52 protein-coding genes and 2 riboswitches (1 of these 54 only partly in view) are annotated in these 55959 nt (G+C 61.8%); of the genes, 22 read left to right on the top strand and 30 right to left on the bottom strand.

Translation table 11 applies throughout. The annotated features are described in order from the left end of the window. On the bottom strand, positions 1–1357 hold the 5' portion of the coding sequence (locus LQR33_RS06320) for a hypothetical protein (RefSeq protein ID WP_231468006.1). 359 nt of this gene lie to the left of the window's left edge; 1357 of the gene's 1716 nt are visible here — the first part of the coding sequence; the start codon lies at positions 1355–1357; the stop codon falls past the left edge of the window. A gap of 358 nt (positions 1358–1715) precedes the next feature. Between LQR33_RS06320 and LQR33_RS06315 the strand changes: the two genes are divergently transcribed. Beyond that, positions 1716–2912: an MFS transporter gene (locus tag LQR33_RS06315; RefSeq protein ID WP_231468004.1), complete on the top strand. Its 1197-nt coding sequence runs from the start codon at positions 1716–1718 to the stop codon at positions 2910–2912. A 58-nt stretch (positions 2913–2970) separates the two neighbouring features. Here the strand turns inward: LQR33_RS06315 and LQR33_RS06310 are convergent, their stop codons facing one another. After that, on the bottom strand, positions 2971–3672 hold the full coding sequence (locus LQR33_RS06310) for a glutathione binding-like protein (protein WP_231468002.1): 702 nt from the start codon (positions 3670–3672) through the stop codon (positions 2971–2973). A gap of 138 nt (positions 3673–3810) precedes the next feature. On the opposite strand from LQR33_RS06310, the gene LQR33_RS06305 reads away from it, so the two are divergent. Then, positions 3811–4455 carry an SOS response-associated peptidase gene (locus LQR33_RS06305; protein ID WP_166439117.1) on the top strand — a complete coding sequence of 215 codons (645 nt, stop codon included), beginning with the start codon at positions 3811–3813 and terminating at the stop codon, positions 4453–4455. A 53-nt stretch (positions 4456–4508) separates the two neighbouring features. On the opposite strand, the gene LQR33_RS06300 is transcribed toward LQR33_RS06305, so the two are convergent. Beyond that, positions 4509–5516, bottom strand: a complete 1008-nt coding sequence (locus LQR33_RS06300) for a class 1 fructose-bisphosphatase (RefSeq protein ID WP_166439116.1) — start codon at positions 5514–5516, stop codon at positions 4509–4511. Positions 5517–5655: 139 nt separating this feature from the next. Between LQR33_RS06300 and LQR33_RS06295 the strand changes: the two genes are divergently transcribed. Continuing rightward, entirely contained in the window at positions 5656–6438 is a 783-nt protein-coding gene (locus tag LQR33_RS06295) for a substrate-binding periplasmic protein (protein WP_231178267.1), read from the top strand. Here LQR33_RS06295 and LQR33_RS06290 read toward each other — a convergent pair. Beyond that, the gene (locus LQR33_RS06290; protein WP_231468000.1) at positions 6435–7751 is read right to left on the bottom strand and encodes a voltage-gated chloride channel family protein; all 1317 of its coding nucleotides are present in this window, start codon (positions 7749–7751) and stop codon (positions 6435–6437) included. The two genes, LQR33_RS06295 and LQR33_RS06290, sit on opposite strands and share 4 nt — an antisense overlap. 78 nt (positions 7752–7829) lie before the next feature. Next, positions 7830–7896, bottom strand: a riboswitch (Fluoride riboswitch). A gap of 37 nt (positions 7897–7933) precedes the next feature. Continuing rightward, positions 7934–8833 (bottom strand): transcriptional regulator GcvA, encoded by a 900-nt coding sequence (gene gcvA / locus LQR33_RS06285; RefSeq protein ID WP_221664408.1) that lies wholly within the window; start codon positions 8831–8833, stop codon positions 7934–7936. 190 nt (positions 8834–9023) lie between these two features. On the opposite strand from gcvA, the gene acnB reads away from it, so the two are divergent. Then, positions 9024–11612 (top strand): bifunctional aconitate hydratase 2/2-methylisocitrate dehydratase, encoded by a 2589-nt coding sequence (gene acnB, locus LQR33_RS06280; protein WP_231467998.1) that lies wholly within the window; start codon positions 9024–9026, stop codon positions 11610–11612. Between the two features lie 204 nt (positions 11613–11816). Beyond that, positions 11817–12323 (top strand): GNAT family N-acetyltransferase, encoded by a 507-nt coding sequence (locus LQR33_RS06275; RefSeq protein WP_231178272.1) that lies wholly within the window; start codon positions 11817–11819, stop codon positions 12321–12323. Between the two features lie 3 nt (positions 12324–12326). Here the strand turns inward: LQR33_RS06275 and LQR33_RS06270 are convergent, their stop codons facing one another. From LQR33_RS06270 to LQR33_RS06250, 5 genes are all read right to left on the bottom strand, one after another. Then, positions 12327–12680, bottom strand: coding sequence for a hypothetical protein (locus LQR33_RS06270; RefSeq protein ID WP_166439110.1), 354 nt, complete (start codon positions 12678–12680; stop codon positions 12327–12329). Between the two features lie 127 nt (positions 12681–12807). Then, a complete protein-coding gene (locus LQR33_RS06265) occupies positions 12808–14163 on the bottom strand; it encodes an MATE family efflux transporter (protein ID WP_166439109.1) in 1356 nt (451 codons plus the stop codon). A 383-nt stretch (positions 14164–14546) separates the two neighbouring features. Further along, positions 14547–15557, bottom strand: coding sequence for a BMP family lipoprotein (locus tag LQR33_RS06260; RefSeq protein WP_166439108.1), 1011 nt, complete (start codon positions 15555–15557; stop codon positions 14547–14549). A gap of 288 nt (positions 15558–15845) precedes the next feature. After that, positions 15846–16646 carry a siderophore-interacting protein gene (locus tag LQR33_RS06255; protein WP_231178276.1) on the bottom strand — a complete coding sequence of 267 codons (801 nt, stop codon included), beginning with the start codon at positions 16644–16646 and terminating at the stop codon, positions 15846–15848. 9 nt (positions 16647–16655) lie between these two features. Further along, positions 16656–17255 (bottom strand): PadR family transcriptional regulator, encoded by a 600-nt coding sequence (locus LQR33_RS06250; protein ID WP_166439106.1) that lies wholly within the window; start codon positions 17253–17255, stop codon positions 16656–16658. Positions 17256–17455: 200 nt separating this feature from the next. Here LQR33_RS06250 and LQR33_RS06245 point away from each other — a divergent pair, with 200 nt between their 5' ends. Next, positions 17456–19090, top strand: coding sequence for a methyl-accepting chemotaxis protein (locus tag LQR33_RS06245; protein WP_166439105.1), 1635 nt, complete (start codon positions 17456–17458; stop codon positions 19088–19090). Between the two features lie 3 nt (positions 19091–19093). Here LQR33_RS06245 and LQR33_RS06240 read toward each other — a convergent pair whose 3' ends face one another. After that, on the bottom strand, positions 19094–20008 hold the full coding sequence (locus tag LQR33_RS06240; protein WP_231467997.1) for a TIGR02285 family protein: 915 nt from the start codon (positions 20006–20008) through the stop codon (positions 19094–19096). A gap of 282 nt (positions 20009–20290) precedes the next feature. Here LQR33_RS06240 and LQR33_RS06235 point away from each other — a divergent pair, with 282 nt between their 5' ends. The 5 genes from LQR33_RS06235 to LQR33_RS06215 all read left to right on the top strand — a co-directional run bounded on the left by LQR33_RS06235 (position 20291) and on the right by LQR33_RS06215 (position 25863). Beyond that, entirely contained in the window at positions 20291–20791 is a 501-nt protein-coding gene (locus LQR33_RS06235; RefSeq protein WP_231178286.1) for a metal-dependent hydrolase, read from the top strand. 171 nt (positions 20792–20962) lie between these two features. Next, positions 20963–21943 carry a secretion protein HlyD gene (gene hlyD, locus LQR33_RS06230; protein WP_231467995.1) on the top strand — a complete coding sequence of 327 codons (981 nt, stop codon included), beginning with the start codon at positions 20963–20965 and terminating at the stop codon, positions 21941–21943. Continuing rightward, the gene (locus LQR33_RS06225; RefSeq protein ID WP_231467993.1) at positions 21940–23658 is read left to right on the top strand and encodes an ATP-binding cassette domain-containing protein; all 1719 of its coding nucleotides are present in this window, start codon (positions 21940–21942) and stop codon (positions 23656–23658) included. Before hlyD ends, LQR33_RS06225 begins: the two co-directional genes overlap by 4 nt. After that, a complete protein-coding gene (locus LQR33_RS06220) occupies positions 23655–24767 on the top strand; it encodes an ABC transporter permease (protein ID WP_231467991.1) in 1113 nt (370 codons plus the stop codon). Before LQR33_RS06225 ends, LQR33_RS06220 begins: the two co-directional genes overlap by 4 nt. A 4-nt stretch (positions 24768–24771) precedes the next feature. Further along, positions 24772–25863 carry an ABC transporter permease gene (locus LQR33_RS06215; RefSeq protein ID WP_231467989.1) on the top strand — a complete coding sequence of 364 codons (1092 nt, stop codon included), beginning with the start codon at positions 24772–24774 and terminating at the stop codon, positions 25861–25863. Here the strand turns inward: LQR33_RS06215 and LQR33_RS06210 are convergent. After that, a complete protein-coding gene (locus LQR33_RS06210) occupies positions 25834–26481 on the bottom strand; it encodes a TetR family transcriptional regulator (RefSeq protein ID WP_166439098.1) in 648 nt (215 codons plus the stop codon). The genes LQR33_RS06215 and LQR33_RS06210 overlap by 30 nt on opposite strands. 115 nt (positions 26482–26596) lie before the next feature. Here LQR33_RS06210 and LQR33_RS06205 point away from each other — a divergent pair, with 115 nt between their 5' ends. From LQR33_RS06205 to LQR33_RS06195, 3 genes are all read left to right on the top strand, one after another. Further along, the gene (locus tag LQR33_RS06205; protein WP_221668311.1) at positions 26597–27970 is read left to right on the top strand and encodes an MATE family efflux transporter; all 1374 of its coding nucleotides are present in this window, start codon (positions 26597–26599) and stop codon (positions 27968–27970) included. A gap of 67 nt (positions 27971–28037) precedes the next feature. Next, the gene (locus LQR33_RS06200; RefSeq protein WP_221668310.1) at positions 28038–29249 is read left to right on the top strand and encodes a M24 family metallopeptidase; all 1212 of its coding nucleotides are present in this window, start codon (positions 28038–28040) and stop codon (positions 29247–29249) included. A gap of 274 nt (positions 29250–29523) precedes the next feature. Next, positions 29524–30231 carry a hypothetical protein gene (locus LQR33_RS06195; protein WP_221664394.1) on the top strand — a complete coding sequence of 236 codons (708 nt, stop codon included), beginning with the start codon at positions 29524–29526 and terminating at the stop codon, positions 30229–30231. A gap of 53 nt (positions 30232–30284) precedes the next feature. Here LQR33_RS06195 and LQR33_RS06190 read toward each other — a convergent pair whose 3' ends face one another. Genes LQR33_RS06190 through LQR33_RS06160 form a run of 7 tightly spaced genes read right to left on the bottom strand, consistent with a single transcriptional unit; the run spans position 30285 to position 37126 of the window. Continuing rightward, positions 30285–31358, bottom strand: coding sequence for an acyl-CoA desaturase (locus tag LQR33_RS06190; RefSeq protein WP_221667403.1), 1074 nt, complete (start codon positions 31356–31358; stop codon positions 30285–30287). After that, positions 31346–32443 (bottom strand): sterol desaturase family protein, encoded by a 1098-nt coding sequence (locus tag LQR33_RS06185; protein WP_231178300.1) that lies wholly within the window; start codon positions 32441–32443, stop codon positions 31346–31348. The genes LQR33_RS06190 and LQR33_RS06185 overlap by 13 nt, the downstream gene beginning before the upstream one ends. Then, complete coding sequence (locus tag LQR33_RS06180) at positions 32440–33063, bottom strand: phosphatase PAP2 family protein (RefSeq protein ID WP_231467987.1); 624 nt, start codon at positions 33061–33063, stop codon at positions 32440–32442. Before LQR33_RS06180 ends, LQR33_RS06185 begins: the two co-directional genes overlap by 4 nt. Then, positions 33060–34349: a F390 synthetase-related protein gene (locus tag LQR33_RS06175; protein WP_231467985.1), complete on the bottom strand. Its 1290-nt coding sequence runs from the start codon at positions 34347–34349 to the stop codon at positions 33060–33062. Before LQR33_RS06175 ends, LQR33_RS06180 begins: the two co-directional genes overlap by 4 nt. Then, on the bottom strand, positions 34343–35155 hold the full coding sequence (locus LQR33_RS06170; RefSeq protein WP_231178302.1) for an MBL fold metallo-hydrolase: 813 nt from the start codon (positions 35153–35155) through the stop codon (positions 34343–34345). The genes LQR33_RS06175 and LQR33_RS06170 overlap by 7 nt, the downstream gene beginning before the upstream one ends. After that, positions 35148–36143: an NAD-dependent epimerase/dehydratase family protein gene (locus tag LQR33_RS06165; protein ID WP_231178304.1), complete on the bottom strand. Its 996-nt coding sequence runs from the start codon at positions 36141–36143 to the stop codon at positions 35148–35150. Before LQR33_RS06165 ends, LQR33_RS06170 begins: the two co-directional genes overlap by 8 nt. A gap of 11 nt (positions 36144–36154) precedes the next feature. Beyond that, on the bottom strand, positions 36155–37126 hold the full coding sequence (locus tag LQR33_RS06160) for a 3-oxoacyl-[acyl-carrier-protein] synthase III C-terminal domain-containing protein (RefSeq protein WP_221667398.1): 972 nt from the start codon (positions 37124–37126) through the stop codon (positions 36155–36157). A gap of 338 nt (positions 37127–37464) precedes the next feature. On the opposite strand from LQR33_RS06160, the gene LQR33_RS06155 reads away from it, so the two are divergent. Next, positions 37465–38343, top strand: coding sequence for a CHAD domain-containing protein (locus LQR33_RS06155; RefSeq protein ID WP_231467983.1), 879 nt, complete (start codon positions 37465–37467; stop codon positions 38341–38343). Positions 38344–38602: 259 nt separating this feature from the next. Here LQR33_RS06155 and arsB read toward each other — a convergent pair whose 3' ends face one another. From arsB to LQR33_RS06140, 3 genes are read right to left on the bottom strand one after another with little or no spacing between them, the layout of a single operon-like run. Then, positions 38603–39673, bottom strand: coding sequence for an ACR3 family arsenite efflux transporter (gene arsB / locus LQR33_RS06150; protein ID WP_231178307.1), 1071 nt, complete (start codon positions 39671–39673; stop codon positions 38603–38605). Between the two features lie 33 nt (positions 39674–39706). Beyond that, positions 39707–40195 carry an arsenate reductase ArsC gene (locus LQR33_RS06145; RefSeq protein ID WP_166439085.1) on the bottom strand — a complete coding sequence of 163 codons (489 nt, stop codon included), beginning with the start codon at positions 40193–40195 and terminating at the stop codon, positions 39707–39709. A gap of 26 nt (positions 40196–40221) precedes the next feature. Further along, positions 40222–40623 (bottom strand): ArsR/SmtB family transcription factor, encoded by a 402-nt coding sequence (locus LQR33_RS06140; RefSeq protein ID WP_378077138.1) that lies wholly within the window; start codon positions 40621–40623, stop codon positions 40222–40224. On the opposite strand from LQR33_RS06140, the gene LQR33_RS06135 reads away from it, so the two are divergent. The 6 genes from LQR33_RS06135 to LQR33_RS06110 all read left to right on the top strand — a co-directional run bounded on the left by LQR33_RS06135 (position 40610) and on the right by LQR33_RS06110 (position 46078). Next, a complete protein-coding gene (locus LQR33_RS06135) occupies positions 40610–40858 on the top strand; it encodes a DUF2523 domain-containing protein (protein WP_231467981.1) in 249 nt (82 codons plus the stop codon). The genes LQR33_RS06140 and LQR33_RS06135 overlap by 14 nt on opposite strands. A gap of 4 nt (positions 40859–40862) precedes the next feature. After that, positions 40863–41993 carry a zonular occludens toxin domain-containing protein gene (locus LQR33_RS06130; RefSeq protein ID WP_231467979.1) on the top strand — a complete coding sequence of 377 codons (1131 nt, stop codon included), beginning with the start codon at positions 40863–40865 and terminating at the stop codon, positions 41991–41993. Between the two features lie 211 nt (positions 41994–42204). Further along, positions 42205–42723 (top strand): hypothetical protein, encoded by a 519-nt coding sequence (locus LQR33_RS06125; RefSeq protein WP_221664381.1) that lies wholly within the window; start codon positions 42205–42207, stop codon positions 42721–42723. After that, on the top strand, positions 42724–44268 hold the full coding sequence (locus LQR33_RS06120) for a T6SS phospholipase effector Tle1-like catalytic domain-containing protein (protein WP_043618058.1): 1545 nt from the start codon (positions 42724–42726) through the stop codon (positions 44266–44268). A gap of 317 nt (positions 44269–44585) precedes the next feature. Next, positions 44586–45299: a hypothetical protein gene (locus LQR33_RS06115; protein ID WP_231467977.1), complete on the top strand. Its 714-nt coding sequence runs from the start codon at positions 44586–44588 to the stop codon at positions 45297–45299. Continuing rightward, entirely contained in the window at positions 45296–46078 is a 783-nt protein-coding gene (locus LQR33_RS06110) for a hypothetical protein (RefSeq protein ID WP_231467975.1), read from the top strand. The genes LQR33_RS06115 and LQR33_RS06110 overlap by 4 nt, the downstream gene beginning before the upstream one ends. Positions 46079–46147: 69 nt before the next feature. Here LQR33_RS06110 and LQR33_RS06105 read toward each other — a convergent pair whose 3' ends face one another. The 3 genes from LQR33_RS06105 to LQR33_RS06095 all read right to left on the bottom strand — a co-directional run bounded on the left by LQR33_RS06105 (position 46148) and on the right by LQR33_RS06095 (position 48582). Further along, positions 46148–46870, bottom strand: coding sequence for a hypothetical protein (locus LQR33_RS06105; protein WP_231467973.1), 723 nt, complete (start codon positions 46868–46870; stop codon positions 46148–46150). A 566-nt stretch (positions 46871–47436) separates the two neighbouring features. Next, positions 47437–48042, bottom strand: coding sequence for a DUF2726 domain-containing protein (locus tag LQR33_RS06100; RefSeq protein WP_231467972.1), 606 nt, complete (start codon positions 48040–48042; stop codon positions 47437–47439). 78 nt (positions 48043–48120) lie between these two features. Beyond that, positions 48121–48582, bottom strand: a complete 462-nt coding sequence (locus tag LQR33_RS06095; RefSeq protein WP_231467970.1) for a hypothetical protein — start codon at positions 48580–48582, stop codon at positions 48121–48123. A gap of 221 nt (positions 48583–48803) precedes the next feature. After that, positions 48804–48937: riboswitch (yybP-ykoY riboswitch) on the top strand. Between the two features lie 77 nt (positions 48938–49014). Between LQR33_RS06095 and LQR33_RS06090 the strand changes: the two genes are divergently transcribed. Next, a complete protein-coding gene (locus LQR33_RS06090; protein WP_231178330.1) occupies positions 49015–50013 on the top strand; it encodes a sodium:calcium antiporter in 999 nt (332 codons plus the stop codon). A 70-nt stretch (positions 50014–50083) separates the two neighbouring features. Here LQR33_RS06090 and ddlA read toward each other — a convergent pair whose 3' ends face one another. The 5 genes from ddlA to LQR33_RS06065 all read right to left on the bottom strand — a co-directional run. After that, the gene (ddlA, locus tag LQR33_RS06085) at positions 50084–51181 is read right to left on the bottom strand and encodes a D-alanine--D-alanine ligase (RefSeq protein WP_221664160.1); all 1098 of its coding nucleotides are present in this window, start codon (positions 51179–51181) and stop codon (positions 50084–50086) included. Between the two features lie 73 nt (positions 51182–51254). Then, on the bottom strand, positions 51255–52826 hold the full coding sequence (locus LQR33_RS06080) for a DNA recombination protein RmuC (protein ID WP_231467968.1): 1572 nt from the start codon (positions 52824–52826) through the stop codon (positions 51255–51257). A 27-nt stretch (positions 52827–52853) separates the two neighbouring features. Further along, positions 52854–53411: an AAA family ATPase gene (locus LQR33_RS06075; RefSeq protein ID WP_231467966.1), complete on the bottom strand. Its 558-nt coding sequence runs from the start codon at positions 53409–53411 to the stop codon at positions 52854–52856. After that, a complete protein-coding gene (gene recJ / locus LQR33_RS06070) occupies positions 53408–55096 on the bottom strand; it encodes a single-stranded-DNA-specific exonuclease RecJ (RefSeq protein WP_221664165.1) in 1689 nt (562 codons plus the stop codon). Before recJ ends, LQR33_RS06075 begins: the two co-directional genes overlap by 4 nt. 8 nt (positions 55097–55104) lie before the next feature. Further along, positions 55105–55959, bottom strand: an 855-nt coding sequence (locus LQR33_RS06065) for a hypothetical protein (protein WP_231467964.1), incomplete at its 5' end; no start/stop codon positions are given.

The following is a 55959-nucleotide window of genomic DNA, read 5'->3' as shown; positions in this document are numbered from 1 at the left end:
GCACGCCATCCACGCGTGTAATGACGCTGGCGAGCAGGCTGCTGAAGGCATTGTCGGAGTACAGGTCGATCTTCACTCTCCGTCCGCGCTGGAAGAAGGCGGAGATCAAAGCGTCGCCGGATGCCAGGCTGCCATTGTTGAAGCTGTCCAGTCCCAGCCAGGTGCTGCCGCAAGTGCTGCCTTGCATGGTCAGCCTGGGCTGGCTGCTGCAGCCGGCGTTGCTGAGCGTGGCGATGGGCGTGCCGTCCCAGCCGGTGCCGGCTGCGTTGCGCTGGTAAACCTTGGCGGATTGAACGGCGTTGCTCACGCCGTTGGCGCTGGTGCCGATGTCAAACGAAATCGCGCGGTAGTAGCTGGGTTGCGGATTGCTGATGCCAACCCGCAGCGTGCGCTGCGCATTGGCGTTGACATGGATCGCATAGGGTGACGCCTGGCCCAGCAGTTTCCATGCCGCGGCGCCGTTGCGCAGCACCACCGCCATTTCCGCGCCTTCCTGCACGGCGCTGCCGTTGATGACATCGAAGCCGACAGTGCAGGTTTTGTCGCTGCCGGAGAAGTCGCAATCGCGCAGCGTGGGGTTGGCGACGCTGCCGCCGAGCAAGCTGCCTTGCGACAGGAAGCCGCAGATCATCGAAGCGAAATTGCTGGTATTGAGGGATTGCTGGTTGATGCTGAGCGTGAACTGCGGATCCAGCATGCTGGCATTGTTGTTCAGCACGGTGGCGCAGGCGCTGGCGCTGCTGCTGCCGGCGGCGCTATTCAATGCGGCGAAGATCTGGCTGATGCTGGTCAGATCCAAGCCCAGCCCGTTGAGCAAGGTGCTGTCGCTCAGGCTGCCGGATTGGCTGCCGCTATTGTCCGCGTAAAAATTGCTGCTGCCAAAGCGGCCTTCCAATTGCACGAAGGTATGTCCGTTATTGGTCCCGGTATTGGCGGCGATGGCGTCCAGCACCTTGTCCATGCCGGTGCGGTTGGCGCTGAAGGCCGTGGTGGTGAGGTCGGCGCCGCTACTGAGGCCGGATGCGGCCAGTACTTGCGATAAGGCGTTTTGGAGTGTTTGCTGGCTGCTGTTGAGCGCGCTGGCGGACGGCGCGCCGGCGCTCATGATGCTGGCGGCGTCGCTGCCGGTGGCCAGCGTGACCAACGCTGTGGTCAGTGACGTGACATTGGCGGTGCCTGCGCTTTGAGCCACGGCGTAATGACAGGTATAGACCGCGTTGACCAGGCCGCAGGCTTGCAGGCGGAAGGGCGCGGTCAGCGCGCTGATGTCGAGGTTGCTGTAGCTGCCGTCGCTATTGACGCTGACGCTGGCGGTCTGGCCATTGGCGCCCAGCACCGTCAGCGTGGCATTCTGCATCGGTGCGCCGACGGCGACCGTGCCGGATAGTCTGGAAGAGCCAGTGCTTGCGCTCCCGCCTCCACCGCCCCCGCATGAAACCAGTGCGATGCAACAGGCAAGTCCAAGAAACGCGCGATGGATTCTCATTCCCCTTCCCTCTCGGTTCATGCGGTTGTGCTCCCAGATTAGTCAATCGGCAAACTCGCATGGATATTTCTTCATCACCGCATCAGATCGCGTGAACATTGGCCTGGGCTTGCGTGACGCCGCATCGCGCGTGGAAGTTTGTTGCTATTTTTTGCGATGCCAGGCCCTTGCATGAAATTCATTTATCATGAATGAATGAGCTGACAATAATCAGAGCTGGAGAAGAGGCATGGCTTGGAGCAAGGAGCAGAAACAAACGGTGTTCGCCTGCTATCTGGGCTGGACCCTGGACGCATTCGACTTTTTTCTGATGGTGTTTGTGCTGAAGGATGTCGCCAAGGAATTCGGCGCCGACATTGAGGCAGTCAGCTGGGCGATCATGCTGACGTTGGCGGCCCGCCCCATCGGCGCGCTGATATTCGGCCGACTGGCCGATCGTTTTGGCCGAAGGCCCGTGCTGATGGCCAATATCGCGCTGTATTCGATACTGGGATTCTCGTCCGCATTCGCGCCCAATCTGATGGCGCTGCTGGTGCTGCGCACGCTGTTCGGCGTGGCGATGGGCGGGGAGTGGGGCGTGGGCTCTTCTCTGACCATGGAAAGCATACCCAAGGAATCGCGCGGATTCGTCTCCGGCCTGCTGCAGGCCGGCTATCCCAGCGGCTACCTGCTGGCGACGCTGGCCTTCGGGCAGCTGTTCGAACACATAGGCTGGCGCGGCATGTTCATGCTCAGCCTGCTGCCGGCGCTGCTGACGCTGTACATCCGCCGCAATGTGCCGGAAAGCCCCAGCTGGGAAGCTTCTCTACATCATGACAAGCCGGGCTTGCTGCAGGCCATTTCCGCGCAGTGGCGGCTATCGCTATACGCCATCGTGCTGATGACCTGCTTCAATTTCTTCTCGCACGGCACCCAAGACATGTACCCGACCTTCCTGCGCGTGCAGCACAAGTTCGATCCCCACACCGTGCAGATGATCGCTATCTGCCTCAATGTCGGCGCCATCGTCGGCGGTTTGGCCATCGGCAGCCTGTCTGAGAAAATTGGCCGGCGCAACGCGATCACGCTGGCCGCGCTGTTCGCGCTGCCGGTGCTGCCTCTGTGGGCATTCACCACCACGCCGCTGCTGTTGGCGATCGGCGCGTTCCTGATGCAGATTTCGGTCCAGGGCGCATGGGGCGTGATTCCGGCCCACTTGAACGAAATATCGCCGGCGGCAGTGCGCGCCACCTTTCCCGGCCTGGTCTACCAACTGGGCAATTTGTTCGCCTCGGTCAACAGCCCCTTGCAGGCCCATATGGCCAAGACCAATGGCGGCGACTACGGGCTGGCCATGGCCATCGTCGCCGGCCTTGTCGCCTTGGCGATCGCGATTTTGATTCGTTTCAGCCATGAGCGGCGCGGCGAGACGATGACATCGCACTAGCGCGGCCCAATCAAAACGGCAGCCCAAAGGCCGCCGTAAGCTATTTGGTGGGCAAAGATCAGCCGCCTCTGGGCTTGCCGTCCTGGCCAAACAGGATAGCGCGCGAGGCGTCGGTGACCGAGGGCGCCGTATTGATGGTTTCCGCCAGCGCGTAGGCGCGTTGCACTGCGGGTCGTTCGGCGATGCGGTCGAACCAGCGCTTGAGAGACGGGAAATCGTCCAGATTCTGTTGCTGGCGCTGATGCGGCACGATCCACGGATAGCTGGCCATGTCGGCGATCGAGTATTCGCCGGCGATGAAATTGCGACCATCGGACAGATGCGTGTCCAGCACGCGATAGAGGCGGGCGGTTTCGCGCACGTAGCGGTCGATCGCGTACGGCAGCTTCTCCGGCGCGTATTGCGTGAAGTGATGGTTCTGGCCTGCCATCGGCCCTAGGCCGCCCATCTGCCAGAACAGCCACTGCAGCGCCTCGTTGCGGCCGCGCAGATCTTGCGGGATGAAGCGCCCGGTCTTGTCGGCCAGATACAGCAGGATGGCGCCCGATTCGAACAGGCTGATCGGCTCGCCGCCGCCCTGCGGCGCATGGTCCACGATGGCCGGAATGCGGTTGTTGGGCGCGATGCGCAGGAAATCCGGCTTGAATTGATCCCCGGCGGAAATGTTGACCGGCTCGATACGGTAGGGCAGGCCGGCTTCTTCGAGGAAAATCGTGATCTTGTGGCCGTTGGGCGTGGTCCAGTAATAGAGGTCTATCATCGTTCGCTTCCTGGCTTGGGAGTGGAAGGAAGGACATGGGGGCATGTCATGGCTTTCCAAAGAGGCTTTCTGACCAAGCATCGCCCGACAGTCGTCGGCGCGGTATCATTGTCCGCCATAAAATCCAGCAAAGAGAATATGTGCGTCAATTTCACCCCGCCCAGCCGCGGCCAGCTGCGCGAATGGTTCGGCTGCGATCCGGGCGAATGGCAATGGCAGGATGAAGCCTGGCAAGACTATCTAGCGCCCATCCTGACCCGCGACGGGCTGAGAATGGCCAGCTACGGCTTCATCCCCAAGCGCCACCTGCCTGAGGGCGTGCGGCTGAGCACCATGAACGCGCGCGCGGAAACCATAGGCCAGCTGCGCAGCTACCGCGACGCCTGGCGCAACTGCCAGCTGTGCCTGGTGCCGATGCAAGCCTTCTACGAACCCTGCTATGAGAGCGGGAGGGCGGTGCGCACCAAGATAGGCATGGCGGATGGCGCGCCGTTCGCGGTGGCCGGCCTGTGGCGGGAATGGCGCGAGGCCGACGGCTCGGTCAGGCTGGCCTTCACCCAGATCACCATCAATGCCGAGGGCCACGGGGTGATGGGCCGCATGCACCGGCCTGGCGACGAAAAGCGCTCGCTGGTCATCATTCCCGCAGCGCTGCATCAGGAATGGCTGCATTGCCGCAATCCTGAGCAGGCGCGGGCTTTTCTGCAGCTGTTTTCCGCAGAGGGGATGCGCGCGGAAGGCGAAATCCCGAATCCGCCCCAGCAAGGGTCGCTATTTGACTGAGTCAAAGAAAAAGCCCGCTGAACGCGGGCTTTTTCGGGGGAATGACTGCCGGCTTATTGCTGCTCGGCGTGGTAGCGCGTCACCAGATCCACCTCTTCCTTCGAGCCCAGGAACACCGCCACGCGCTCGTGCAGCTTGGTCGGCTGGATGTCCATGATGCGCTGATGGCCGTTGGTGGCGACGCCGCCGGCCTGCTCGATGATGAAGGCCATCGGGTTGCCTTCGTACATCAGGCGCAGCTTGCCGGCCTTGGACGGGTCGCGCGCGTCCTTCGGGTACATGAAGATGCCGCCGCGGGTGATGATGCGGTGGACTTCAGCCACCATCGACGCCACCCAGCGCATATTGAAATCGCGGCCGCGCGGACCGGTTGAGCCGGCCAGCATCTCGTCCACGTAGCGGCGCACCGGCGCTTCCCAGTGGCGCATATTGGACATGTTGATCGCGAATTCGGCGGTGCGTTCCGGCACTTTCATGTCCGGATGGGTCAGCACGAAGGAGCCGTGCTCGCGATCCAGCGTGAAGCCGTGCACACCGCTGCCGAAGGTCAGCACCAGCATGGTTTGCGGTCCGTACACGGTATAGCCGGCCGCCACTTGATGAGTGCCGGGCTGCAGGAAGTCGGCTTCGGTCGGCTGCGTCACGCCCTCCGGGCTGCGCAGGATGGAGAAAATGGTGCCGACCGAGATATTGACGTCGATATTGGACGAGCCATCCAGCGGATCGAACATCAGCAGGTATTCGCCCTTCGGGTATTCGCCCGGGATGTGGTAGGGCAGTTCCATCTCTTCCGACGCCATGGCGGCCAGGCTGCCGCCCCATTCGTTGGCGTCCAGCAGGAAGTCGTTTGCGATCACGTCCAGCTTCTTCTGCGCCTCGCCCTGCACGTTGCCGGTGCCGGCTTCGCCCAGCACGTCTGCCAGCGCGCCCTTGTTCACCGAATAGCTGATGGCCTTGCAGGCGCGGCCCACGGTTTCGATCAGCAGACGCAGTTCCGGCGGCAACGTGCCCGCCTTGCGCTGTTGTTCGATCAGAAAACGGGAGAGGGTGATGCGGCTCATGACGTTCCTTAGGATGGGTAGGTGCGCGAATGATAATGCCGTCGGATTGGCGGCACAACGCGGCATTATAACGAATAAGCCGGCAGGCGGGGCGGCTGGAGGCTATCAAGAAAATGTTAGTTATACGTAGGAGAATGCCATGCCGATCCGCGCCCTTGTCCTGTTGCTGTTCAGTCTGTCCGCCTGGTCGGCCCGGGCGCCGGCGATCACCATTTACACCGAAGAATGGCCGCCCATCACCTTCCAGCATAACGGCATCGCCGACGGCATGGCGGTGGAGGTGGTGCGCGAGATCCAGGCCCGCATCCACGACAACAGCCCGATCGACGTGGTGCCATGGGCGCGAGGCTATAAGGAGCTGCTGACCAGCCCCGGCGTGATGCTGTTTACCGTGGGCCGCAGCGAAGCACGGGAGAAACAAATGACGCTGCTTGGGCCGATCGCCGTATCGCAAACCGTGTTGCTGGCGCGCAAGGGCGAGGCGGCCAAGTTGCTGGCGCTGGGGGCTGGCATCTACCAGCGCCCGGTGGGCGCTTACCGCGGCAGCATCTTCGCCGACGCGGCCTCCGCTGCCGGGTTCGTCGAAGTGGACTTGGCGCCTACGCCACAGGTGACCGCGCAAAAAATGTTGATGGGCCGCTACGATATGTGGGTGGAAGGCGGCTTCGTGGTCTCCTCGGTGCTGAAGGACATCCATCAGCCGGTTGATTCGGTGGAAGTGGTGCGCGTGCTTGAGTCGCTGGAACTCTACCTGGCCTTTTCCCGCGGCACGCCGGTCGAAGAGGTCAAACGCTGGCAGGACGGTTTCGCGGCGATCAAGAAAGACGGCACCTACAAGCGCACCTACAACAAATGGCTGCCGCGCGACGCCGCGCCGATGGAGGTGAAGCTGATCGGCTTGCCCCCCGGACCAGTGCGCTAACCGGCACTGCGATCCGACGCGCGCGCCTTCTGGCTGGCCGCGCGGCGCAATGCCGGCCACTCCGCCAGCCGGATGTTTTCCGGGACGCCGCGCCGCTTGGCCACGCCCACCCGCTGCGCGCGATAGATGCCCGAGTGGCCCGAACACAGATAGCTGACCACGCAAGCCAGCCCGGCGTAAACCCCGATTCCCGGCCCAAACAGCTCCATCGCCATCACCGTCGACGCCAGCGGCGTATTGGCCGCGCCGGCGAACACCGCTACGAAGCCCATGCCGGCCAGCAAGGGGAAGGGCAAATGCAGCCAGGGCGCCAGCGCGTTGCCCAGCGTCGCGCCAATGTAGAACAGCGGCGTGACCTCGCCGCCTTTGAATCCCGACCCCAGCGTCGCCACGGTGAAGCCCAGCTTGCCGATGAAGTCATAGGCCGGCAGCGGTTGCTGGAAGGCGGACACGATGGAGGGAATGCCCAGGCCCAGATAGGCCTGCGCGTCCATCAGCGAGGCTGCGATCGCGACCGCGCTGCCGCCGATCAGCGGCCGCAGCGGCGCGAAGGCGATGAGACGCTTGAAACCGCCGGCCACGCCATGAACGGACTCGGCGAACAGCTTGCCGACCAGGCCGAAGGCGGCGCCGGCCAGCGCCGCCGCGCACAAACCCCAGGCGCTGGGCGCGGGAATGAAGGGAATCCGGTAGTGGGTGTGATGCACGCCCCATAGCAGCCCGATCTGGTCGCCCAGAATGGCCGCCGCCAGGCAGGGCAGGATGGCGTCGTAGCGCAGGCGGCCGATGGCCAGCACTTCCAGGCCGAAGATGGCTCCCGCGAGAGGTGTGCCGAATACCGAGGCGAAGCCGGCGCTGATCCCCGCCATCAGCAGAATGCGACGGTCCTCCCGCCGCAGTGGCAGCCATTTGTGGACCTGGTCGGCTAGCGCGCCGCCCATCTGCACCGCGGTGCCCTCCCGGCCGGCGGAGCCGCCGCACAAATGAGTGGCGATGGTGCCGATCAGCACCAGCGGCGCCATCCGCAACGGGATGGTTTTTTTCGGATCGTGAATTTCATCGATCAGCAGATTGTTGCCGGCCTCCACCTCTTGTCCCAGCCGCCAATAGGCTAGGCCGACCGCGAAACCGGCCAGCGGCAGCAGCCAGATCAGCCAGGGGCGGCTCAGGCGGGTTTGCGTGGCCCAATCCAGCGAAAACAGAAACAGGGCGGAGGCGCTGCCGGTCAGCGCGGCAACCAGCGCGGACAACAGCAGCCATTTGCCGATATAGGGCAGGGCAGAAAATCTTTCCGGAAGGAGGGGGTATTTCATTGGTGTCCAATGCGTTGTGATGGCAATCGTCTGGACGGGCATGCTTTGAGGGGCAGGCCTACAGCTTCCCGGTCCAGGAATACTGTAGGCATCATCAGCCTCTTTGCGAGGCGGTTACGGGAGGCATGCCATCTCCACTTGCATCGATTGTACTGGCCAAAACGATGCGGCGGCAAGCGCGCTCAGCGCGGAAGAGGGGCCGCCTTGTCCGCTTCGCTTTCCAGCCAGCGGCAGAAGGTCGCCACCGTGGCGTCCTCCGCCGACATGCGCGGCGCCACCCAGCAATAGTCGCGCACCGTCACCACCGGCGTCGGCAACGGAGACACCAGCCGGCCCGCGTCTATCAGCGCCTGCGCCATCGGCATGGGGCCCAACACCACGCCCAAACCGTCTATCGCGGCTTGCAGCGCCAGCGAGAACTTGTCGAAATGCATGCTGCTGGCCGGCTTCAGCTCAGGGACGCCGGCCAGCGTCAGCCAGCGCGGCCAGGCGGTGGGGCGAGTGTCCGCGTGCAGCAGCGTATGGGTGACGAGGTCGTCCGGACGATTCAGCGGCAGCTTGTCCAGCAGCGCCGGGCTGCATAGCGGCAGCTCCCACTCCTTCAGGAATGGCTTGGCGATGTAGCCCGGCCAATCTCCGGGGCCGCGGCGGATGGCGATGTCGAACGGCGAATCCAGCCGGCTCAGATCGCGGTCCGAAGTGGCCAGATGCAGCTCAAGATCGGGAAAGCGCTCGCGAAAGCGCTCCAGCCTGGGCAGCAGCCAATAGGCGGCGAAAGTGGGCGTGGAGTTGATGGAAAGCCGTCGCTGGCGGTTGGGCTGCAGCAGTTGGGCAGTGGCGTTGGCGATCAGATCCAGGCCGTCCTGCACCTGCACCAGATAGCGCCAGCCGGCATCGGTCAGCCGGACGCGTCCTCCACTGCGCTCGAACAGCGGCACGCCCAGCCAATCTTCCAGCTGCTTAATCTGTTTGCTCACAGCGCCATGGGTGACGAAGAGTTCGCCCGCGGCGGCGGAAAAGCTTTCCAGCCTTGCCGCGGCCTCGAAAATGCGCAATGAATTAAGAGGGGGGTAGGTGCTCATGTTGTGATTTTATCTCACAATCCATGTTGCGATTACTCGTTTGTATGCAAGCGCCGAACAGCGTAATCTTCAGTCACTACAAAGTGCATATCCCGGCGCGATGAGCCGGGAGCGATGCAGACCCTGCAAGTGGAGACTGGCGGCAAACCGCCAGACCTGCGACAACCTTAAGCCAAGAAGGTCTCGAGTCATGTTAGAAGCTTACCGTCAGCACGTAGCCGAGCGCGCCGCGCTGGGCATTCCACCCCTGCCGCTGTCCGCCAAGCAGGTCGAAGAACTGGTCGAACTGCTGAAAAATCCGCCCAAGGGCGAAGAGGGCGTGCTGGTCGAGCTGATCACCCATCGCGTGCCGCCGGGCGTGGATGACGCCGCCAAGGTCAAGGCCTCCTTCCTGGCTGCCGTCGCCGAAGGCAGTGTGAAGTCGCCGCTGGTTTCGCGCGAGCTGGCCACCGAGCTCTTGGGCACCATGCTGGGCGGCTACAACATCAAGCCGCTGGTCGATCTGCTGGATGATCCGTCCGTCGCCAAGATCGCCGCCGCCGGCCTGAAGAAAACCCTGCTGATGTTCGATTCCTTCCACGATGTGAAGGAAAAGATGGACAAGGGCAACGCCGTCGCCAAGGAAGTGGTCGAGTCTTGGGCCAATGCCGAGTGGTTCACCAGCCGTCCGGAAGTAGCCGAGAAAATCACCGTCACCGTGTTCAAGGTGCCGGGCGAGACCAATACCGACGATCTGTCGCCGGCCCCGGACGCCTGGAGCCGCCCGGACATTCCGTTGCACTACCTGGCGATGCTGAAGAACACTCGCGCCGACGCGGCCTTCAAGCCGGAAGAAGACGGCAAGCGCGGCCCGATGCAGTTTATCGACGACCTGAAGAAAAAGGGCCACCTGGTCGCCTACGTGGGCGACGTGGTCGGCACCGGCTCCTCCCGCAAATCCGCCACCAACTCGGTGGTGTGGGCCACCGGCCAGGACATCCCCTTCGTGCCGAACAAGCGCTTCGGCGGCGTGACGCTGGGCGGCAAGATCGCGCCGATCTTCTTCAATACCCAGGAAGACTCCGGCTCTCTGCCGATCGAAGTGGACGTGTCCAAGCTGGAAATGGGCGACGTGATCGACGTCTACCCATACGCCGGCAAAATCGAAAAGAATGGCGCCGTCGTATCCGAATTCAAGCTGAAGTCCGAAGTGATTCTGGACGAAGTGCGCGCCGGCGGCCGCATCAACCTGATCATCGGTCGCGGCCTGACCTCCAAGGCGCGCGAAGCGCTGGGCCTGCCGGCCTCCACCGTGTTCCGCCTGCCGAAGGCTCCGGTCGATTCCGGCAAGGGCTTTAGCCTGGGCCAGAAGATGGTCGGCCGCGCCTGTGGCCTGCCGGAAGGCAAGGGCGTGCGCCCGGGCACCTACTGCGAACCGAAGATGACCACCGTCGGCTCGCAGGACACCACCGGGCCGATGACCCGCGACGAACTGAAAGACCTGGCTTGCCTGGGCTTCTCCGCCGACCTGGTGATGCAATCGTTCTGCCACACCGCCGCTTACCCGAAGCCGGTGGACGTGAAGATGCACAAGGAACTGCCGGCCTTCATCTCCACCCGCGGCGGCGTTTCGCTGCGCCCGGGCGACGGCGTGATCCACAGCTGGCTGAACCGTCTGTTGCTGCCCGACACCGTCGGCACCGGCGGCGACAGCCACACTCGCTTCCCGATCGGCATCTCCTTCCCGGCAGGCTCCGGCTTGGTGGCTTTCGCCGCCGCCACCGGCGTGATGCCGCTGGACATGCCGGAATCGGTGCTGGTGCGTTTCAAGGGCAAGCTGCAGCCGGGCGTAACCCTGCGCGACCTGGTCAACGCCATCCCGCTGTACGCGATCAAGCAAGGCCTGCTGACCGTGGCCAAAGCCGGCAAGAAGAACATCTTCTCCGGCCGCATCCTGGAAATCGAAGGCCTGCCTGATCTGAAGGTCGAGCAAGCGTTCGAACTGACCGACGCCTCCGCCGAGCGCTCCGCCGCCGGCTGCACCGTGCACCTGAACAAGGAGCCGATCGTCGAATACATGCGCTCCAACATCACGCTGATGAAGGCCATGATCGCCGATGGCTACCAAGACGCCCGCACGCTGGAGCGCCGCATCAAGTCGATGGAAGAGTGGATCGCCAACGGCCAGCTGCTGAAGGGCGATGCCGACGCCGAGTACGCCGCCGTGATCGACATCGACCTGGCCGATGTGAAAGAGCCTATCGTCGCCTGCCCGAACGACCCGGACGACGTGAAGTTCATGTCCGAAGTTGCCGGCACCAAGATCGACGAAGTGTTCATCGGTTCGTGCATGACCAATATCGGCCACTTCCGCGCCGCGTCGAAACTGCTGGAAGGCAAGGCCGACATTCCAGTCAAGCTGTGGGTGGCCCCGCCGACCAAGATGGACGCCAAGCAGCTGACCGAAGAAGGCCACTACGGCGTGCTGGGCCGCGCCGGCGCCCGCATGGAAATGCCGGGTTGCTCGCTGTGCATGGGCAACCAGGCGCAGGTGCGCGAGGGCGCGACCGTGATGTCCACCTCCACCCGCAACTTCCCGAACCGTCTGGGCAAGAACTCCAACGTGTTCCTGGGTTCCGCCGAGCTGGCCGCGATCTGCTCCAAGCTGGGCAAGATCCCGACCGTTGAGGAGTACCAGGCCAATATCGGCATCATCAACGAGAAGAGCGCCGAAGTTTACCAGTACCTGAACTTCGACCAGATCGCCGAATATCAGGAGCTGGCCGCCAGCAAGGCCTGATAGCCGAATCGATTACCTTGGTGATAGCGCCGTTCGCCCGCGAGGGCGGGCGGCGTTTTTTTACGGGTTTTTACGGGAACTTGGCTGGAGATTCCATAGACCAACCCGGCCGTCGCAATGCATCAAGAAAACAAATCGAATATGGAAGTCATAAGCGCGCCGTATATAGATCTACCGCCGGTCTTGCGCCGGGAGATCAATGCCATGCTGCACCTGGCTTACCAATGCGAGGGCGAGCCGGATCTGGACGAGGCGCTGCACCGGCCGGAGCTGGAAGCCCAATCGTTTTACCTGCTGGAGGATGGGCGGCTGATCGCTTACGCCTCGGTACTGGGCAAAGCCATCGTCCATCAGGGGAGCGTTTTCTCGCTGGGCAGCCTCAGCTGCGTCGCCGTATGCCCGGAGCTTCGCGGACACGGCCTGGGGGAGCGCATCGCTGCCGCGGCATCGGATTGGCTCAGGGGTTGCGGCCGTTACGATATCGCCGCGTTTTCCTGCGATGCCGGGTTATTGCCGTTTTATCGGCGCTCAGGGGGCTGGGAAGCGGCCGATGCCGTGCTGGTCGCCAACGAAGATGAAAATGCCTTGCGCAGCGATAAACTGGGCAAGGCCGTGGTGCTGGAGCCGCTGTCGGAGCAGGCTAGGGCGGCGGAAGCGTCGTTCCGCGGCGCGGCGGTCAATCTGGATTTGCCGCCGGGAGAATTCATCTGAGCGTCAGCGCGGCGCTTTGCGGCGCGGAGCCTTGGCGGGCAACTGCATGCCAAGTTCCAGCTCGAACAGGCTGCCGGTGCGGCCAGTCTGCGACTGGCAGGCGATCATCAGCGCTCGGTTGATCGCCTCTTTCTTGCTGACGCCCCACCATTCGATCATCTTGTCCAAAGACTTCTGCGCGTCCCGGCTCAGCTCCACCGTCACCGACAACTCCTGCAATCGGTTTCGGCGCAGCTCGCGGCTGCGGCGCTTGCGCTCGGCCACCGTCATCGCCCGTTCGCCCAGCGGTTTGCGGCCCGGTTTCTTGGGCACTCCGCCTATCAGGTCGAAGGTGTAGTGATCGCAAGGGTCTTTCATTGATGAGTGACGGGTCACGGCAAAATAAACGAGGGGGCGCAAGAATACCATAAAGCGGCTGCTTGCGCAGGCGGGCGGAGATGGCGCGGAGAAATATGCCAAAGTTATTTCCCGCCCACCCCAGGCCTTAGCGCGCGAACGCGGCCGCCGGCCGCAGCCGCTGGCTAAACTGCCGCCGCAACAGCAGCAGACTGACCAGTGCCTGGATGAAGGTGCTGCCGATGGAAAAATGCCATACCTGCTCGATGGCAAAGCCTCCTTGCGCCACCAACCACATCACCGGGGCGACAAAGGCTAGCAGACGCACCGTGGAACTCAGCAGCGCCGGCCGGGTGTCGCCCAGCCCCTGGAATATGCTGGAACAGGTGAAAATCACCCCTTGGGCGATGAAGTTCCAGCTGATCAGCTGCAAGAACTGCACGCCGTAACGCACCACCACGCCATCCTTGGCGAAATAACCAATCAGGCTTCCCGCCTGCCAGTAAACGCCCCCGGCCACCGCCACCATCAATGCGCTGATCAGAAACAGCGCCGAGCCAAAGCAAGACCGTACCCGGTCGGCGCGGCCAGCGCCGAAATTCTGCCCGATGATGGGGCCGGCGGCGAAGGCCACCGCCATCGCCGGCAGAATCAGCCCCTGCACCAGGCGAGAGCCGGCGCCGAAAGCCGCCTGCGCTGCCGTGCCGAAATCGCGGATCGCCCAGTAGATGACGGCCGAAAACAGGAACATCAGCGCGTACTCGCCGCCGGCCGGCAAACCTATGGCCAGAATGCGGCCCCACTCGCGCCATCGGGGCGCCAGCAGCCGCCGTTCCAGTCCGACATAATGCTCAAGCCGATGAAAATAGAACCACAAGGCCGCCACCGCAGCAGCCAGCGACAGTGTGCTAGCCAAGCCGGCGCCGGCCACCCCCAGCGGGTGGCCGGTCAGCCAGCCGGCGATCAGTACTGGCGCCAGGATCGCGTTGATGATGACGCTCAGTAGCTGGACCACCAGCGTAGGCTGGACGATGCCGGTGCCGCGCAAGGCCGAACCCATCGAAACCAGGGCGAACTGCAGCGCCAGCCCCGGCATATACCAATGCAGATACGTGCGACCCGCAGCGATGGTTGCCGAATCGGAGGACACCGAAACCATATAGGCATGCGCGGCGGCGTAACCAATCAACAACACCGCCAGGCCGACCAGCAGCGCTAGCATCAGCGACTGGTTGAAGATCAGGTTCGCCTCGGCGCGGTCCTTGCGGCCCACCGCCTGCGAAATCAGCGCCACCGTGCCTACACCCAGCACTTGCGTCAACGCCATCACTAAGAAGGCCGCATTGCCGGCGACGCCGACGCCGGCAAGCGCATGGGCGCCCAGTTCGCCGATGAAATACAGATCGATCAAAAAATAAAGCGCCTGGAAAATCATGCCGATCGCAATCGGCGCCGCCATTGTCAAAATGTGGCGGGTGATCGCGCCTTCGGTAAGGTCTTTCATCTTGGTCTCTTGCTGTCTGGCCATGCGGCGCGGTGGGTTGAGCGGCCTGGCTGGATCGCCAAGGCCCTAGTCAGACGGAAAACAGCGGTGCGAGCATCTCGACTCTCGCCCTGCGGTAATGCGTCTTGAGGTGGATTATCCCGCCCGGTGCGAAATCATACTTGACTCATATTGCGCGATATTGAAACATGCCGATCGGATATTTGTCGGATTGGGACAACTCTGGCAAACGCAGAAGCAAGCGGCGCGCGCAAAAGGAAGGGCCGCAGCAGGCGGGAAGGGCCGACGCAGAAACGAAAACAGCGCCAGAAGGCGCTGTCAGGAACGGTGCCCCGACAACCGCGCGGCCTGTCAGGCCCGGGCTCCGGCGGCGGCTTGGCGGCTCAGTTCACCGGGCAGCTGTTGGCTGCGCGGTAGTCCACCACCTTGATCTTGCCGGCGATGATGTCCTTGCGCGCGGCGATGATCTTCTTTTCCATTTCCGGCGTGATCAGCGCGCGGTTGTACTGGTCCAGCGCCCAGTCCACGCCGTTTTCCTTCAGACCCATCAGCTTGGTGCTCGGCTTCCACTTGCCGTCTTTGGCGTCGCGCATGGTTTCGTACACGGCGTTGTCCACGCGCTTGACCATCGAGGTCAGCACGGTGCCCGGCTGCATGTAGTTCTGGTTGCTGTCCACGCCGATGTAGTACTTGCCCGAAGCCTTGGCAGCCTGGATCACGCCCACATTCGACAGTGCAGCGGCGGCGAAGATCACGTCGGCGCCGCGGTCGTACTGGCTCTTGGCCAGCTCGTTGCCGCGCGACGGGTCATTGAAGGCGGTGTGGGTGGTGCCCAGCATGTTCTGCAGCACCACGGCCTTCGGGTTCACGTAGCGCGCGCCCTGCGCGTAGCCGCAGCCAAAGGCGCGGATCAGCGGCACGTCCATGCCGCCCAGGTAGCCCACTTTGCCGGTCTTGGACTTCAGCGCGGCGGCCATGCCCACCAGGAAGGAGCCTTCCTGTTCCTTGAAGGCGATGCTTTGCACATTGGCGCCCTTGGCCACCGAGTCCACCAGCGTGAACTTGGTGTTCGGGAATTCCTTGGCCACGGTCTCGATCGATTGGGTGTAGGCGAAGCCCACGGCCACTACCAGGTCGGCGCCTTTGCGCGCCATATTGCGCAGCACTTGCTCCTTCTGCGCATCGTTGCTGGGTTGACCTTCGCGGTAATTGATCTTGAACTCTTTCTTGAAGCGTTCGGCGCCGGTATAGGCCGCTTCATTGAAGCTCTTGTCGAACTTGCCGGCCTGGTCGTACACCACGGCCACGTTGAAGTCCTTGGCCAGCGCGGAGCCGGCGAGCAGGGCGGCGGCTACGGCGCATCCTGCGGTCTTGATCGCAAACGTCATTTTCATCAGCTTTTCTAGTAGTAGTTTTCGAGATGGCTTGCCCGCGGGCATGCCGCGGGCGCTTCAACGAGGGGGCATGCCGTGCCGGCGAGAGGGAGGCCTCGCGCGGCAGGATGCGACGAGGCGGGCGCCGCGCCGTCTTACGACCGCGCATGCAACCCGCCCATTGAAGCGGCGAAATTCTACCCAGCGCCACCCCTCGTGTAAACCAATATAGACGAAACGCGCGCAAAAACCGCCGGGCCCTTCGGCATTCGCGACAGCCGCTTTACGATGCGGGTCGCATCGCCGGCATCACTCCTCGCTGATGCTTTCATGCGCGCCGGCGTCGCCGCGCTTCCAGTAGCCGGCCACCCGCATCCTGTCCTTGGACAAGCCGCGCTGCTTCAGTTGCTGGTGGGTGGCGCGCATCTCGCCGCTTTCGCCCGCCGCCCAGACGAAGCCGGCGCCAGAGGGCAGGCCGCGCCCGTCCAGCGCTTGCTCCAGGCTTTCGCTCCGGCTCCGGTAACGCCAGATGATTTCCACTCCGTCCGGCGCGGTCAGCTCGAAACGGCAATCCGGGCTGTCGGCCAGGATCAGCGCCAAGCCCCGCGCATTGTCTGGCAATTCCTCCAGCCTGCGGGCGATGGCCGGCAGCGCGGATTCGTCGCCAAGCAGCCAATGCCAATCGAAACCAGAGGGAATGACGCGTGAGCCGCGCGGGCCGCCGATGCCTAGCTTGTCGCCGGGCTGGGCGCTCAAAGCCCAGTCGGCGGCGATGCCGCCCGCGTGGACGACAAAATCGATATCCAGCTCTCCAGCTGCCGCGTCGTAGCGGCGCGGGGTGTAGTCGCGCATCGGCGGCTTGGGCTTGTCGGCCGGAAAGCGGATGCCGCCGTCCTCGGCGATGGACGGCAAGGTTGGTTGTTTTGCGCCGGGCTCGGGGAAGAACAGTTTCACGTGGTCGTCGAAAGACGCGGAAATGAAGCCGTCCAGCTCATCGCCAACCAGAGTGATGCGCAGCATGGACGGCGACAGCCGCGATACGCGCGCCACCTGCAGCAGGCGGAAACGCAAGGGATGGCGCAGGCGTTGAATCTCAAGTTCGGTATTCATGGGATTTCCTCAGGATTTTTCCGCGCCGGCGATTTCGGCGACGGCGCGTTGCAAGATGGCCGCGATGCGGCGCTGTTCGTCAGGCTCCGCCTGGTCCCGGAGCAGCAGCGCGTGTTTCAGCGCGCGCCTCGCCTCTATCAGCTCTCTCGTCCAGCCGGCCGCTCCGTCCTCGCCGATTTCCTCGCCGGCGTAGGCGCGCCGCGCCAGCTCCATCTTGCGGCCGATATGGGTCAGCTTGGCCAGCGTCAGCTCCACGTGTTCGCGATGGAGGGCCAATCGTTCCCGGCCGGCCTCCGCGATGGCGTAGCACTTCCGCTTGCCGTGGCTGGCGGCGGTGACCTGACCCGCTTCCTCCATGCGGGTGAGGGCGGGGTAGGCCACGCCCGGGCTGGGGCTGTAATAGCCGTTGGAGCGGGAGGCCAGCTCCTTGATCAGCTCGTAGCCATGACAGGAGCGCTCATTGATCAGCGCCAGCAACAGCAGCTGGAGATCGTCGGAACCAAACTTGCGTCCGCGGGCCAGCGCGCCATCATCGCCGCCGCGACGGTGCGATCCGCGCATCGCCCGCAGCATGCGGCGAATCGGGTGTCGGTATGGATTGCATGGCATGGCTGGCCCTCTTTATTGGGTAATATGTCTTACGATATATATCGTAAGATACAAAGTCAAGTGAAGGAGTTGATTGGCCGTGCAACTTAAATCCGAATGCCGGTTCCATGACAAAAATCAATAAAATACATTTGAATATTGAAATTGAATAATGGCATCGGTTATCGTTGGCAGTTGTTTACAAATTCCGTGAGCGAAACATGGCCAGAACCCTTTCCTTGAAACGGCGGCTGTTGCTGCAGACCGTCAGCGCGATCGTCCTGGTCTGCGTGCTGGGCGCCTTGCTGATGAATGCCCTGCGTCAACAGATGATGGACGACAGGCACGACCAGGTGCGCAGCCAGGTGGAAAACGCAGCCAGTTTGGTGGCGATGCATGAGGAGCAGGCCGCAGCCGGACTGGTGCCGGAGGCGGAAGCGCAGAAAATGGCGCTGCAGGAGCTGGCGAGGCTGCGCTTCGACGGCGACGAGTACTTCTTCACGCTGGACCGCAATCTGAAGTGGCTGTCCCACGGCGTGAATCCCAAACTGGTCGGCAAAGACATGCACAGCGTCAAGGACGGCGCCGGGGCCAATATCGGCGCGCTATTCGAACAAACCATGCGCAGCGGCGGCGGCAAGGGCTTTGTCAACTACGTATGGGACAAGCCGGGCGCCAGCTCGCCCCAGCCCAAGCTCGCCTATTTCCAGAGCACGCCGCGCTGGGGTTGGGTGGTGGGCACCGGCCTCTACCTGGACGACATCAACGCCACGCTGACTCGGCAACTGCTGAGCGTGGGCGCGCAGGTGCTGCTGTTCATGGCGGTCAGCCTGTCGCTTGGCTGGTGGGTGTATCGCAGTGTGATGCGGGAGTTGGGCACGGAGCCATCCGAAGCCGCCGACATCGTGCGGGAGATCGCCGCCGGCAAGCTTGACCGGGAAATACTAGTGGGCGCCGGCCATCAGGACAGCCTGCTGGCCCATATCCGGGAAATGCAGGGACAACTTCGCCAACTGGTGGGCGACATCATGCGCGACGCCGAAGAGCTAGGCCGCCTGAACGCCGACGTGGTGGACGGCGCGCGCATGGTGGCCGGCAACTCCCAGGGGCAGAGCGAGGGCGCTGCGGCGATGGCGGCCTCGGTGGAGCAGCTGACTGTCAGCATCAACCATATCGCCCAGCACGCGTCCGACGCCCGCGCGGTATCTCAGGACTCCGGCCACCTGTCCGAAGCCGGCAGCCAGGTGATCGCGCGCGCGGTGGAGGAAATGCAGGGCATTAGCGCCACCGTGGACCTGACCGAGGCCGCCATTTCCGAGCTGGCCAGCAAAACGTCCACCATCTCCAACATCATGCAGGTGATCAAGGACATCGCCGATCAGACCAATTTGCTGGCGTTGAACGCCGCCATCGAGGCGGCGCGCGCCGGCGAGACCGGCCGCGGCTTCGCGGTGGTGGCTGACGAGGTGCGCAAATTGTCTGAGCGCACGGCCAAGGCCACCGAGCAGACGGCGGACATGATCGCGGAGATTCAGGCCAGCTCGGACCTGTCGCGCAGGAATATGAGCGATACGGTGGCCAAGGTGAAAACCGGCCTGGAGCTGGCGGAGCAGGGCGGCGAACTGATCCAGCAGATCCGCGGCAGCGCCAGCCAGGTGGTGCAGGTGGTCAATGACATCTCGCACGCGCTGCAAGAGCAGGGCACCGCCAGCCAGGACATCGCCCGCCACGTCGAACAGATCGCGCAGGTGGCGTCCGGCAACGCGGTGGCCGCCACCCAGGCGTCGGAAAGCATACAGCGGATAGACGAAGTGACCGGCAACCTCAGGCTGTCGGTCGCGCAATTCCAGGTTTGACGCTCAGGGCCTGGCCAGCGAGTAGCGCGCGGGGTCGGCCGCCCGCGCGCGCTGGCGGTAGAAACGGTCCAGCTCGGCGCGGTAGCGTTGCGCGGATTCGGGAGACAGCCAGCGGTCCTGCGCCTGCCGGTAGGCAGGATCGGCGACGACCTCGCTCAGCAATTGGTCTATCTTCATCACGGCCATCCTGCCCCAGCGGGTGCGCGGGCAGGCGATGCCCACCGGAATCAGCGCCGCGCCGGCGATGGGCAGGCTGGTCAGCGGGTGCTCCCGGCTCTGCTGGTCCCGGTATTTGAAGTTGGGTTCGTAATCCAGCGTGTAGTCGGCGCGCCCCAATTCCAGCAGTTTGAACAAGCCGTCGTTGGACGGGAGGTTGGGAATCTCCCTGACGTTCGATCCGCCCTTGCTCTCCGCCAACAGGCGGTCGATTTCAGCGGTGTAGCTTCTGCCGGCGGCGGTGATGCCGCGCAGCCCGGGCTTGCGGATCAACGCGCCCAGCACCGCCTCTCCCGCCTCGTTCAGCGGCGCTTGCGCCGCAGCCTCCTTGCGGATCACCAGCCGCAGCGGCAACTGCATGTGGGTCAACGTGAAAAAGGCGAATTTCTCCCGCTCCGGCGTCGGAATCAGGTTCATCCTGCATAACTGGCTGCCGCGTTGAAGCTCCAGCGTGCTGCGCGCGGTGCTCATCACCATGAATCGATGCTCGGCCTCCGGCCAGCGCGCGATGATCAGCTTGAGATAAATGTCGTTCTGACCAGTGGTGGGTTTGCCGTTGCGAATGATGAAGTTGGGCGCCCAGTCGGACAATACCCAGGTGATCTGGTAGGGCTCGCCCGCGTGGGCCGCGGCGGAGGCAAGCGCCAGCAGGGCGAAACGAGCCAGATTGCGCCAAGAGATGGCGGGCGGGAACACAAGCATCGACACTCCACGCGGCGCCCAGGCCGCTGAATTCATTCTAGACCGTCGATTTTCAGCAACCAATTCCTCGGCGGACGGTCTGTTCCTGCCTTACTGACGGATTTCGCGCGGTCTGCCTTGCCGCAACGGCGCAGACTGGGCTTTTCAGATGGCCGTTTTTGCTTCCGCCGCGTGACTGCAGTAGCATGTGCGCCCCGCGCAAGCGCGCGGCAGGGCAACAAAGCAACAGGCCGCAAAGGCAACAACAATAATGACTGACAATTTTAGCGGCGGGGTGGCGCCATGATGGTGGCCACCCATGTCGCATTCGGCGCGTTCTGCGCGGTTTCCGCGGCGCTGATCCTGCACTTGCCCGCCATGATGGCGGTGCTGCTGCTGGCCGGCGGGCTGGCCGGCTCGCTGCTGCCGGACATCGACCACCCCCAGAGCTGGCTCGGCCGGCGCATTCCCTTTCTTTCCCACCCCATCGCCTATCTGTTCGGCCACCGCGGCATCACTCATAGCCTGCTGGCGGTGGTCGGCGTGTTCTACGCCAGCGCCGCCTGCCTGCATGGCTGGGACGTGCGGCTGGGCCATGCGATGCCCATGGTGCTGGGCCTGTGCGTCGGTTACGCCTCCCACTTGGTGGGTGATTGGCTGACGCCCGCCGGCATTCCGTTGCTGTGGCCGATCCGGGGGCGCTTCCGGGCGCCGCTGATGCTGCTGCGGCCGAAAATGGCCGAGCCCATCATGACGGTGCTGCTATGGTTCGGCGCCGGCTTTTTGATGTCCCGCGCGCTCTAGCTGTTGCATCCGCGCCCCGGAACTCGTTCCGGCTTCTGGATCGCGTGCGGAATGCCATGCGCGGCGGCTCCGCGCGGGTATGCTATCGGGTAGCCGCCGCATCCTGACTGCTTGGGCGGCGAGGCCGAATGGCGGATGCGTCCGCTTCCGGCCGAAACAACAGGGGGCGGAATGAAAAAATGGATGGCGCCCGCGGCGCTGTTGCTGGCGGCGGCGCTGGCGGGGGGCTATTACCTTTACCAGCGAGAGGCCGAGGCCGCGCGCCAGGGCACGCTTTATGGCAACGTCGACATTCGCGAAGTAGCGCTGGCCTTCCGCGTTTCCGGCCGGCTGGCTTCCGTCCAGGTGGACGAAGGCGACAGCGTGCAGCCGGGGCAGATCCTGGCGCGGCTGGATGTCGAGCCGCTGAAGAACAGCCTGAACGCCGCCCTGGCCAACGAGGCGGCGCTGGCGGCGCGCAACACGCTGATGCGCATGGGCAGCCGCAGCGAGGACATCGCCCAGGCGCGCGCCAGGCTGGAGGCGGCCCAGGCCGCCGTGATCCAGTCCGAGAGCGAATACCGGCGCCAGCGCGACCTGGTGCCAGCTGGCGGCAGCAGCAGGCAATTGCTGGAGGCCGCCCGCTCGCAGCGCGATCAGTCGCTCGCCCAGCGCAACGCCGCCGCCCAGCAGCTGAAGGCGCTGGTCGCCGGTTTTCGGCCCGAGGAGATCGCCGAATCCGACGCCCAATTGAAACAAGCCCGAGCCAGCGTCGCTTCCGCGCGGCTGGCCCTGAAAGACGCCAGCCTGCAATCCCCCAGCGCCGGCATCATCCTCGCCCGCGCGGTGGAGGCCGGCAGCATGGTCCAGGCCGGAACGCCGGCGTTCACGCTGTCGCTGCGCCAGCCGGTATGGGTTCGCGCTTATGTCGGCGAAACCCAGCTAGGCAAGTTCGCCGCCGGCACCGAAGTGCGTGTATCCAGCGACAGCCACCCGGACAAGACTTATCGCGGCGTGGTGGGTTTCGTGTCGCCTACCGCCGAGTTCACGCCCAAATCGGTGGAGACGCCCGATCTGCGCACGGCGCTGGTCTATCGGATACGCGTGGTGGTCGGAGATGCCGACGCCGCGCTCAGCCAGGGCATGCCGGTGACGGTGAGGCTGGCGCGGTGAGCGCCGCCATCCATGCCGCGAGCCTGGGCAAACGCTTTCCCGGCGCGGCGGCGGACGCGGTGTCCGGCGTGGATCTGGACATCCCACCCGGCTGCGTGGCCGGACTGGTGGGGCCGGACGGTGCCGGCAAGACCACGCTGCTGCGCATGCTGGCCGGCCTGCTGACGCCCAGCTCAGGGGAGGCGAGCGTGGCCGGGTTGAATCCCGTCGCCGACAGGGACGCGCTGTGGCGGAACATAGGCTATATGCCGCAAAAGTTCGGCCTGTACGAAGACCTGACCGTGCAGGAAAACCTGGACCTGTACGCCGATTTGCGGGAAGTGCCCATCGACGAACGCGAGCGTGACTTCGCGCGCCTGCTGGCGCTGACAGATCTCGCGCCGTTCACCGGCCGCCACGCCGGTAAGCTGTCAGGCGGCATGAAGCAGAAGCTGGGCCTGGCTTGCTCGCTGCTGGGCAGGCCACGCGCCTTGCTGCTGGACGAGCCCGGCGTCGGCGTCGATCCCATCTCCCGGCGCGAGTTGTGGAAGCTGATCCGCGCGCTGTCGGCCGACGGCATCACCGTGCTGCTCAGCACCGCCTACCTCGACGAGGCGGAATCTTGCGACAGGGTCTACCTGATGGCCTGCGGCCGGATACGCGCCGGCGGGCCGCCGGCCGAACTGACCGCGCCGCTGGCCGGTCGCTGCCTGCAGTTGTCCGGCATCGCGGGCAACCGCCGGCGCCTGTTGCAGCGCCTGTTGCGCCAGCCGGCGCTGATGGACGGCACGATACAGGGCCACAGCCTGCGCCTGTTGCTGCGTGACGAAAACCACTGGCCCGACCTGGCCGCGGCGGAGGCGGGGCCGGATGCCAAACTGCAGCCCGCACGGCCCAGGCTGGAAGACGCGTTCATCAGCTTGTTGGGCGGCGGTCCGGGCGGAGACTCGGCGCTGGCGGATGTGATGCCCGATCTGCCGCGCCGCGGCGACGAAGCCGTGATCGAGGCCCGGCGGCTGAGCAAGCGTTTCGGCGACTTCCGCGCCGCCGACGACATCAGCTTCGCGGTGCGCCGCGGCGAGGTGTTCGGCCTGCTGGGGCCGAACGGCGCCGGGAAGTCCACCACCTTCAAGATGGAATGCGGCCTGCTCAAGCCCAGCGAGGGACAGGCGCTGGTCATGGGGCTGGACTTGAAAGCCAGCCCCAGCGCCGCTCGCCAGCAGCTGGGCTATATGGCGCAAAAGTTTTCGCTGTACGCGCATCTGACGGTGCGGCGCAACCTGATGTTCTTCTCCGGGGTCTACGGCCTGGCCGGAAAAACCCAGCGCGACAAGATGGCGCAGATGGAGCGGGTGTTCGGCCTGGGGCCGCACATGGATAGTCCGGCCGGCGAGCTGCCGCTGGGCTTCAAGCAGAGGCTGGCGCTGGCCTGCGCGGTGATGCATGAACCGCCGCTGCTGTTTCTGGACGAGCCCACCTCCGGGGTTGATCCGGTCACCCGACGCGAGTTCTGGACCCATATCAACGGCCTGGCGGAAAAGGGCGTCACCGTGCTGGTGACCACCCATTTCATGGACGAGGCCGAATACTGCGACCGCATCGCGCTGGTCTATCGCGGCCGGCTGCTGGCGCTGGATACGCCGGATGCGCTCAAGCGCCGCGTGGAGAGCTCGGTCTTGCCCGATCCGACGATGGAGGATGCCTTCATTCAGCTGGTGGAGGAGGCCGACCGATGAACCTGCGCCGCCTGGCCGCGCTGTGCCGCAAGGAGAGCTATCAGATCGTCCGCGACCCCAGCAGCATCCTGATCGCCTTCATCTTGCCGGTGGCGCTGTTGTTCATCCTGGGGTACGCGGTGAATCTGGACTCCGCCCACATCCGGCTGGGTTTGCTGCGCGAGGATGGCGGCGGCGCCGCGCAACGGCTGGCCGCGACGCTGTACGCGACGCCGGCGCTGGACGTGCAGCCGCTGCGCTCCCGTCCGGAAATGGAGCAAAAACTGGCGCATGGCAAGATACGCGGCGCGGTAGTGATTCGAGAGGGCTTCTCCCGCGACTGGCTGGCTGGACGGGGAACGGTTCAGCTGCTGACCGACGGCGCGGAGCCGAACACCGCCAACTTCGTCGCCGCCTATGTCCAGGGCGCCTGGCTGCGCTGGCAGCAGGCCGAAGGCGACGAGCGCGCCCACCCCATCACGCCAGCCATCGATATCCGCCAGCGCTTCTGGTTCAACCCCAGCGCGGAAAGCCCCAATTTCCTGGTGCCGGGCACCATCGCCATCGTGATGACCATCATCGGCGCGCTGCTGTCCTCGCTGGTGGTGGCGCGGGAATGGGAGCGGGGCACCATGGAAGCGCTGCTGGCCACGCCGGTGAGCCGCGCCGAATTGCTGCTATCCAAGATACTGCCGTATTACGTGCTGGGGATCGCGGCCATGCTGTTGTGCCTGATCGTTGCCGTGTTCGTGATGGGGGTGCCTTTCCGCGGGCCGCTGTGGCTGCTGTGGCTGATGTCCTCGCTGTTTCTGGCCAACGCGCTGGGGATGGGCCTGTTCCTGTCCACGGTGATGCGCACCCAGTTCGACGCCGCCCAGGCCGCGTTGACAGCCGGCTACCTGCCCGCGCTGATGCTGTCGGGCTTCGTGTTCGAGATTTCCAGCATGCCGGCGCCGCTGCAATGGCTGACCCGCATCCTGCCGGCGCGGTATTTCGCCAGCACGCTGCAGACGCTGTTCCAGGCCGGGGTGATTCCATCGTTGCTGTGGTTCAACGCCGCCAGCCTGATTCTGCTGGGCGTGTTCTGGCTGGGACAGACCGTGCGCAAAACCCGCCGCACGCTCGACTGAAGCCATGTGGCAACGACTGTTGTGGCTGATCATCAAGGAACTGCAGGCGCTGGCCGGCAACCGCCAGGGGCGCCTGTTGCTGGTTGTGCCCGTGCTGCTGCAACTGCTGGTGTTTCCCTTCGCCGCCACGCTGGAGGTCAAGCATGCCAGCCTGGCGGTTTACAATCAGGATGCCGGCGCGGCCTCGCAGGAGTTGGTGAAACGCCTGGCCGCCAGCGCCACGTTCGACCATATCGTGCCGATGCGCAGCCATGAGGCGTTGCGCGACTGTGTAGACCGGCAGTGCGCGCTGCTGGCGGTGGTGTTTCCGCAGGATTTCTCGCGCGCGCTGGCCGCCGGCCGCCCGGCCACGCTGCAGGTAATCGTGGATGGCCGCCGCTCCAACAGCGGGCAGATCGCCAGCGCCTATATCGGGCAAGTGGTCGCCGCTTACCAGCAGGAGCGCGTCGCCCCGGGGCCGCAATTGTCGGTGCGCAATCTGTACAACCCCAATCTGGAGTTCCAGTGGCACGTGCTGCCCAGCCTGGTGGCCATCATCACCACCATAGGCTGCCTGATCGTCACCGCCTTGTCGGTGGCGCGGGAGCGCGAGGAGGGTACTTACGACCAGCTGCTGGTGTCGCCGCTGACGCCGGCCTATGTGATGGCAGGCAAGGCGGTGCCTGGCGTGCTGGTGGCGCTGCTGCAGGGAGGGCTGATCGCCATCGCCGCGGCCTGGGCCTATCGGGTGCCTTTCGGCGGCTCCACCGCCCTGCTGCTGACCAGCATGGCCAGTTATGGGCTGGCGCTGGCCGGAGTGGGGCTGTTCATCTCGTCGATCTGCCGCACCCAGCAACAGGCGTTCCTGGGCGTGTTTTCCTTCATGGTGCCGGCGGTGATCCTGTCGGGCTACGTATCGCCGATCGAAAACATGCCGGACGCGCTGCAATGGCTGGCGCGGATCAATCCGCTCAGCTACTTCATTCCCATTTTGAAGGGGGTGTTCCTGAAAGGCTATGGCTTCGCCGACGCCTGGCCGTGGCTGCTGCCGCTGTGGCTGATCGCCGTGGCCACGCTGAGTCTGGCGCTATGGCGCTTCCGGCGCCATGTCGAGTAGCGGCGGCCGGCGCATGATGCTGGCCGCGTGCGGCAGTCCCTGCAGCGCGCCGCGCAAGATTCGTTCGCATCGGGGCAGCGCATCGGGACTGGCCTCCAGCAGCTCGTACAAGCCAAGAAACAGGCAGACCAGATAGTCCGCGGCCAGCCCGATGTCCAGCGAGGCGGGCAGCTCGTTCTGCGCGATGGCCCGCCGCAGTTGTCTGCGCGCGTAGTGCGTGGTCAAGCGGTCCGCCAGTTCGCGCCGCCGCAGCACGCTGCGGTTTTCCTCGATTTGCTCGCACTTCTGATACAGGATCTGGTACACCCGCTGCGGCGAACCCGGCTCCAGGAACTGGGCCAGGTAGTAAACGCCAGCCGCCACCAGCGTATCGCCGGCGGATTCGCCTTGAGAGGGGAAGCGCAGCGCGTCCAGCGCGAACGCGCGGTCTATCATCGCCTGGCACACTTCCATCTTGTTGTCGTAATGCCCGTACACCGCGCCGCGCGACACCTTCGCCGCGTCGGCGATCTCGGCCATGGTGGCGTTGGCTATGCCCTTGTCCAGAAACACCTGCTCCGCGCCATCCAGTATCGCGTCCCGGGTTTTCTGCGAGTCTTCCTTGGTTTTGCGGGCCATCCGTCTTTTCTTTCATGTCATTGTCCGTCACATTGTGTCATTATTTAATCAATCATGCATGATTAATTAAATGCTAGAATGGCTATTCCTCATCGCTCTTTACTGTAACGACGCCATGCAGAATACCAATACCCACATCCGTGATCTGGATACGCTTCCGGTCTCCACGCTGTTCTGGCGCTACGCCATTCCCTCCATCGCCGGCATGCTGGTCACCGGCCTGTATGCGGTGATAGACGGCATTTTCGTCGGCCACTACGTGGGCAGCCACGGCCTGGCCGCGATCAATCTCGCCTATCCGCTGGTGATGCTGCAGGTGGGCCTCGGCGCGATGATCAGCATGGGCGCCGCCACCCGGATCGCGATCCAGCAAGGCGCAGGCGACATGCGCGCCGCGCGCGGCACCTTGCTGGCGGCGCTGGCGCTGCTGGTTTTGCTGAGCGCGCTGATCCCCGCGCTGGGCCTGCCCAATATCGATCTGCTGCTGTCCTGGCTGAAGGCCGATGTCCAGCCTCAGGTGGCGGAACAGGCGCGCGGCTATCTGTTGCTGATGCTGTCCGGCGCCGGCCTGACCATGGGGCCGATGCTCCTGACCTATCTGGTGCGCAACGACGGGCGTCCCAAGCTGTCCACCGCTTTGATGACGCTGGGCGCGCTGCTGAACATCGGCCTGGATTATCTGTTTGTCGGCGTGATGGGCAAGGGCCTGGCCGGCGCGGCCATCGGCACGCTGCTGGCCGAGGCCGTGGTGCTGCTTCTGGCGCTGGCATACTTTTTCAGCCCGCGCGCGGCGCTGCGCATCCAACTGGGGCGGCTGCGGCCGGACTGGCAGGGGCTGTGGCCCATCCTGGCGCTGGGCGCGCCCAGCCTGCTGATGGAGCTCAACCTGGCCCTGCTGCTGTTCGCGCACAACCGCCAGCTGCTGGTGTGGGGCGACGACCTGAGCGTGGCCGCCTATGCGGTGGCGGGCTATAGCGAGTCGCTGTTCACGCTGGTGATCCACGGCCTGGCGGTGGGCATGCAGCCGCTGCTGGGGCACGCCATCGGCGCAGGCCAGCCCGAACGGGCGCGCGCGGCTTTGCTGCACGGATTGAAAGTGGGCCTAGCCATCGGCGTGGCCGCATGTGCGGCGGTCCAGCTGTTTCCAGCCTGGATCGCCGGCTGGTACAGCGACGGCAGCAGCGAGCTGATAGAAGCCGGCAGCCGCGCGCTGCGCCTGCATTTGCTGGCCATGCCGCTGGATGGGCTGGTCATCGTCGGCGCGACAGCCTTGCAAGCCATGGCGCTGACCCGGCTGGCGCTGGGCGTGACCGTGGGCAAGACTGCGCTGCTGCTGCCGGCGCTGGCATTGCTGCCGATGGCCATGGGCCTGGACGGCGTATGGCTGGCCATGCCGCTGGTGAACCTGCTGCTTGGCGCGGCGGTCGCATTGCTGCTATGGAAGCAATTCGACCAGTTGCAAGGCGCGGCCGGCGTTCGGCATGCATAACGGACGGAAATGATATTTGATTTATGTCATATTGATATCTCAAATCCAGGAATGGGAGGGGGACGATATGGCGCATTTCGAACAGCCACGCCAGCGGGAGATGGCGCGCCGCGACCAACTGCTGCGCAACCGCCTGCTGGAGGCCGGCATCCCGCAATATGTGGCCAGCGGCACGGAGAGCATCTACTACCTGTCGGGCATCAGCTACGAACCGCTGGAGCGCCCGTTCTTCCTGCTGCTGGACGCCGCCAGCGGCAAGCGCAAGCTGCTGGTGCCCCAGCTTGAGCATGCGCACCTGAAACAGGCCTGGAATGTCGAGGAAGAAGATGTTCACAGCTATCGCGAGTACCCGGCTCCGGCGGGGCAGCGTTGGGAGGACGCGCTGATTCCGCTGCTTTGCGACCGCTTCGCCTTCGATCCCGCCACGCCGCTGCACCACGCCGAGTTCATGCAATCGGTGGGCGGCCGCGCCGACGACGCGCTGGACCTGATACGGATGGTCAAATCGCCATGGGAGATCGCCAAGCTGGCGCGCGCCGGACGCTACGCGGCGGATGGCGTGAATCAGCTGCTGCGCGGCGTTTACGACGGCGTGTCCGTGGCCGAGGGCTATGCCACCGGCCAGCAGCTGCTGCGGCGGATCATCCGCGAGGAGCCGGATTTCGACCCGCTGTGCACCCGGGTGCTGCTGGCGCCCTGGCCGGCGCCGCTGAGCGCGCAGCCGCATGCGATTCCGCAGTTGTCGCAACGGCTGAAGGATGGCCCCCACGTGGTGATTTCCGTCGTTCGCCTGGACGGCTACACCGCCGAATGCGAGCGCACCTTCTTCACCCGCGAACCCACCGCCGCCCAGCGCGAGCGTTTCCAGCTGATGGGCGAAGCGCGCAGTCTGGCGATGTCCATGCTAAGGCCGGGCGTCGCCTGCGGCGAGATCGACGAAAAGGTCAACGATTTCCTGCAGGACAGGAGCTTCGGCGATTGGCGCTTGCGGCTGCACCGTTGCGGCCATGGCCTGGGGTTGGGCAATCACGAAGCGCCCTGGCTGGCGCAGGGTAGCGCCGATGTATTGCAGGCCGGCATGGTGGTGTCGATAGAGCCGGGCATCTATCTGGAGAATGAGGGAGGCTACCGCCATTCCGATACGCTGGCCGTCACCGAAGAGGGCTGGATCAACCTGACCGGCCAGGCGGCGGTGCAGCTGGAAGCGTTGACCATTGCGGCCGCCAAACCGGCCCAAAGAATGAAAGGCTATTTCATCCGCAAAATGGTTTCAGCCTAGAAAATATATCCTCTCAGACTTTCATTAATAAAATTAAGCCCATCAAAATATAACTAGGCCAGTCTTTGACTGGCCTTTTTTCCTATTTCAGTCACTCAAACGTTTGAATTAATATTTGTAGCGAATATTTACCGTTTTATTGCAATAAATTTCATGTTATTAGCAGCAAAAGTGATATTTTCCATTCAAATAAAATAGGGCTAACATGTCTAAAATGGGAAAATCTGTCGTCGTTGCGCCAGCCTTGATGGATGCGCCCGACAGGGAAAAACTGGTGGATGAATTATACCTGGTGCATTGCGATATATTCGACGGCGTCAGCAAGGAGGATTTCGCCAGCTATGTCGTATATTCCAAAGCCAAAGAAACGCGCATTCTGATTCATAAGAATGCGCAAGGCCAATCCGTTGGTTATTGCGCAATCCATTTCTTCGAACAAAACCTGGAAGGACGCGAATCCACCGTAATCCGGATGGAAGCCGGGTTGATGCGGGCCTACCGCGGCAAAAACCGCAACGCGCCGTTCGTGTGCCGCCAGGTGCTGGCTTACCGCCTGACCCGGCCTGGCCGCCGGGTTTACTACCTGGGGGCTTTGGTGCATCCATCCAGCTATATGCTGCTGGACAAGTACGCCACCCGGGTATGGCCCAGCGCCCAGCAATCCTCAGAGCTGGATTACGGCGGGGTGATCGGCCAGCTGGCGCGGTTGTTCGGCCTCAAGCCGGTGGATCCGGACAAGCCGGGCGTGGTCCACGTGGGCTGGCAAACGCGCGATAACGAGGGCGACCGCAGGCAGTGGCAAGCCAGCCCCAATTCGGCGGCCCAGTTCTACATCCACCGCAACCCCGGCTACACCAAGGGCCATGGCTTGCTGACGCTGGTGCCGGTCACGCTGGGCTGCATGGCGCACGCCACCGGGCGCATGCTGCTGAACCGCCTGAGCCGGCTCTTCGCGCCGCATCCGCATGGCCATCGCGGCTAGAAAGCGAAACGCCCGCGCAGCTGCGCGGGCGTTTTGATTCAAACCGACATTTCTTATTCGGGCCGACGGCCCATCCCCCGCAGGAAGTTCTGCTGCGCGCGCCAGAGCCCCTGATAGCCGATGCAACGATAGGGCAGGCCATGCCGCTGCGCCAGCTGCTCGACGATGCGCGCCAACGCCGGATAGTGGCGGTGGCTATAGGCCGGAAACAAATGGTGGGTCAGGTGCAGATGCAAGCCGCCCAATAAATGCCCCAGCGCCCGCGGCCTGGGCTGCCAGTCGCAGCAGGTCAGGAACTGGTGCTCATGCCAGGTATGAGGCATTTCCGCGCCTTCAGGCCGGAAGAACTCCACCTCGGCCCAATGGGTGCCCAAGATCATCGCCACCAGAAAACAGGACGCCGTCATCAAGCCGGCCAGATAGCAAAGCAGCAGGCCGCCCCAGCCGATCGCGCCGGCCGGCAGGCAATACCAGGGCAACGCCAGCAGCAGGATCAGGTGTCCCAGCTTGCCCAGCAGGAATCCGCCTGCGGGAATGGGTTGGCTGTCGTATTGCCGCAGCTTGCTCTTGCCCAGCAGGTCCAGCCAATCGCCGTACCAGCACAGGTAGGGCAGGGACAGTGCCGCCACCAGCGGCCAGTAGCGGTGCTGGTAGCGGAATTGCGGCGACCAGTCCTGGAACGGCGTTTGCCGCAGGAAAGGGTTGGGCTCGATGTCCAGATCGTAGCCGTCGACATTGGGGTAGGTATGGTGCAGGTGCACATGCCGCCGGGTCCAGATGTCGGCATCTATGCCCATCGGCAAACTGGCGGCGCGGGCCAGCCACCGGTTGAGCCTTGCGTTGCGAAACAGGGCGCCGTGGGCGGCGTCGTGCAAGGTGTTCATCGCCAGCAGCATCGCCATGACGATGGCCGCGATGTAGGCCGGCGCGAACGACCACATCGTCGTCGCGCGCAATGCCAGCACATAACAAGCCAGGCTGAGCGCCGCCAGCGCCGCGCCTTTCAGCCCCACGCGCCAGTCGGCGAAGCGGTGTTCGCCGCGCTCGGCCAGGTAGGCTTGGGCGGTACGTTGCAGGTCGATGCGGAACGGCAGCTTCGCCGACGACTGGAATCTCAGTTTGCCCATGCGGCCTCCCGCAGGCGCAGCCCGGCCAGGCCATGGACAAGCAACAAAGCCAGCAAGGCCAATGCCCAGCCGTCGCGCATGCCGAACACGCCGGCGCACAGCGCCGGCATCGCCAGAGTCAGCGCCAGCCAACCCCGCCAGCCCCAACGCCGCTCATCCGACATGCCGCCGATGGCGATGGTGCCGGCCACCAGGCAGGCGAACACGCTCCATCGACCGATGGCGTCCCAGCCGGCCACCCGCTCGACGTAATAGATCACCATGCCGAACAGCAAAATCCCGCCGGTGGCGATGTAGGCGGCTGGCATCCGCATCGCGCGCCGCCCGGACGGAGCGAAACGGCGCCGGAACCAGGCTTGCAGCCCCTGGTTGCTGGCCCAGAACGGGTTGTAGCCGGGCGAGACGCCGTGCACGCCGTAATGCAGCGGGATGTCGTCGCGCTCGGGCTGATAGCTGCCGAATAGCTTGTCCCAGATCAGGAAGGTGCCGCCGAAGTTTTTGTTCAGGTACACCGGATGGGTGGCGTGGTGGACGCGATGATTGGACGGCGTCACCAGTACCCGGTCCAGCCAGCCGCTCTTGCCGACGAAGGCATTGTGGTTGTACAGCTGTACCGCGTAGTGGAAAGACGACGCCGCGACGAATATCTCCAATGGCAACCCCAGCACCGCCAGCGGCGCGACGAAAAGAAACGAAGTCAGCGACGAATACCAGGAGTTGCGTATGCCCAGCGACAGGCTGAAATGCTCGCCCTGATGATGCACCACGTGCACCGCCCAGAAGATGCGCCAGGTGTGGTGGGCGCGGTGCATGCAGTAAAAGCTCAGATCCCAGGCGACGAAGGCGAAGACCCATTGCCAGAACACTGGCAGCCGATCCACCAGGTGCAGGTTGGCGTACTGCAGCAGCAGGCCGAAACCCGCCACCTCCACGCCGCGAAACACCCACATCACGATGTGGCCTGAATTGAGGTTGAAGATGATTTCGCGCCAGGGAATGGCTTCGCGGCGCCAATGGCGCAGGGCGAGCAACTCCAGCAGCACTACGGCCAGCATGATGGAGAAGGTGAGGGCGAATACGTTCATGTGCGTCGATAGGAAAGGGAAAGGGCGGTAGCCGGCCGCGCCGCCAGCAGGCCGCAAAGCAGCCCCAGCGCCACGCCGGCGGAAAGATCGATGAATAGATGGCGGCGCAGCTGGATCACGGCGAACAGAATGGCCAGCGCCCATGCCAGCGCCAGCCATGAGCGCCAGCGGCGGCCGCCTTCCCACAAGGCCCAGGCGGAGAGCGCGGTCAGCGCGCCGTGCAAGGAGGGCAGGCAGTTGTGCGGGGTGTCGAAGCGTAGAAAGAAACGCAGCGCTTCAGCATGCAAACCATCGCCGGCGATGGGCGGATACGCCAGGGTAGTGGGGCACAGCAGGAAAGCCGCGCCGGCGGCCAGCGCGCACCACTGCATCGCGCGCTGCAGCCAGGCCAACCGCTCCGGGCGGGCAAGCAGATAAGCCGCCGGCACGATCAGGAAAAACGACGTGTATAACCAGATCGCCGCCGGATCGAAAGGAATCCAGCGGTCCACGGCCAGCTCGGGCAGAATAGTCGCGCGCTGGGGCCACAGGCTGCCCAGCGAGTAAGCGCAGCCTACCGATGCCCAGCCCAACAGCATATGGCGCAGCCTGGGAGGCAGCCAGTCCAGCGCACGTCTCATGCCAGTTCCCTGACGATGCGCCTGCGCTTGCGCGTGGCATCCATCGCCGGCACCCGATTCGACAACCGCCATCGCAGCGCCCCGGCGTCAACGCCCAGGCCCGTCAGCGTCCGCTCCAGGCGATGGCGAATGGCCGGTAAGGCCGCCGCCGGCACCTCGACATCCAGCGCCAATTCGGCTGGGCCGGTCTGGCGCAGCCGGTAATCGGCCTCCAGCGGCAAAGCGGTCGCCAGCGCGCGGCCCATCACGTCGGCGAACACCGTCAGCTCGCCGCCATCGCGGCCCGGCAGCCGCAGCATGTCGTCGCAGCGGCCCTCCACCGCGTCCAGCGCCATCGCCGCGCGCCCGCAAGGACAGGGCTCGGCCCGCGCCTGCAGCACGTCGTTCAGCCGGTAGCGGACGATGGGCTGGGTGTGGCGGCTGAAGTCGGTGATCACCGGCGCGAAACGGCGCCGTTCCTCATCCAACCATTCCGGTTCGACATGGATGTATTCCTCGTTCAGATGCAGCGTGCCGTATTCGCAGCTGCTGGCCAGGAAGCCCTCGGTCGCCTGGTAGATTTCGTGCACGCAGCCGAAAGCCTGCTCGATCACGGCGCGATCCTGCGGCTCCAGCACCTCGGCGATGGAATACGCCCGCTTCGGCGACAGCCGCAAGCGGCCCTCCAACTGCGCCAGCGCCAGCGCGCGCAGCACCTGGGCCGGCGCCAGCAAAATGGTGGGCGCGTAAGCGTCAAGCGACTGCAAATGCCTGTCCAAAGGCTGGAACAGGTCGAAAAAGCGGAAAGTCAGCCAGCGGCTGCGCACCGCGCCGTAGAGATTGCTGTTGGCGCGCAGGAACAGCGCCACTTTCTCGCCGGCCAGCAGGCCATCGGGCAAAGCCTTGGCCAGCATGATGCCGGCCCATCGCGCCTGCTCGCCCTTGCTGACGACGAACGCGCCGCGTTGGCCGGAGGTGCCGGACGACAGCCCAACCGTATGGCCGTTCAACGTGGGAGAGAAGTCTCGGCTGCGCTCGGCGCGCAACGCGGCATCCATCACGTCGTCCAGCTTCAACCCCGCGGTATTCATATCGTCGAAATGCTTGAGCATCGAGGCCTTGTCCATCTGCGGCCACTGCGCGAAAGGCAGGGTGCCCAGCTTGGCGAAATAGGGGCTGCGCCGGCGCAGCCTGGCCAGAAAGCGCCCCATTTGCCGGGCCTGATGGCGCTCCAGCGCCGCTCGGTCGCGAAAACCCAGCCGCCGCGTCCGCCAGTAGGCGGCCAGGATTCGGATCAGTCTCAGCATGCGGTGTCCTCCTCCTGGTGCGTCAGCAGAATCTCCACGCGGCCGCCCCGGTGCAGCGCGTGCACCCTGGCCAGCGTGCCGTAATAGGCGCGGCGGTTGTGCTGTACCAGGAAAGACAGCTCGGATGGACCCCGCAACTCCCGGTAGCCTTCTTCCGCCCAGGCCGCGTCCGACGCCAGCAGCGTCCAGCCTGAATCCCCCAGCACGAAAGCGCCCAAGTGCCCCACCGCATGTCCCGGCAGATCCACCACGAACACTTCGCCACTGCCGCTGACGTCGCGGCCATGGCTGAACGGCGCCAATTCGGCAGGCAAGGCCTGCAGGGGCAAGGCCTCGACAAAAGACAAACGGTCTTCCATATCCGCCGGCAGCAGACCGGGCAGAAAGGCTTGCCGCACCGCGGCCAGCCCGCTCAAGCCGCGCACCCCGCGCCAGCCTTGCTCGGAGGCAAGGATGCAGGCCCGGGGAAAGTCCCGCAGGCCGGCGATATGGTCAGCGTGGAAGTGCGACAGCAATAATGTGTGTATATCGTTTGGGCTTATGCCGCGCCCGCGCAGTTGCTGACGCAGCGATCGGGCGCCGTCGAAATGCACCGGCGTCACCATCGGGTACAGCCGATAGGCGCCGCGGCGGCTGGCGTCGAAAAAATGCTCGGAATAGCCGGTATCCCACAGCAATAGGCGATCCCGGGTTTCAATCAGATAGGCGCGCGAAGGAAAGCAACGGCTGGCCAGCCCCGCGCCTTTCAGCGCCATGCAGGCCGGATGAGTGCAATGTCCGACGCTGAACGCGGTGACACTAGCCATGTCCATGCTCCCTCAGCCAGCGCGCGGTGCGCGCCAGGCCTTCATCCAAGCTGTACGGCGGCAGATAACCCAGCGCATCGCGCGCCCGGGTATTGTCCAGCGTCATGTCGAAATGGATCGCGCCCAGGCTGTAAGGCGTCAATGCCGGCTCCTTGCCCGTGAGCGCGGCCCACAGCTGCGCCAGGCGGCTGGCCGCGCTCAGCAAGGGGTAGGGCAGGCTGACGATGCGTAAGGGCCGGCCCAACTCCTGGGCGAACACCCGCGTCAGCACATCGCGCAGCACGGCCGGCTGCTGATTGGTGATGTTGAACGCTTGGCCGCTGGCAAGGCTGGGATGCGTCGTGGCCAGCCACATCGCATGGACCACATTGCCGACATAGGTCAGATCCAGCGTCACCGCGCCGCCGCGCGGCAGCGGCAGACGTCCGCCGCGTTGGCTCAGCATGCGCGCCAGCCTGGGCATCAGCACCTGGTCGTGCTCGCCGAAGATGGCGCGCGGCCGCAAGATCGTGGTCCGCAGCGCGGGATAGGCGCGCGCAGCCTCAAGCACTTTTTCTTCAGCCTGCGCCTTGGTGCGGGCATAAGCATTGACGTAGCGCCGCGGACGATACGACTCCGGCACCTGGTAGCGGTGTTGGAAATCGAAGTACAGCGCCGGCGTGGAAATGTGGATGAAGCGGTTGGCGCGCGATTGCCCCGAGGCCTTCAGCAGCTTGTCGGTCGCATGAACATTGGCGGCGACGAAATCGTCCCCCCGGCCCCAAGGCGCGGAAAGGGCGGCGCAGTGCCATACCGCGTCCACGCCCTCCAGCAGGCCGGCCAACTGGCCTTCATCGGCAGCGGCCAGGTCCAGCGCGACGAATTCAGCGCCCAGGCCAGCCAGCTCGACGCCCGCCTGCCGATTGCGGCCGGTGGCGCGCACCGCGCAGCCCTTGCCCAACAGATAAGCGACGGCATTGCGTCCCAGTCCGCCTGTGGCGCCAGTCACCAGTACCCGCGTCACAGGTCCCATACCAATCCGCCCAGATTCAGTCCCGCCGCGGTGCCCACCATCAACAGACGCTTGCCGGCGCGGGCGCGGCCATCGACAAAGGCCTCATGCAGGGCGGTGGGCAGGGAAGCCGCCACCTGGTTGCCGTGTGAGGCGTAGATGTCGACGATGCGACCGGCGGCGATGCCCAGGCGCTTGGCCATATGCTGCATGCCCAGATGGCTGGCCTGGTGCGGCACCACGCAATCTATGCTGTCCAGACCGCCTGGCGTGGCATCCATCAGCGCATCCAGAAAATCCGGCATCAGCCGCGACGCCAGCTTGAAAACCGCCTTGCCGTTCATGTCGAACAGAAAGTCGCCGTCGACGACCCCGCGGCGCGGGTTGCGTTGGGTGCCGCCGGCGCGAATCTCGCAGAAATTGCGGCCTTCCGGATAGGTGGCCAGCTTGAAAGTCCGCAAGCCCCTTCCCGGCGAGCCCCGCTCGACGATGGCGGCGGCGGCGCCGTCGCCGAAAATCAGCGAGGCTTCCGGGTTGGCCCAGTCCAGCCCGCGCGAGGCCAAATCGGCCGAGACGATAGCGATGCGGCGGTACGCGCCGGAGAGCAACAGGCTGTCCGCTACCTGCAGCGCGGACAGAAAGCTGAGGCAGCTGGCGTTGACGTCGAAGGCGGGCCGCCCGGCGGGGAAGCCAGCCGCATGGGCGATGAAACTGGCGGTGCCGGGCAGCGCCTGCTCCGGAATGCCGCAAGCGCCGATCAGCAAATCGATGCCTGACGCGCTTATCTCCGCGCGGTCCAGCGCATCCTTCAGCGCGCGGGCGCCGAGTTGGCTCTGGGATTCATGGTCGCCGGCAAAATGCCGGGTGTGGACGCCGCTTTTTTTCAAACTTTGGCCGCGGCGGCAGCCAAGCTTCACATCGAGGTCATCAGCGGTGACGAGCTGGCTTGGCAGCGCCTTGCCGGTTGCAATCAAATTCATTCAGGTTCAAGGTGCAATTTAGATTTGTTTGCATTTTCATGTATTGCAACATTCCAATACAAGCTTATCCATATAAAAACCATATAGGCGCGGCGATAAATCCAGAATAAACCGCTGATGGACAATGCCTATCGTCATGACTGTCAATTAGTACAGTTGCGGGCTTGCAGCTATGATTTTAGGCATTGCTTACAGCCGCGATGGCCACGCAGCCGTCGGCGAAGATTCGCAGTGCCTTGAGAAATAATCATGAATCAAAATGAGGACAGGAAGGGCCTTCCAGGGGAGCATGCTCCGTCATGAATGCCCGCTATCGTCGACCAGTCAAGACATGCGTCATGGCAAAAACACACTCCTCGCTACCGCAGCGCCCATTTTCCTACTCGATGCGCAGCTGCGCGCAAGCAGGCATTCCACACCTGCGCCCTGCAATGAGCTGCGCGGCGGCGCTGAAACGCATCGCTCTGGAGTGCTTGCGCCAACTCATGGCCAACACGCCAAACATTTGCGGAGGGAATGATCCCGAGCCTATCCATCAGGGCAGGGTGGCCATCCGGCGACTTAGAGCCGCGCTTAAAACCTTTGCGCCGCTGATTCGCGGCCGAAAGTGGAAAACCATAGCCGACGACCTGAAATGGCTGGCGGGCATATTCGGCAAAGCGCGCGACCTGGATGTGCTGGCATTGGAAACATTGCCGGCCATCCAGGCCGGTCTATCCAGCGAAATAATGAAACCCGTCCTGGCCGCCCTGAACGACGCTCGACAGGATGGCCGGGCGGCCTGCTGCGTAGCGCTGTCCTCCCGGCGATGGCGCACGCTTCCAACCCGCCTGCTGGATGGTCTAACCAGCCTGCCACCCTCGCATCTCGACAATCTGCCGCGATTCGCCAGCCACGCGCTGAAACGCCAGAGGGCGGACATGCGCAAGCTATGGAAACAAAAAAGGCACGCTGCCGAACAGTTGCACGAATTGCGCAAGCAAGGCAAAAATCTGCGCTACGCCATCGAGTTTTTTTCAGACTTGGAGCTGGATGGCGCCCACAAGCATTTTCTGAGCAAGTTGCGCGGCTTACTGCAGGCCTTGGGCGACTACAACGACGCCGTCACCGCCAGGGAGTGGTGCAGGCATATCGAGCCGGAAGGTCTCAGGGCTCTGCTGGAACAGCGACTGGATGAGCGGGCCAGCTTGGCAGAGGCGAAGATGCTGTCGCTCTAAAATAATCAGACAGCAGGGTAGCTTCCTTTTGCCTTTACCTGGAGTTCCGCTTCACAGCTCGCATCGGAGCCGGATCACGGCATAGAGCAGGGCGCACCCGCGGCCGCCGTCTGGACATGCCACGCAGTATCCTTCGCCGTGCCTGCAATCCGCGCCTTTAGTCTTACGCTTTCACGCGGTCCTTGTCTTGTTCCAAGATGGCCAGCAATGCTGCGTGCGGTGTTGCCATCAGCTGTTGAAGTCTTTACCACAGAAGACCCTATGCACTCCTCTCGTACCAGCCTTTGCTCGCATTAACAACGCGGACAACTAGCAGCATTACCGGCACCTCGATCAGTACGCCAACCACCGTCGCTAGCGCCGCGCCTGATTGGAAGCCAAACAGGCTGATCGCGGCCGCCACAGCCAGCTCGAAGAAGTTAGATGCGCCAATCAGGGCCGATGGGCAGGCCACTGAATGCATTTCTCCGACTTGGCGATTAAGCCAGTAGGCCAATGCAGAATTGAAGAACACCTGAATTAGGATCGGCACGGCCAGCAGCGCGATCACCAAAGGCTGTTGCAGGATGGCGTTGCCTTGGAAGGCGAAAAGTAGAACCAGGGTCAGCAGCAGCGCGGAAACCGACCAAGGCTGAATGCGATGGATGGTGGCATCGAATATCGCCTGGCCTTTGCTGAGCAATGTCTTGCGGATGGCCTGAGCGATCAACACCGGAACTACGATGTACAGCCCCACCGAGGTTAGCAGCGTGGCCCACGGGACGGCGATGCTGGACACGCCCAGCAGCAAACCGACCAGTGGTGCGAAGGCGAACATCATAATCAGGTCGTTCAGAGCGACTTGGGATAGCGTGAAATATGGATCTCCACCGGTTAGCCGGCTCCAGACAAACACCATGGCAGTGCACGGCGCGGCTGCCAGCAAAATCAGGCCTGCGATGTAGCTATCCAGCTGCTCAGCCGGCAGTAGCGGCGCAAACCACACCCGAATAAACAGCCAGGCCAAAAACGCCATCGAGAACGGCTTGACCAGCCAGTTGATGAACAAGGTGACACCAATACCCTTAACGTGAGCCTTGACCTGGTGCAACGCGCCGAAATCAATTTTCAGCAGCATTGGAATGATCATCACCCAGATCAGCAAACCGATTGGCAGATTAACTTGAGCGATCTCCAGGCCACCAATCACATGAAATAGGTTAGGGAAGGCTTGACCCAAGCCAATTCCGACAACGATGCAAAGCGCGACCCAGGCAGTCAGATAGCGCTCGAACAAATTTAACGATACGCCTGCGGGGCAGGCATTCGCGACTTCAGAAGGGATGGACATGCCATTCTCCGTACGATAAGAGGGCGGGCAGGGCTATAGCGCCCCGATGCGATCTAGCTCTGCCTTGAAGCGAGGGCGATCCTGGCGCAGCACATCCAGCGGCAAAGCGAAGAAGGCCTCAATACGTGCCCGTAGGATATGGTAGGCCGTCATAAAGGCCGCCTCGACCTCATGCTCAGTGCCAGTCGCATGGGCCGGATCATCCACCCCCCAGTGGCTGCGCAGTACTGGCCCCAGATACGCAGGGCAGGCTTCTCCGGCAGCCTTCGCGCATACCGTAATCACAATGTCAGGCGTAGGCGACAGGTGGTCCCAAGATTTGCTGTGATAACCAGCGGCAGAAATTCCCTCACGCTTCAGCAATGCCAGCGAGCGGGGATGGACTTGCCCGGTTGGCTGACTGCCTGCGCTCATCGCATGCCAACTGGCCGGCGCCAGGTGATTGAATACTGCCTCGGCCAAGATGGAGCGGCAGGAGTTGCCGGTACACAGGAAGAGTACGTTGCCCGCGGCATGGCTCATGGCAATTTTCCTTTAATGACAGGGATTCAACAACAGCCGCTGTCTGGGCAAGGCGACATGCTGCTTGCCGGGGTGCAGGCCTCGCCACGGCAGCAGTTCTCCGTTAGAAAACCCAGCAAGGCATTCATCTGCTCATAGTTGGCCGAGTAGTAGATAAAGCGGCCTTCTTGGCGCGCCCGAATTAGGCCGGAGTGAGATAGCTCCTTCAAGTGGAAGGATAGCGTGGCATTGGCCACAGCAAGTTGTTCTCCGATCTGGCCGACCGATAGGCCTTCTGGGCCTTTCTGAACCAACAACCGGTAGATGCCCAGGCGAGTGTCTTGCGCCAGAGCGGCCAAAAGGGTGACAGCGTTCTTAGTTTCCATATTTCCATATTTATCGAAATTAAAATTGCAGTCAAGGCAAGAAGCTTCCTTGCGTCGATCCAATCAGTTTTCTTTGCCACTCAGGCTGGACCTGTCCGTCGTCACCTACACCGGCGTTCAACTGATCGTCGATCAGCTCAATCAGGCGATACAGACCAATCTCAACGGCATCCCATCCATTGCCGCCAATCTGCTCGGCTTCGACGGCCTGGGCGAAGCGCTGGGCATCGTCATCGGCGCGTTCGCCTTCCGCCTGTCCATGAACGTCTTCAAACGCATCGAATTCAAACGGAGCTAGAGCCATGCTGACGCTGATTACCGGCGAGCCAGGGGCGGGCAAGACCGCGCTGGCCGTATCGCTGCTGATGGAAGAGGTCGGCAACCGCCCGTTGTTCGTGATGGGCATTCCCGAACTGAAGATCACCCACCAGCCGACGCCGCCGATTGCCGAATGGACGGAGCAAGTCGCGCTGCCGGAAGACCCGACGCTCACGCGCCCGGTGTTCACCTTCCCGCCGAACGCCATTATCGTCATCGACGAAGCGCAAAACGTCTACCGGCCACGCTCGGCCGCGTCCAAGGTGCCGGACATCGTCGCCGCGTTCGAGACGCACCGCCATACCGGCGTCGATTTCTGGTTGATCACCCAGGGGCCGCACCTGATCGACTCCAATATCAAATCCTTGATTGGCCGCCATCTGCACATTCGCAATATGGCGCTTGGCCGCCAGCTCTACGAATGGTCGGAGTGCGGCGACCCCAAGTCCAAGGCCTCGCGCGACGTTGCCGCCCGCAAGCGCTACACGCTGCCCAAAAAGGCGTTTGAGCAATACAAGTCGGCTTCGCTGCACCTGAAGCAAAGCAAGCGCATCCCTGGTTACGTCTGGCTGCTGGGCGATGCCCTGGTGGCCATGCTCGCCCTGGGCTGGCTGTCGTTCCGCTCCATCAGCGACAAGATGGACCCGGACGCCGGCAAACCGGCTCCCGCCAACGCCCAGGCATCGCCCAGCGCCGCGCCACCGCTGCCGACTGCTACCGCCACACCGCAACCGGCCGTGACCGCTGCCAGCCTGTTCGAAGCGGAAAACCCGCGACTAGCAGGCCGTCCGGAGACCGCGCCGCAATACGACGGCGTGCGCCAGGTCAGACAGATGCCGCAAGCGGCGGCCTTCATCGCCAATCGCCATACCTGCCAAGCCTATACCCAGCAAGGCACGCGAATTCAGATGTCGGAAGAGCAATGCCGGGAAGAGATGAACGCGCCACGCTTCAATCCGTATGTAGAGGTGGCAAGGGAAGCCCCCGCGCCCGTGGCCAAGGTCGAAGCCATGCCGGCGCAAAGGATGCTGGGCGACAGCTCGCACAAGCCGAACATGTTTGATCGCCATCGCCAGGATTCGCCGGCAGAGAAGCGCCAGGACAGCCGCTCATAATGGGAAGGGGATAAGAATGGAATTCTATTTGTGGCTCGCAAGCTTCGTGATTGCATACATGGGCGCGTCGGTGCTGCTTATGTACCTGATCAAAAATGTACGGTAGCCGATCAGGAGAGCAAGCCGCTTGTCATTCACAAAAGGACAGGTGTGCGAATGCGGCATTGTGGTAAGGTGCTAGCTTGCTTATAACTGCCTCAACTATAAGACAATGAAACAAATCTCCATCCTCCTGGCCAGCGTACTGCTGGCCTTTGTCTTGACCTCCTGCGCCACCACCAATGCAGCAGAATCGAATGATCCCTATCTGAAAAAAGGAATCAATTTAGATAATGCCGCCCTAAATTACGTTAATCGAAGCGTCTTCTTTCGTATAGATGGCGGACACAATGGCGGCGGTCTTGCACGTGCAGCAAGAGATGAAAACCCTGGAACAGCTGGCTCTTCATGCTGCTTCAATATAACGGACTTGAAAAAGCCTGTCCAAATTGAATTAAGATGGAGCCCGATTACTGAGCCCGCCGTTTTAGGACCAAATGGAAGGCTAATTCTTGGCAAAGAGTTAAGCCCTGCCATTACTAAGACGATAACTGTAAATCTCCCTCAGAGACTGCCTCACATTGTTCAAAATGATTATAAAAATAGCGAGGATGTTATGTGCTTAGTAATCAAAGATCTTGACAAGGCAGAGCTAAAATACTCCAAAAGCTATGATTGCAAGGATGAATAAATGGCGCTCAGGCAAGCAGGCAGATATATTGAAGATGAAGAGTTATTGGCAGCGCATGCCGCAGCAAGAACGGCAAGATTGAAATGTGAAGCACCCACCATCGGAAAAGTGGAATGTAAGTTCTATCCAAAATTTACTATCTTTTTTGATGGCACAATGAATAACATGCGCATCTCGCCAGACAATAAGTCTAATGTGGCGCGATTATTCTTAACTGCCCATGACGATAGAGGGCTAGAATTTTACCCTCGTTACATCACAGGAGTAGGAACTGAGTACGAGCCCAAAGACAATCCCGAAGTCGGCGTAGACAAAGGCGGCTCAATGGGGGCAGGCTTTGGCAAGGGTGGTGACATGCGCCTAAAAGACGCCATCCTTTTCATTGAGAAAACGCTAGGCAAGAACTACACAACGGCCATATCCCACATCAAAATGCTGCGTGTCAACGTTATTGGTTTTTCGCGTGGCGCAACACTTGCCAGAGCATTCGTCAACAAGCTTCTCAATGAAAAATCTGGAAAAGACTCCGAAGGGAAGCTGATTTACAAGCTGGACTACTACGGCATGACCGTGCCGCTGGAAATTGGCTTTCTTGGCTTATTTGATACGGTTGCATCAGTGGGCGGCCCACAACTGCATGCGGACTGGGCGAGCGACCTTAGAGTTCCGTCCTCGGTAAAGCGTTGTGTTCATCTTGTTGCAGCTCACGAGGTGCGTAAAGCCTTCCCACTCGATTCCATTCGATATCAAAATAAATATCCGGAAAACAGTGAGGAAGTTGTATATCCTGGTGTTCACTCCGACGTTGGCGGAGGCTATTACCCCAACGAGCAGGGACGCAGTCTGGAATATACCAAGATTCCACTGCGGGAGATGTATCTTGAAGCGCTGAAAGCTGGAGTAGGGTTGCAGTCACTTACAGAAATGGATGATGTAGTCAAAAATGAGTTTATTCCAGCAAGCAAAGACATAGTTGTCGAGAAATACAAAGCCTATATGGATTACGTGAAAGCCCCAACGGAAAATTTGGTTTCAGCCGTGCAGGGGCATCGCCCCGTATTCTTTAGGTGGCACGCGGATGTAGAGCGCAGTGGCGATAAGACTAGATTGTTTACCGGCTTGGCAAAAGAGGCTGACTGTTCCGCATGCTTATCTGCCCCTGCGGAACGCATCAAGGTCGAGAAAAATGAAAAAATGTGGGCAAGCCGCAAGTTGAAGGATGCAACAGGGCAGGGTAAAGAGCTGGTAACAGAACATAAGCGCCTTGTGAATCGCATCCCCTTCATCAAAGATCCTTATGAGCGCGTAGGAAATGAAAACGTCGATCGGCCAAGGACCGATTATGAGGAACTAATTTATAGCGCTTGGACCAACCCCAGCCCCTTGCCTAGCTACATCAGCGAGTTCTTTGAAGAGTATGTGCATGACTCCGTCGCCGCGTTCGATAGCTGGCCATGCGCGCTATATGACCCGAGAAAGATATTCATGCATGAGGATACCGTCATGGCACAGCGGACAAGCACAGAGACAGGGATGACCGCTTAGATCGCGCCATCGGGCGCGCCAGTCACGGTTAGCATTCGTGGGCAGAATATCGCGTTATCCGGCCCAGCGCAAATCGGCATGAACATGAAGAGCATGCCATCAGCCGATGATCATAGCCTATCCTTTGTTGTCAAAGACTCCCAAGGAAACATCCAAAGAAACATGCCCTATATCATCAAGGATGGAAAAGGACATGAAATTAAGGGAATTACAGACAACAAAGGCCGGACTCATCGCATACACACGAGCAGTCAAGACAAACTGTCTGTACATTTGGATCGTGGCGCATTAGGCAACTCTTTGGAAGACTAATCACCATGGCAGAATCAAAACCAACAACGGCGCAAACAAAGCCGAAAGATTTGAATGCAGTTCAGGATCATACCGAGGATGTTTACAATCTCATTATTGGATTTGAAGTAAACACCCCAAGCGCATACCGAGAGGTATATGTAGTTCCTGATGGAAAAAGAAAAGTGCATTACGTCCTGGAAGATCCTGGCCATACTTTCATGTATCTAACAAAGAATGGTAAGATCACTTTCTTTTACAGCTTAGGGCCGCATATTGGAGCATCAACGCGTGAGCGTGCATATGGCCAAGGCACCCCTGAATATAAAATCCCTGGAGATACGCGTCTTTTTAGATTTACCATTAGCGAAACCCAGCACAACTCCATGCTTAAAAAGGGTAGGGATTATCGCGCAGATGTTTTAAAAGGGGAGAGGTATTACAATATTTTCCATAATTTCACCTGCGCAAGAAGCGCGCGTGACATTATTGCGACTGGCTGGCCAAGCGTACCCAAAGGTGAAAGCTTCATCGGCAAAGGTGTCGTCATGGATGAGGTTGTAAATCCGTATGCCTTCTACGAAGACATCCATAACAAATATCCTCAAGGTGAAATTCGACTAAAGGCAGATGGTGACGAATGGGCTATTCTCATGGACAAGGGAAATAGCGCCCCAGGAACCAAGGATGACCCAACCCGCGACCCAGCCTCCTGGGGGGTTAAACGGACTAATAAATGAAAATCAAACCTTCAATATTAATTGCACTTGCCATCATATTTATTGGATTTTGTGGAGTCATCGCAATGAGTCAGAACAGTGACAAACACCCGCATAAAATTTTTAATGACCTTCTTGGGAAAGAAGGTGTGATTGAAAATTTCGATTATTTTCTCAGCGATGAAACGAAGAGAATGAAGTTAACCTCAATTGATAAGAATAATTTAGAGAAATTTCTCGATGTGATTCTCAATGTGGTTGGCGGTACCGAAAAAGTGGGGGACATTGATGACAACAACCCGAATGTGCAAGTCGATCTATTTGTTCCAAAGCTGCCATCAGTCCCCATTACATCCGCAAGCATGAAGCACACCTATATAATCAAACAGCCAACAACAACTGCTCGTGGCTTATATGGTGATTTTTCAGCCTCCTTGGAAAGAAAAGATGAGCAAACTCCGTGGCTATATAGCAGGTCAACCATTGGCTATGGATATAAGGCTTCGGTCCAAACAAATTTCGACGCTGAAGATTTCAACAAGCTAGGGCTGAAGTTTGTTGAAAAGTTTTTCTTGTCTGACCTTGAGACAGGGAAGCAAAAACTTGATTTTACGCCGCTGCATGATTACAAGTCTTTTGCTTCTTCCGGCTGGAACTCATACAGCTATGCATTTTACAAGTTCACTACCATCAAGAATTCAGTTCCTCTCACAGTGGTTTTGGGAGTTGAAAAAGACAAATACAATGAACAAGAAACAACTCCTAAGAATTGGTTTATTGTCTACGTAAAACGCGACTAACCATCACCAAGTAAAAACCCGCTTCAGCGGGTTTTTTTAATAACCACAAGAAGAGAAGCAAATATTACACTACCCCGGCTGAGAATCCATTTTAATCAATGATCCTTTTTCCAAAAGCCTTGCAGAAACATCAGGAGGCATAAGCAACTCCTCGTTGTACACTGCCTCATGCAGCGCAAGAAACCAGAGATATTTGTCTTTATGGTTTGGACTAGCCTCCATCAATTGACGGGCTCGATTCGCTGCCGACACGCCCCACATTGTATTAAACGGGTTAATTAGCACTCTATCTCTAAAATAAAGCAACTCAGCATTAATTGGTGACGAAATTCCTTCCGTTGGAAATCGAAAGTATCCCCATAATTCATCTTCAATCTCTATATCATCGGCAATTACAACGGCTGGCACACCAACCATTTGTTCAATCTTAACAGCCCTAATTAAGGCTTCACTGACAACGAAGAGATTTCTACCTGTGCTTTTCTCCCAGTGGCGCCCCTTTACAACAGCCCCTCTTATCATGAAATCTTGAAACAATGCATGAAACCACAACATCCTAATGGCTGAGATTAGCGGCGGAAGATCAGGGCAGGATAAAATAATAGAATCGGAAAACATTGACACTGAGACAGAGTCAGAGATCTCCTGCTGCGACCATTTATTTGCTAGCTCCATATAGGCATCATGAGTTGATTCAAACTTGTTGCAAACGCGACTTGCAAAACCAAGAATATCGCAAAAGGCAACGTAATGATTGTCGGAAGCTGATTCAATCTCACAGTCTTGAGTCATTTTATTCTGCCTATTTTAATAAATTAAAGATGATGTTCTTTCTTCATTATAGCCACTTCAAAAACCTCATGGATATTTTGTCAGGCCTAGAAAGCCGGCACTCGGACATGCTCTCGTCGTGCCGCAGCTGGGCCGGCGCAGCCGGCCTAGACGGGTGACTGGTATTACCCGTCTTTTTTCCCATTTTGACCACAGTCCGCCTGTTTTTGCCCTGGTTCTAGGCGCAAAAAATGTCTACGTCATTTCGAATTGACTGATGGATTCAGACCGGAAATTGCCCGGTGCGGTCCGAAATCATTGCTATGGTACTAATTCGAACAAAGGCGTGAGGAATCGAGATGAGTATCCCACCGAAGCTGTGCGCACACTGCGGAAAGCCGATAAATGGGCAATATATTCAAGGAAAAGGGAGAGATGTGGCTGATGGCGTAGGAAGGGCTCTTTATCACGCAGACAAGCCTGCCTGCCGAGCGGCGGCCGGAGAGGATAACCTGGAGCCAGGTCTGAAATGGATTAAGCGATCTTCAAATTAGTCAGTACCACAGCGGGGCACAGCCCCGCTTTTGTTATCGTCCAGTATCCCGCTCCACGGCGCGCAACGGAACCGAATCACGCCGCGGGGCAGGGGGCTGTAACGTCACGCCTGCCGCCATTGCCTGCGGGTTGGCCATGCCGCGCAGCCTCATGACGATCCGTGCGATATCCTCTTGCTTCGCCGGGCCGGCAATCCGCAGCGCCTTCAGGCCGACGCTTTCAACAACGCCATCCCGCGCGCGGTCCTTGTCTTGCTTGCCCTGGTGCGACCGGTCATCCAATTCCAAGATGGCCAACATGGTGAGGTCGTCTTTGCAGATGACGAAATCAGCCACTTTCTGGCTCATGGTCATCCACAGCTTTCTGTTTTCGGACTGCGTGCCGCCCGTCACGTTGAGAATCTGGCTGAAGGTGACTTGCGGGAACACGATGAAGTCCGGCCCCAACTCCTTGACCAACAGCTTGTAGCAATCGATCTCGCGGCCCGTCAGCAACTGCCTCCTTTTGAGAAAGAAGCGGCTTTTACTGGCCTGGGCATGGCCTGCGCGTGGCGCACCTGATGTTTTCTTTAGGGCCAGAACGATGAAGGCGAGAAGGACCAGAAGCAGCAGTACAAAAACAAGTAGTAGGTAGCTCATGATAGGACTCCGGCAAGTAAAGCCTTCATTCTCTACCTTTTTGTCATTGCCAATCCTGATGGTGTGCAAAAGGCCGGGCTAGCCTTTATCTCTGTGATTGAAGATGCCGCTTAGCAGCATGCCGTAGCGGGCGTCTTGATGGCAGTTCTGGCGATAGTAGTCGCGTTCCTTCATCAGCTTTTCAATCAGCTCCGCCTGTTGCTGTGCCAACCGGTGCGCCCGTCGATACTCGGCCAGTAGCGGCAGTTCGGCGTAGTTGATCCGGGTGCCGGTTCCTGGGCATACCAGGGCGTCGGCGCGGTCGCTGAGTTGGAAGTCTCGGAATGGGCCGTACTGCTTGCCTAGGGTCGTACCGGTGCGATTGATGAGGTAGAGATAGACCAGCTTCGGCACGGGGTCGCGGCCACGTCGCCAGCGCTCAATTTTCTGAGGAGTGACGTCCAGTTCGTTGGCCAGGGTCTGGACGTCGCCAAAGCAAAGCGCCCGGTACAGATCGTCCGGGCGACATGGAAAGGTGGTCACAGGGTTGTAGTGCTTCATCTGACGGCAAGCATTGAATCAGGGAATGACGTCAGTTTCGCGAAAGTGTTGCGTGCATGCGACATGAATCGTGTCAGTCGCGTAAAAATTTTCCGGCACAATCTTGCCCATAATTTGACTGACAAGATTTGACATAATATAGATTATGCGAATCATAAGCAATGTAACAACCTACAAACAATCTCATCCATGACTACTTGGTGAAAGCTGGTAGCATCTCTCCCTCAGTCATTGGGGAGTAGCCATTCTCGGCCTATCCGGGAAGCCCGCGTCAACAAACTTGAGGCCGCATGCCTCATGGCGCCGGCGGCTCTGTCTTTGCATCACTTGAGCAAGACAAGCCAGGCAAGACCTTTGGCCGCGATGCGTTTGCCAGCCGGGCAAGCCGTGTCCCGCGCCATCGGTTTTTGCTTGCCCGGCTGGATGGTTTTCATGTTTGTCACGCTTGCTCTGTTTTTCCTGTCCGCCGGCGCGATCTATGTCGCCTGCGAGTATTTCGTCAATGGTGTGGAATGGCTGGGCCGCCGATTGAATCTAGGCGCCACGGCCATCGGCTCGGTGCTTGCGGCGCTTGGAACCGCATTGCCTGAGTGCGCGGTGACGCTGATGGCTGTTGCATTCGGCAGCACGCCTGAGCAGAAAAGCCTTGGTGTTGGCTCAGCGATGGGCGGGCCCTTGGTTTTGGCTACCCTAGCCTATGCCGTTGTCGGACTGGCTCTTCTCTTGAATCGAAAGCGATTGGGACGCTCTTCCGGGCAAACGCAGGCGGACCATGCCGGGCTCAGCCGGGATCAGGCTGTTTTCTTCGGCGTATTCGCGCTGAAGGTTGGACTCGGCCTGTTTGCTTTTGCTATCAAACCTTGGCTTGGCTTGGCGTTTTTGGCTGCTTACGTCGTCTATGTCTGGCGTGAGATACGGGATGCGGAAACCGCGCCGGATGAGGAAGAACTTGAACCATTGAAAATCCGCCCGTCAGCCGGCGAATCTTCCTTGGGCTGGCCAATTCTCCAAACGCTGCTGGCTTTAATCGTCATCGGACTGGCTTCCCATACCTTTGTCGGCCAGCTTGAAGCCATCGGCCTGGCCATGGGCTGGTCCCCGCATCTGACCGCCTTGCTGCTTAGCCCGGTTGCGACTGAGCTGCCGGAAATCATGAATGCGCTGATTTGGGTGCGCCAAGGAAAGGAACGGCTGGCGCTAGCCAACATTTCCGGCTCAATGATGATTCAAGCCACTATTCCCAGCGCATTGGGGCTCATCTTCACGCCCTGGCTGCTTGACGGACCGTTGCTGGTGGCAGGCGCGGTTACCGCATTGGCGGTCGCCTTCCTGTGGTTCAACTTCCGACGCGGCGCGGTGGACGGACGCGCCTTGGTGATGGTTGGCGGCTTGTATGGGGTTTTCGCTTGGGCGATTGTTGCCTGTTTTTAGCCATGGACTAGGACCGCCCTGCTCTGCCAATCAACCGCGCCGTGCCATTGCGCACGGCGCTAGCTGAGACTCAGGTATGGCTGCGGATCAAACTGTCGTCCAGACGGCCTCGCTCCAGCGCCAGCTCGATCAGCGCCGTGATCAGGTCGCGATACGACATGCCCGCGGCCTGCCAAAGCTTGGGATACATGCTGATGTTGGTGAAGCCGGGCAGCGTGTTCAACTCATTGATCACGACCTCGCCCTCCGGCGTCAGGAATACGTCCACCCGCGCCATGCCGCCGCACTCCAACGCTTGAAAAGCCTGAATGGCGATGTCGCGGATGCGCTGGCAGGCATCATCGGGAATATCGGCAGGCACCGCTACGCGAGCGCCGCTTTCATTCAGATACTTGGTGTCGTAGGCATAAAATTCGTCATTGAGCACAATTTCGCCGCAACCGCTGGCCTGGGGGTGCTCATTGCCAAGCACCGCGCACTCGATTTCCCTGCCGATGACCGCTTGCTCCACCAGAACCTTATGATCGTAGCGGAACGCCTCGTCCAGTGCGGCGCGCAAATCCTCGGCGCGCTTCACCTTGCTCACACCTACGGATGAACCCTGGTTGGCAGGTTTGACAAACAGTGGCAGTCCCAATTCCTCGACGATGGCTGCAATGTCAGCCTGCGCAGCCTTGACGCGAGTCAATGCGACAAAGGGCGCTACTCGCAAACCGGCGTCCCGCAGCAATCGCTTGGCCACATCTTTATCCATGCAAACTGCCGAACCCAACACGCCGGCGCCGACAAAAGGAATATTGGCCATCCGGAGCAAGCCTTGCAAACAGCCATCCTCCCCCAGCGAACCATGGACGATGGGGAAAGCCACGTCGATCTGCGCCAGCGGCGAGGCGTCGGCAGCCGCGCGCAATTGGCCTGATTGCTCGCCCGGCACCAGCGCCAGGTTTTCACCGGACTCCCGCAGCGCGATGCGCGCAGGATCGTCCGCATTCAACAGGTAGTTGGACAAATGGCTGACATGCCACCGTCCCTGTTTGTCCACGCCGATCAACGACACATCGAAGCGGTCGCCATCGATCGCTTCCAGGATATTCCTGGCCGACTGCAAAGACACTTCGTGCTCGGACGATTGTCCGCCGAAAATCAAACCCACCCGGATCTTGGTCATGACTGCCTTCAGCTAGGAAAACAAGAAAGCGGCATGATAATGTACTTTCACACCGCCAAGCCACTGCCGGCGATCACTCCTCGCCGGCTTCCTCTTCCACATCTTCTCCGCCTTCCAGCCTCAGCTGCGCAGCCAGCTGCTTGTTGTTGCGGATGCCGAGCTTGCGCAGCTTCTCCGCGCTGGTCATCAGATTGCCGCGGCCGCTGGACAGCTGTTTCATCGCGTCGGAGAAGGTGTCGCGGCTGGTATCCAGCTGCTTGCCCAGCTTTTCCATATTGGCGACGAAGCCGACGAATTTGTCGTACATCGCCCCGCCCTGGCGCGCGATCTCCTGCGCGTTCTGGTTCTGGTACTCATAGCGCCAGATGCTGGCGACCGTGCGCAGCGTTGCCAGCAGCGTGCTGGGGCCGACGATCATGATGCGGCGTTCGAACGCTTCGTTGAACAGGCTCATGTCGTGCTGCACCGCCAGCAGATAGGCAGGCTCCACCGGAATGAACATGAACACGAAATCCAAGGTGTTCAGCTTGTACAGGTCCTGATAGCGCTTTTCCGACAGCGAACGGATATGGGCGCGGATGGCGGCGATGTGGCCCTTTAGTTCGGCCTCGCGCGCGTCGTCGCTATCGGCGGCGGTGTAGCGCACATAGGCGTTCAAGGACACCTTGGAGTCCACCACCAGCTGCTTGCCCTCCGGCAGGTCTATCACCACGTCCGGCTGGTAGCGCTTGTTGCCGTCGTCGGTTTCCAGCGTGTCGGACACCTGCACCCGGTACTCGCGGTCCTTGGTCAGGCCGGAGGTTTCCAACACTTTTTCCAACACCATCTCGCCCCAGGTGCCCTGCGCCTTGCTGTTGGCGCCGGTCAGGGCGTTGGTCAGCGCCACGGCATCGTCGCCCAGGCGGGTGTTAAGCTCCTGCAGGCGTTTCAACTCGGTTTCCAGCGTCAGCCGCTCCTTGCTGTCCTTGTCATAGGTATCCTGCACCAGCTTGCCGAAGTTCTGGATGCGCTCGTGCAGCGGGTTCAGCAGCGTGCCCAGGTTTTGCTGGTTCTGTTCGGTGAAACGCTTGGATTTTTCTTCCAGGATGTCGCCGGCCAGCGCCTTGAACTGGTCGGACAATGTCTGGCGCGCCTCCATCAACAAGGCCAGTTTTTCCTGGCTCTGGCGGCGCTCGTTGTCCAGTTGCGTGGCCAGTTCCTGCTCGCGCGCGCTCAGACGCACGATGTCCTGCCCCTGCTGCAGGCTGCGCGACTCCAACGCCTCCAGCACCCGGCCTTGCTCCTCGCGCGCCGCCAACTGCGCGGCCAATTCGCGCAACTCGCGCTGCGCGGCCGCCACCGTCTGTTCTCGCTCCTGCAGCTGCTTTTCCAGCTCCGGCACGCGCTGGGCTCGGGCGACGTAAGCGCCCAATTGGGTCTGGCTGTCGGCCAATTGCTGGCTTTGCGCCTGCAAGGCCCTGCCCGCCTCCTGCTCCCGGCCTCTCGCCTCTTCCAGCTGCGGCCGCAGCGCATCCAGCTGCGCCTGCAAGCCCGCGGTCTGCTGCCGCAGCGACTCAAGATCCCTGACGCTCCGTCCGCGCGCGGCCCAGGCCGCGGCGCCGCCGCCCAGCAGGCCCAGCAACAGGCCGATCACCAACATTTCCATCGAAACACCCCATTCGCGCAAGCCGCGCTACTTGCCCATCTGATTGATTACAAAAGCCGCCCGCTGCTCCAGCGTGCCTTGCGGCACTTCCGTCAATGGATATCCCAGGCGGGCATAAACACGCTCCATCGCCTCGCAGGTGCGCACCGCCTCTTCCCAGGTCTGCCTGCGCTCGCTGTCCTGCGCGAAAATCTCCGGCCAAGGCCGCAATAGAAACACTTGATCGTAGCGAAAAACGCTAGCGGCCTTCTCCAAGTGGGCGGGAACCTGCAGCCCAGTCAGCTCGAGATAGCCGATGACATCCGGGATGCCGCGATCCAGAAACACCGACCCTGCCTCCCGCTCCGCCAGGCGGACATTCCTCATGTCCCAGCTCAGCATCAGCTCCGCGAACGCGCTCGGGTCGGTCCAGGGCAGCGCGTTCCCGCCTATCCGCTGCTGGTCCTGGATGATGGCCCGGCCAGCTTCATCCAGCGCCGGGTAGCCCATGGCTTGCAGCGTCGCCAGCAATGACGTCTTGCCCGCGCCGGGCCCGCCGGTCAGCACCCGCAATTTAGCCGGCGCGATCTCGTCCTTGCCGCTCAAGCGGCCGCCCAATGCTGCAGATACACTTGCAGCTCCTTGCGCCCCTGCCATTCATTGGCGATCAGCTGGTACACCGCTTGGATGCGGTCCGGCAGCCAGTCGGCGTGGTTGAACAGCATCGCGTCGAATTCGCAGCCTTCGCGCGCCAGCCGCAGCTTCAGGTGCTTGTCGCCCACCAGCTTCTGGTTCACCACCATGAACTGGTCGTGGAAGTACGGCACCGGGAAGCCCTGCCCCCACACCTCGGCAGCCAGCGTCTCGGCCAGCTGCAAGTTGACGTCCCGCGCCGGCAGGCTGCCGTCGGTTTCTATCATCCGGGTCAGTTGCTTCTCATCCATCAGCTCGCGCGCCACCGCTTCGAAGGCTTGCTGAAATTCGGAAAAGCGGCTTTCGTCCAGGCTCAGGCCGGCCGCCATCGCGTGGCCGCCAAACTTCAGGATCAGGCCCGGGTGGCGCTTGTAGACCAGGTCAAGCGCGTCGCGCAGGTGAAAGCCGGGGATCGAGCGGCCGGAGCCCTTGATCTCGCCCTCGTCTCCGGGCGCGAACACAATGACGGGCCGGTGGAAGCGCTCCTTCAGCCGCGAGGCAACAATGCCCACCACGCCTTGGTGCCAGTCGTCGCGGTACAGGGTCAGCGTGTAGCGGTTGCCTGCGTCGATGCCGGACAACGCCGCCAGCGCCTCATCCTGCATGCCCGCCTCGATGCCGCGCCGCTCGCGGTTGAGCTTGTCCAGCTCTTGGGCTAGCCGCACCGCCTGCTCTTCATTGCTCGCCAACAGGCAGGCGATGCCCAGGCTCATGTCGTCCAGCCGGCCGGCCGCATTCAGCCGCGGACCCAGCGTGAAGCCAAGATCAAAGGTATTGGCTTTGTAGTGGGCGCGGCCCGCGACCCGGAACAAGGCGGCGATGCCCGGCGCCATCCGCCCGGCCCGCATCCGTTTCAGGCCATTCTCCACCAAGGTGCGGTTGTTGCGGTCCAGCCGCACCACATCGGCCACCGTGCCCAGCGCCACCAGATCCAGCAGCACGCCCAGATTGGGCTGGGTCTGCTCGTCGAACACGCCGCGCCGGCGCATCTCCACCCGCAAGGCCATCAGCACGTAGAACATCACGCCGACGCCGGCCAGATTCTTGGACGGAAATTCGCAGCCGGGCTGGTTGGGATTGACAATCAAGGCGTCCGGCAGAGTGTCGCCCGGCAAGTGGTGGTCGGTCACCAGCACCTCGATGCCCCGCGCCTTGGCCGCTTCCACCCCAGCCACGCTGGCGATGCCGTTGTCGACGGTGACGATGATGTCAGGCCGCTTCTGCGCCGCCAACTCGACGATCTCCGGCGTCAGGCCGTAACCGTACTCGAAGCGGTTAGGCACGATGAAGCTTATGGTGGCGCCCAGCATCGACAATCCCTTCACCGCTACCGCGCAGGCGGTCGCGCCGTCTGCGTCGTAGTCGGCCACCACCAGCAGGCGCTGCTTGGCGGCGATGGCGTCGGCCAGCCGGCAGGCCATCGCCTCGGCATTCTTCAGGTTTTGATACGGCAGCAGGCCTTTCAGGCCGTAATCCAGCTCTTCGCTGTCGGAGATGCCGCGGGCGGCGTACAGCCGCGCCTGCAGCGGGGTCAGCCCTTGGCCAAGCAGCTTGTGCTGCAGTTCGGCGGGCACTTCTCGAGTGACGATTTGCGACATGTCTTCTTCTAGTACAGCGCCGCCAGCGGCAGCGCGCGTTTCCAGAACTTCCACAGGTCGGACGGCTTGAGCGTCAGCTCGAAGCCGGCCGGGCCGGTGGCGATCAGCGTCAGTTGCTCCAGCTTGCGCTGGCGCAGCGCGGACAGCATGGGCGCGAACCAATCGCCTTCCAGTCTCTCCAGCATTTCACGCCAGCCCCAAGCGTCGCGATACTGCGCGGCGGCCTGCAGCGCGTCCAGCGCCAGCAGGCAATCATCGCCAGGCTCCAGGCCTTCGAAGGCGAACGGCGCGGCGTCTACGCGCATGCCGGAACGTTCCGCCAACAGGCGCAGCGCCTCGTCGTCGGCCAGCAGTCTGGCCGCGGGCGCGCGCCACGTACCGGGTTCGCCCTCGCCCCACAGCCACACGCTGTTGACGGCCAGCTCGCCGCGCATTTCGCGCTCGTCGTTGGCTGGGTGGGTGTACAGCAGCATCTGCAGCTCGTTCAGCATCCGGCTCCAGGCCAGGCCGTCATCGCCTTGCGGCAGGTGGCGGTTGATGTCCTCTCCCACCACGTCCCACAGCGGCGTGAAACGCGCGCGCAGCGGCTTGTCGGATCGCAACAGCCAGCGCCCCGGCGTCGCCGGATGAAAACTCAGGCCATCTTCGCCAAAGTGTCGGCTCAAGGCATCCGTCAGCTTGACGGCTTCGTCCTGGCTCACCTGCATCACACCCACATCGGCCAGCAGCGCCCGGTCGCGATCCACCCTCAAATGCACCGGATCGGCGAACAGCCAGTCGCCACTTTCGGCGTCCAGGCCGGCTTCGGCGGCGGCCAGCCGCGCCAAGCCGGCCGGCGCGGCGCCCCACAGCCGGCCCAGGCA

The sequence above is a fragment of the Chromobacterium piscinae genome, from assembly GCF_021129175.1.
Taxonomy (GTDB): domain Bacteria; phylum Pseudomonadota; class Gammaproteobacteria; order Burkholderiales; family Chromobacteriaceae; genus Chromobacterium; species Chromobacterium piscinae.
Note: the sequence above shows the minus strand (reverse complement) of the source record. Positions and strands in the feature narration are given on the sequence as shown.

Coding starts and splice junctions, on each gene's coding strand:
- LQR33_RS06315 (WP_231468004.1), top strand. CDS start 1,716: ATGGCTTGGAGCAAGGAGCAGAAACAAACGGTGTTCGCCTGCTATCTG.
- LQR33_RS06310 (WP_231468002.1), bottom strand. CDS start 3,672: ATGATAGACCTCTATTACTGGACCACGCCCAACGGCCACAAGATCACG.
- LQR33_RS06305 (WP_166439117.1), top strand. CDS start 3,811: ATGTGCGTCAATTTCACCCCGCCCAGCCGCGGCCAGCTGCGCGAATGG.
- LQR33_RS06300 (WP_166439116.1), bottom strand. CDS start 5,516: ATGAGCCGCATCACCCTCTCCCGTTTTCTGATCGAACAACAGCGCAAG.
- LQR33_RS06295 (WP_231178267.1), top strand. CDS start 5,656: ATGCCGATCCGCGCCCTTGTCCTGTTGCTGTTCAGTCTGTCCGCCTGG.
- LQR33_RS06290 (WP_231468000.1), bottom strand. CDS start 7,751: ATGAAATACCCCCTCCTTCCGGAAAGATTTTCTGCCCTGCCCTATATC.
- gcvA (WP_221664408.1), bottom strand. CDS start 8,833: ATGAGCACCTACCCCCCTCTTAATTCATTGCGCATTTTCGAGGCCGCG.
- acnB (WP_231467998.1), top strand. CDS start 9,024: ATGTTAGAAGCTTACCGTCAGCACGTAGCCGAGCGCGCCGCGCTGGGC.
- LQR33_RS06275 (WP_231178272.1), top strand. CDS start 11,817: ATGCTGCACCTGGCTTACCAATGCGAGGGCGAGCCGGATCTGGACGAG.
- LQR33_RS06270 (WP_166439110.1), bottom strand. CDS start 12,680: ATGAAAGACCCTTGCGATCACTACACCTTCGACCTGATAGGCGGAGTG.
- LQR33_RS06265 (WP_166439109.1), bottom strand. CDS start 14,163: ATGAAAGACCTTACCGAAGGCGCGATCACCCGCCACATTTTGACAATG.
- LQR33_RS06260 (WP_166439108.1), bottom strand. CDS start 15,557: ATGAAAATGACGTTTGCGATCAAGACCGCAGGATGCGCCGTAGCCGCC.
- LQR33_RS06255 (WP_231178276.1), bottom strand. CDS start 16,646: ATGAATACCGAACTTGAGATTCAACGCCTGCGCCATCCCTTGCGTTTC.
- LQR33_RS06250 (WP_166439106.1), bottom strand. CDS start 17,255: ATGCCATGCAATCCATACCGACACCCGATTCGCCGCATGCTGCGGGCG.
- LQR33_RS06245 (WP_166439105.1), top strand. CDS start 17,456: ATGGCCAGAACCCTTTCCTTGAAACGGCGGCTGTTGCTGCAGACCGTC.
- LQR33_RS06240 (WP_231467997.1), bottom strand. CDS start 20,008: ATGCTTGTGTTCCCGCCCGCCATCTCTTGGCGCAATCTGGCTCGTTTC.
- LQR33_RS06235 (WP_231178286.1), top strand. CDS start 20,291: ATGATGGTGGCCACCCATGTCGCATTCGGCGCGTTCTGCGCGGTTTCC.
- hlyD (WP_231467995.1), top strand. CDS start 20,963: ATGAAAAAATGGATGGCGCCCGCGGCGCTGTTGCTGGCGGCGGCGCTG.
- LQR33_RS06220 (WP_231467991.1), top strand. CDS start 23,655: ATGAACCTGCGCCGCCTGGCCGCGCTGTGCCGCAAGGAGAGCTATCAG.
- LQR33_RS06215 (WP_231467989.1), top strand. CDS start 24,772: ATGTGGCAACGACTGTTGTGGCTGATCATCAAGGAACTGCAGGCGCTG.
- LQR33_RS06210 (WP_166439098.1), bottom strand. CDS start 26,481: ATGGCCCGCAAAACCAAGGAAGACTCGCAGAAAACCCGGGACGCGATA.
- LQR33_RS06205 (WP_221668311.1), top strand. CDS start 26,597: ATGCAGAATACCAATACCCACATCCGTGATCTGGATACGCTTCCGGTC.
- LQR33_RS06200 (WP_221668310.1), top strand. CDS start 28,038: ATGGCGCATTTCGAACAGCCACGCCAGCGGGAGATGGCGCGCCGCGAC.
- LQR33_RS06190 (WP_221667403.1), bottom strand. CDS start 31,358: ATGGGCAAACTGAGATTCCAGTCGTCGGCGAAGCTGCCGTTCCGCATC.
- LQR33_RS06185 (WP_231178300.1), bottom strand. CDS start 32,443: ATGAACGTATTCGCCCTCACCTTCTCCATCATGCTGGCCGTAGTGCTG.
- LQR33_RS06180 (WP_231467987.1), bottom strand. CDS start 33,063: ATGAGACGTGCGCTGGACTGGCTGCCTCCCAGGCTGCGCCATATGCTG.
- LQR33_RS06175 (WP_231467985.1), bottom strand. CDS start 34,349: ATGCTGAGACTGATCCGAATCCTGGCCGCCTACTGGCGGACGCGGCGG.
- LQR33_RS06170 (WP_231178302.1), bottom strand. CDS start 35,155: ATGGCTAGTGTCACCGCGTTCAGCGTCGGACATTGCACTCATCCGGCC.
- LQR33_RS06160 (WP_221667398.1), bottom strand. CDS start 37,126: ATGAATTTGATTGCAACCGGCAAGGCGCTGCCAAGCCAGCTCGTCACC.
- LQR33_RS06155 (WP_231467983.1), top strand. CDS start 37,465: ATGGCAAAAACACACTCCTCGCTACCGCAGCGCCCATTTTCCTACTCG.
- arsB (WP_231178307.1), bottom strand. CDS start 39,673: ATGTCCATCCCTTCTGAAGTCGCGAATGCCTGCCCCGCAGGCGTATCG.
- LQR33_RS06145 (WP_166439085.1), bottom strand. CDS start 40,195: ATGAGCCATGCCGCGGGCAACGTACTCTTCCTGTGTACCGGCAACTCC.
- LQR33_RS06130 (WP_231467979.1), top strand. CDS start 40,863: ATGCTGACGCTGATTACCGGCGAGCCAGGGGCGGGCAAGACCGCGCTG.
- LQR33_RS06125 (WP_221664381.1), top strand. CDS start 42,205: ATGAAACAAATCTCCATCCTCCTGGCCAGCGTACTGCTGGCCTTTGTC.
- LQR33_RS06120 (WP_043618058.1), top strand. CDS start 42,724: ATGGCGCTCAGGCAAGCAGGCAGATATATTGAAGATGAAGAGTTATTG.
- LQR33_RS06115 (WP_231467977.1), top strand. CDS start 44,586: ATGGCAGAATCAAAACCAACAACGGCGCAAACAAAGCCGAAAGATTTG.
- LQR33_RS06110 (WP_231467975.1), top strand. CDS start 45,296: ATGAAAATCAAACCTTCAATATTAATTGCACTTGCCATCATATTTATT.
- LQR33_RS06105 (WP_231467973.1), bottom strand. CDS start 46,870: ATGACTCAAGACTGTGAGATTGAATCAGCTTCCGACAATCATTACGTT.
- LQR33_RS06100 (WP_231467972.1), bottom strand. CDS start 48,042: ATGAGCTACCTACTACTTGTTTTTGTACTGCTGCTTCTGGTCCTTCTC.
- LQR33_RS06095 (WP_231467970.1), bottom strand. CDS start 48,582: ATGAAGCACTACAACCCTGTGACCACCTTTCCATGTCGCCCGGACGAT.
- LQR33_RS06090 (WP_231178330.1), top strand. CDS start 49,015: ATGTTTGTCACGCTTGCTCTGTTTTTCCTGTCCGCCGGCGCGATCTAT.
- ddlA (WP_221664160.1), bottom strand. CDS start 51,181: ATGACCAAGATCCGGGTGGGTTTGATTTTCGGCGGACAATCGTCCGAG.
- LQR33_RS06080 (WP_231467968.1), bottom strand. CDS start 52,826: ATGGAAATGTTGGTGATCGGCCTGTTGCTGGGCCTGCTGGGCGGCGGC.
- recJ (WP_221664165.1), bottom strand. CDS start 55,096: ATGTCGCAAATCGTCACTCGAGAAGTGCCCGCCGAACTGCAGCACAAG.